The organism is Photorhabdus laumondii subsp. laumondii (assembly GCF_003343245.1).
Classification (GTDB): domain Bacteria; phylum Pseudomonadota; class Gammaproteobacteria; order Enterobacterales; family Enterobacteriaceae; genus Photorhabdus; species Photorhabdus laumondii.
In genome coordinates, this window is the sequence record NZ_CP024901.1 from 4,440,012 (window position 1) to 4,497,682 (window position 57,671).

Consider the following 57,671-nt stretch of genomic DNA (forward strand, 5'->3'; position numbering starts at 1 on the left):
TATTAAGTGATTTATATTACACGTAGCTATTTGGATTTCACTTTGCGCTGACTTCTACACCTGTTAATTCGTTAATATTACTCTAGCTATCATTCATTACAATTACTAACGTATTATGAATCAATAATAGATTGCCTGAATAAAAGGAGATAACTATCAATATCAGTCAAGACAAAAGACTCGGTTTATATACCCGTTATCTTTCAAGTTGCCTCTTTGTTGGCTGCACTCACTCACCCCGGTCACATCGTTCTCTATGCTCCCGGGGATTCGCTCCCTTGCCGCCGCGATACATCTTGAAATCCATAGGGTATAACTAAGGGTGAAAAATTTACAGGCAATCGTTATCGTGCAAAAAACTGATCGCTTTTCACTCTTCGTTTATAAAGCGTTTATAAAACGTGAGAATAATACAGTATTCGGCCCAAAGAACATTATAGGCCCACTAGCAAAAATCATTTTAATTAAAAGATGCTATAGTTAATCATCAGGTTAAATACGTAAAATTATTCTTCACTGTCTATTCCAGGCAGCGAAACCAAAAAAATATCTATTAATAATAATCTGATTTGTATTTTTAAGACATAACACCAACAGATCCAGGACAATAGAATGAACGGCATCACAACATCAGGGAAGGGAATGGATATCTCACGACTCCAACGTAGCATGCCTGCCTTTAACGTTATAGAGCACCCCCAAGAAGGGATATATATCCTGCTCGAAGGTGAAATGACATGGCAGGACAGTACCAATACCTACGATATCTCCCACAACGAGCTGCTTTTTGTTCGTCGTGGCAGTTATGCAGCAAAAACGCGTAGCGATACTTGCAAACTACTCTGGTTGCCTCTGAGTACGACTTTCCTCCACGGGTTTCTGCAACGCTTTGGTACTCTGCTCAGTGAAGTCGAGCGACACAACATGTCAACACCCGAATTAATTGCATTTACCTCATCCCCTCTGTTATCTCAAAGTATAAATGGGCTGGTCGATCTATTGGCTCATGATTACCCCACAGCGTTGGGTCAACTCAGAACAGAAGAGTTGTTATTGTTATTAGCATTTGGAGAACAAGGTACTTTGCTCATGTCAGTATTACGACAATTGAGCAATCGCCAAGTGGAACGTTTACAGAGTTTTATGGAGAATCACTACCTTAAGGAGTGGAAACTCAGTGAATTCGCTAAAGAATTTGGTATGGGATTAACCACCTTCAAGGAGCTGTTCCGTTCGGTATACGGAATATCCCCACGCGCTTGGATCAGTGAACGCCGCATTCTTTATGCACATCAGCTACTACTCAATAGCGAGATGAGTATTGTTGATATCTCGATGGAAGCAGGATTTTCCAGCCAATCCTACTTTACTCAAAGCTATCGGAGACGCTTTAATTGCACGCCCAGTCGAGCCAGATATGGCAAAGAGTAACGATTGGCTAAAATAATCTGACGTTTTTTACAAGTTAACCGTTGGCCTGACAGATAAAATAAGGCCATCCCCAATTTAATCGACAAGAGTGACTAGCAGCAAGATGAGCATAGCATGAGCCAGCAAGACCATAATCAGACTCGAACCAGCATGTTTCTTGGCCGCAAGATCTCTGTCACGCAGTCGGGAATTCCACGCCGGGATCAATTACTCGGAAAATCATCGGCTATTCAGTATCAGAATAGAGACATTATTAATAGCCAACAGTTTATTTTATTACAGCGTTTGCTACCCAGACATCTGCTGGAAAGCTTGATGAAGTCCGTCTGGTTTCGTAGACGGTTAAATTGCGGGCAAGCTTTGCGGCGTGATGACTTACAACAACTCATCAGAGCGGCGGCAGAACTGGAATGTGACTGGAATAAGGTACTGGGTGACCGCATAAACCTAGCTGACAGACATCTTTTACAGCACTGGGTATTACAGCCGCTATTTGACTGGTGGCTCCGTTTGTTGGAGCCAGAGATAGACTTCTGGTTCACTGAATTTGATCAGCTACAAATCCAAGAACGGCAACTGCATGCTAAAGCGCATTTTTGGCAGCAAGCCGAAAGCGTCTCGTCTCAATGCCGGGAACAACAACATAAAGAGGTTACATCTTTGCAAACAGCGCTTAATCAACGCAAGCAACTATTAGAAAAACGGCTGTTGACAACGGAAACTCAGGCGCGCGAAGCATGGCCCAACTGGTTTACTGGGCTAGATGCCCTCCAAACTGGCGGCGACCTAACCGCTTTTATGCCGGTTCCCGAAGCACTGTCATCCTGTTGGGCGTGGTTGACTACTTTAGAGCATGACACCGAGGCGGCTACTCACTTGCAAAAATGGCTCTGTGCCCGTTTCCTGTGCCTGCCACAGGACAATTTTCACTGGCAATCGACGACCTAATTATTAGAGGAAACATGCAAACTCTACTCAATCATTTGGCCAGTCGTTTAGGCCAGAAGCCTTTTGTTTCCGATAGACAAGGGCATTACCATTTGCACATTGATAACTACAACCTGTTTTTTCGCCAACAGGGAACTGAACTTGTGTTATCCAGCCCGCTAAGCTGGCGCCATAACCCAAAAGATCCGTCAGGCGCTGAATTATTGAAAACACTATTGCAACAAGTTACGCGCTGGGGACGCCATGCTCCCCATGCATTGACCTTAGATGAATCAGAGAATCTTATTTTGGAAGCACGCCTTAACCTTGATAGTTTGGATGTTCAAATACTGGAACAGATGCTAACTCTGCACGTCGATCTACTGGAACAAGTCATGGCTTTATTGTCGGAAACCCAATCTGCCCCTCAATGGAAACAGGCAATATGGCAACCATGAAACCATTTCAAAAGCTATGCCGTTCGCTACTGTTGTCGTTGAGTATCAGCGGTGTGATGCTCCCCTCTGCTTATAGCCAAGATCTGGATTGGTTTCCTGCGCCTTATAGCTATCTGGCAAAAGGAGAAAGCTTGCGGGATGTACTGGTTAATTTCGGTGCCAACTATGAAGCATCAGTGGTTGTCAGCGACAAGGTGACCGATCAAGTTAACGGCCATTTTGAGCAGGACACTCCTCAGGAATTCCTGCAACATTTATCCTCTCTCTATAATCTGGTCTGGTACTACGACGGGAGCGTGCTTTATGTATTCAAAAACAGTGAAATACAATCGCGCCTGCTTAAACTTGAACGAACCAACGCAACGGAGTTACAGCAAGCCCTAAAACGTTCCGGTATTTGGGAGCCACGCTTTGGTTGGCGTCCTGATCCAAGCAACCAACTGGTTTACGTATCAGGCCCTCCTCGTTATCTTGAACTGGTTGATCAGACTACATCCGCACTGGAACAGCAGTCATTGCTGCGTAGCGAAAAAACGGGTGCCTTGACAGTGGAAATTTTCCCGCTCAAATACGCCTCAGTGGTCGATCGCAAGATCCAGTATCGTGATACCAGTATTGAGGCACCGGGCATAGCCACCATTCTCTCCCGCCTGCTCAGTGATACCAATGTAACTGCTGTTACTGGTGAAGCATCATCTCCTTCTATGGGAGAAAGCTACTCAAGCCGTGCAGTCGTACAAGCAGAACCCTCCCTAAATGCCATCATTGTACGGGATAACCCGGAAAGGATGTCCATGTACGCCCATTTAATCAACGCACTGGATAAACCCTCCGCCCGGATTGAAGTTGCCCTTTCCATCGTCGACATCGACGCAAACAACCTTTCAGAACTGGGAGTTGACTGGCAAGTCGGCATCAACACCGGGCCTCGCCATATCATTGATATCACAACGTCTGCCAGGGAAAAAACAGAGATCAAAGAAAAAGGTGAAAGCATCGGTTCAGCCGCATTAGGTAGCCTGGTTGATCGCCGTGGTCTGGATTACCTGCTCGCCAAAATCACCTTACTAGAGAGTAAAGGAAGCGCTCAGGTGATTTCCCGCCCAACGCTTTTAACGCAGGAGAATACGCAAGCCGTCATTGACAACAATGAAACCTACTACGTGAAAGTTAATGGCGAACGGGTTGCCGAGCTTAAAAGCCTTACCTATGGCACTATGCTACGCATGATCCCCAGAGTCATCCAAGTAGGCGATTCTTCTGAAATCAGTTTAGACCTGCATATTGAGGATGGTAACCAGAAACCTAATAGCTCAGGACAGGATGGCATCCCGACCATCAGCCGAACCGTCGTCGATACCGTTGCCAGAGTTGGACATGGGCAAAGTCTGCTGATTGGTGGCATCTACCGCGACGAAATGAGTCAAATAACACGCAAGGTGCCATTTTTAGGCGATATCCCCTATCTGGGTGTCTTGTTTCGCAATACCAGTGAGCAAGTTCGGCGATCAGTACGGTTATTCATTATTGAGCCACGTCTGATTGATAGTGGGATAGCCCATTATCTGGCTCTTGGTAACGGACAAGATCTACGCCCTGGATTACTGGCAACACAGGATATCTCTAATCAGAGCTTATCGTTGGGCAAAGTTCTAGGGAGTGCACAATGCCAACCATTATCCTCAGCTCGTCAAATACAAGAAACACTACGACAAGCAGGTAAAAGCTCATTTTTAGACTCATGCCGAATGGGTAACACTTACGGATGGCGAGTCATTGAACAGCAATGTTCACTGAAAGAAACCTGGTGTGTTCGTGTACAAAATAAGGCGAATAGATGAGTTGGAAAATTCGCTTTTACCGCGGACTGAATAAAAGTATTGAGGTCAATTTAGCTGAGGGGCGTTTAGCCATCGGCTCAGACCCCCTACAGGCAGATATCGTTCTGGTGGATGAAGATGTTGCTCCTGTGCACCTGATCTTAGAAGTCGAACCAGACTCAATTCGCCTGTTGGAATGGGCCGGGGAAGCTGCACCAAGCCAGAATGGCGAACCGCTGTCACCGGGTGCGACATTGCAAGCGCTGGCCCGTCAGGAAGTTGGCCCGTTATTGTGGGCTTTTTGTGACCAGCAACATACATTCCCAAGCCAACTAGCTGAACCCGTGGTCACACCACAGCGCCCTGCCCGGCAAAATCGCAGCCGGGTAGCAGGCGGAATGTTAATACTTTGTCTGGTACTGGCACTCGGTCTTCTGGCGCTACTTGGACATGAAGGGTGGCAAAGAAACCACATGTCCAATGGCATAGCCGAGCAAGAACTACGCCGTTTTCTCAGTAGTGATTCAGCCTATCGCCAAGTGAGCGTACAAATGATGCCCAATCACGGGCCGCCGTTGCTCAAAGGTTATGTGGCTCTCAACCACCAACGGCTGGCCCTGCAACAGTATCTCGATACCCACTCTCTCAGTTATCGGCTGGAGCTACGTACTATGGAAGAGTTACGTCAGGGGGTAGATTTCATTTTACAAAAATTAGGCTATGCCCAGATCCAAAGTAGCGATGGTAAACAACCCGGTTGGATCCGCCTTATAGGCGAAGTCACTGATACCAGCCAGCAATGGAACAATATCGAGTCACTACTCAAACGTGATGTTCCTGGTTTGCTTGGCATAGAAAACCAGACGCGGTTCACCGGTAACCACCTCAAGCGACTGGATATGTTATTGGCTAAACATGATTTACCTGACACGCTGACCTACAAGGATAAAAATGATCGTATCGAGTTCATAGGTCAACTGGATGAACACCAAACGCATAACTTCTACCGCTTACAGCAGGTATTTAAGCAAGAATTCGGCAACCAGCCGGCACTGGTATTACTGAATAATAAGCAGCTCACCCGCAATGATGAGCTCAATTTCGACGTCCGGGCCGTTTCTCTCGGGCGTGTGCCCTATGTGGTACTCAAAAACAACTTGCGTTACCCGGTTGGAGCAACCACAGAAAACGGTTTAATAATCGAGGCCATCCGTCAAGATGCGATTGTTATTACCAAGGGTAAGCAACAATTTATCGTCAAACTTAACAGGAGCCCAGCTTCATGATGACATCCCTGGAAGCACGACTGTTTGGTGCTGATCCCTCTTATGTCAACGAAATACAACATCGCCTTTCTCAGGCGCTGAACGATATCAAACAACGCCTGAGATGTGGCGGTTCGGTACAAGAATACCAACAATGGCAACTGGAGGCTGATGCTATCCAAGCTGCAATCACAATACTTAACACAACAGAAGGAGACCATCATGGCCCAAATTTTTAGTTCCGCAACAACAGTGAATACATTCGATAAGGTTGCTGACCAGTTGAAAGAGCCAGCTAACGCAGCCAACAAAGATGTTGATGAGGCAATCACGGCCCTCAAAGGCGGGCCTGATAACCCAGCTTTGCTAGCTGATTTACAACACAAGATTAACAAATGGTCGGTCATCTACAACATCAACTCTACCATCATCCGGGCCATGAAAGACCTGATGCAGGGTATATTACAGAAGATCTAATCATGACACGTTCACTTAAAGGGCTACTGGCAGATATTGCTCTGGTTGGAAGCGGCCATCACTGCCATGACGAAGCCAATATTATTGCCGACTGGCTGATGTCAGGCGAAGAAGAGCAAGAAGCTGCAAACCTGATTCGGCTCTCTTCTCTAACGAACCAAGGCAAATATCAACAGGCTCTGGATTTTGGGCGGGACCTTCCCTGGCCAAGTTTGGAACCTTGGTTAGCATTGTGCGAGTGGCGTTTGGGTCTGGCATCAGCCTTGGAGCAGAGACTGACGCGAATGGCTGGCAGTGACGATCCACAATTGCTCTCCTTCGTCGACGGCATGCGGGAACAACTGGCTCATGAATAGGATTGAAGGGCTATCCTATAACACCGTGTCGCAACCAACGGTACAGCCTTCGGTCAGTTCCAAGCACCAGCACAGCTTTGAGCAAGCACTGGAAACCACGCCCGATCAGCAAATGTTGAAAGAGCGCCAGCAACGCTGGCTTCAGGGAGAACCGCTGGAAAACGTTTTAGGCGACTTAGATCCAGCGACACAACGCAAAGTGATATGGCAGTGGTATCAGGCTTTATCGTCTGATAAACAGCCCTCCCAACGTGCTCAGTTACAGGCCAAGCTGATTGCCCCGGTACAAGAGCGCTTATGGTCGCAGTTTGGTGGCTTGGCAGGCAACATCAAACCACCACTGGATATGCCAGAACTTAGAAAGATTGTTCGTGAATTCGCCCCCACAGGTCGACAACAGGAGACGGTTCTTCTTGAGGTACTCGGCGAAATTAAGCCTATTCCTGGCAATGAGTACCTGAGTGACCTTATCCGACAAGAGTTAAAAACGCTGATCCCCCGTAACGGTATGGTGGATAACCTGATACGAAACTCACACAAACCCGATTTGGAAGAATAATGGAGCAGCCACAACACCATGAAACAAGGACAGACAACCTAAATAAACTGCACACACCTCAAATTTGGAGGAACTATGGATCTACCACAGATAAGCGAGACACTGATCACCAGCCTGGATGAACTTAATACACATCAGGCCAGTGCCGAAAATATTGCGAGTTTTGAACACGCTATGTCCAATCAAGATCAGGGGATTGAAAACAATCTGATCAATGAATTGGGTCAGCTTAGACAGCAACTTACTCAGGCGAAACAAGATTTGGAAACACAGTTAGCGGTCTCTGGTAGTGATCCTAACAGCCTGATGCAAATGCAGTGGTCTCTGATGCGAATCACCCTGCAAGAAGAGCTGATTGCCAAAACGGTAGGACGACTCAATCAAAACATTGAAACCCTAATGAAAGCCCAGTGAGGAGCTGTGAAGAAACACTATATAATCTGCGTTATGCTCGCTGTCCTGATGCTAACTGGCTGTAAAATCGAACTCTATACCGATGTGAGCCAAAAAGAAGGCAACGAAATGTTAGCCTTGCTCAGGGAAGCGGGCATTTCCTCTGATAAGCAGCCAGACAAAGATGGCAATATCAAGCTGTTAGTCGAAGAGTCTGATGTGGCACAAGCTGTTGAAGTGCTCAAACGTAAAGGATATCCACGGGAGAACTTCTCTTCGTTACAAGATGTCTTCCCCAAGGACGGCCTTATCTCCTCACCAATAGAGGAGCGGGCACGGCTCAACTTTGCCAAAGCACAGGAGATTGCCCGAACACTTTCCGAGATCGATGGCGTGCTCGTCGCCCGGGTACACGTTGTTTTACCCGAGGAGCAAGACCGACTGGGCAAAAAGCTATCGCCAGCCTCTTCCTCGGTGTTTATTAAACACGCAGCGGACGTGCAACTCGACACTTACATCCCTCAAATCAAGCAACTGGTTAATAACAGCATTGAAGGGTTGAGTTATGATCGGATCAGTGTCGTATTAGTGCCCGCCGCGGGCGTGCGTCAGGTACCGTTGGCACCACGCTACTCCACTCTGTTCTCTATCCAAGTGACGGAAGAGTCACAGGGACGGTTGATTGGGCTGTTGGTGCTATTATTAGCCCTGCTATTTATCAGCAATCTGGCACAATTCCTGTGGCACCGCAGCAGGATACAATAATGGTAACAGCATTAACGCCCTATCAGTTTCGGTTTTGCCCTGCCAGCTATATTCATTCTGATCATCTATCCCCAGAATGGCTTACCGTCTTATCTTCTCTACCTGAGTGGCGACACTCTCCCAGGCTTAATGGACTACTGCTAACCCAATTTGATCTAAATGTGGATTATGAATTACCAACTGGATTGGGAAACATCGCCCTGTTAGAGCAATCGTGCTTAGAACAACTTCTTACCTGGCTAGGTGCTTTACTTCATGGGCAAGCTATCCGCCATTGTCTGATGGCGACAGAACTTCGCCACTTGCATGACTCACTAGGAAAAGAGGGACATCGCTTCTGCTTAAAGTATCTCGACATCATTATCGGCAACTGGCCGACTGGCTGGCAGCGCTCGTTACCACCAGAAATCAATGCAAACTATTTTCGTACCAGTGCCTTACAGTTCTGGCTAACGGCGATGGAGTCTCCTCCTATTGATTTCGCTAAGCGCCTGAGCCTGCGGCTTCCCTCTTATGAAAACCTCGCAGCCTGGCCTGTCAGCCAGGCAGAACGACCGTTGGCACAAGCATTGTGTCTCAAATTGGCTAAGCAAGTGAACACAGAATGTTACCATTTATTAAAATAACGACAGGGCATCTTCAACTGTCTCCTGAACTCCAGATACTGCGTAAAGCGGACTATCAGACCTGCCTCAGTGCCAAATCTCTGCTTGAGGCTGCCCGGCTCCAGGCACAAGAAATTGAACGTGACGCGCAGGCAGTGTATGAGCAACAAAAAGAGTTAGGTTGGCAAGCAGGCATTGATGCTGCCCGCGCAGAACAAGCTAACCTGATTCATCAAACCCAGTTGCAATGCCAACAATATTACCGGCAGGTCGAGCAACAGATGAGCAATGTAGTCTTGCAGGCTGTACGTAAAATCCTCAAGAATTATGACCAAGTTTCCCTCACCTTACAGGTAGTGCGTGAGGCCCTGTCATTAGTCAGTAACCAAAAACAGGTTATCCTGCGCGTTAATCCTGAACAGGCCGCAACAGTTCGCGAACAAATATCACGGGTACACAAAGATTTCCCTGAAATCGGCTATTTAGAGATCACTGCTGATGAGCGTCTTGATCAAGGGGGCTGTATTTTAGAAACAGAAGTCGGGATCATTGATGCCAGTCTGGATAGCCAATTAGAAGCACTGATGTCAGCCATCAATAACCAATGGCAAAGTTGACGATGCCATCACGCCTCAAAGAGATAACCAGTTTTCGACGGAAAGTGAAAATTTCTTCTGCCGTTATTAATATTCTCTATTTCGACAAAACATTATGATTCACTCTACTTAATATCCAAACATCTATCTCAAAAAACCACTTAAGGAGTGACCATTGTCTCCCATCTCAAGTATTAATCACCAAAGAATATTTCCTACCCAGCAGCTCGATACCACAGCCGTTAATCAACCACAGGGTGAACTGTCGGGTAAATCCCTGAAAGTCTCTTCCCCCAGACCGGGGTTGTTAGAGCGCCTCTCAGCGGCGATTCAACGCAATCTACCGGGCCACTCCATGCTCGATCGCCAACTCACTACTGATGGCAAGAAGAACCAAGAGAGCCGCTTCTCGTTCAGCATGATAAAAGACAGAATCGTTCACTTTGCGGTGAGCACCACGTTAGGGAGTGTTCGAAATTCTGCGAGTAAGCACGGCGGCGAAATCACCTTCAAGTTCGCCCAGACCAAGGGGACCTTTCTGGATCAAATCATGAAACATAGTGACACCGCCGGCGGGGTTTGTGAATCCATATCAGCTCATTGGATAAGCGCTCATGCCAAAGGGGAAAGTGTCTTCGATCAACTCTATGTGGGCGGCCAAAAAGGACAGTTTCATATCGACTCTCTGGTTTCCATTAAGCAGTTACAGATGGATGGTATAGCCCAAGATGTCGATCAAGACACTATGACCGAATCTTGGCTTAGCGAAAATGGCATCCAACCACGCATGAAAACGATAACCTATCAAAGCGCCAACGGGCCCATTAATTACAAACGTCCAATCGAAGTCAACGGTCAGACCGGCAGTAATGGCACATCAGATCTACTAAACGCTATTCTAGACACAGGCGATAAAGGTTCTAGCTATAAAAAGATTAGTTTTTCAGGACAGATGGCCGGGCATGCCGTAGCCGCTTATGTAGATGACCAGAAGGGTGTTACTTTCTTTGACCCTAACTTTGGCGAGTTCCACTTTCCAAACAAAGAATCATTCTCTAATTGGTTCTCTCAAGATTTCTGGTCCAAATCCATGTACAACAAGGAAATCGGTCTTGGGCAACATTTCCAAGTCCTCAACTACGAGCCTAAAACACAATGACACACGACTATCACCAACTTATAGAAGCCCTGTTCTCTAAACTCGGGGTACCTGCATCGCCTACTGAGGATGGTATCTACACTCTCGAAGTTGACGGGCGTTTTCAAGTATTGATTGGCTGTTATCACGACAACTGGCTACAGTTGTTCTGCGAATTAGGGTCCGAAATCAGTCATGCCAACAATCTTTTTGGGCAACATTGGCCGGCTCATGTTCAAGGTGATTTGGATGGACAAGCAATTTTGTGGTCGCAACGCCCTTTGGGCGAGGTAGACGTAGCCGAGCTACAAGCTTGGTTAGAACGCTTTATTGATGATATTGAGCAGCGCCTGACACCTAACACAACCCAACAGCCTAAAAATCCGCCGCCTTCCTTGGTGCGGGTTTGATCGCTAAATACAAACCACTACCAGAATATAAGTTCAATGGGAGCTTCAATATTTAGTTCCCTTTAAACTGCCAAGGCAAAATAATCAAGCAAAGAGCCAAGCAAAATGCTACTGCCTCCATGCAAAAAACCCGCAACTAAGCGGGTTTTTACTTATTAACAACTTTAACTACTCAGGATATTACCTTCATCGCTATCGTAAAGTTGCTAATAGACTTAATCAGTTAAATTAAGATAATACGATAACATTTACCGCAGATGGGCCTTTAGCGCCATTCTCAATAGAGAATGAGACTTCCTGACCTTCTTCCAATGTTTTGAAATTATTACTCTGAATTGCAGAATAATGAACGAAAACATCTTTGCTACCATCTTTTGGGGAAATAAAGCCAAAACCTTTATCGTTGTTAAACCATTTTACTGAACCAGTCATTGAACTAGACATAGAATTTTCCTTTAAATTTATTAAGTTGCCATAAGGCGTTATGAGGTCTGTTTTTCAGTTTTACTTATGGGTACTAATTAGAAGGAATTCGCAATGAAGTGGTATCAGGGATAACGCTAAATGGTGAACTGCTTTAATTTTAATACTTTTCATTAATACTTTTCATAAATAGGTCTGTACTTCCAAACCAGTGACGCTATTAAATCACATTGATTGGTCATTAGCAAATTTTAATTTCATTTATTTTTTTCTATTAGTGTTCTCATTTATCCTAAATTTCGGCTTTATCCATATTGCATGGCTTTACCATAGCCATAACTAGCTAATTATGAAAGGTTTTTATCCACAAGCCCTATTTGCCGAGATTACGGCACTGAGTTTGAATTTACCATTCCTCCCTAGCACCCTAATCAGACTACAACCCGTAACCTAAAATTAATGAAAATAAAGCTAACATCTAGTCTGTAAATAACCATCGCAGTTCACGAGCTGTGATACCTTAGGATACGGGAAAAACCGAGTACCGTTATCGACAGCCGGTCCATGAGCAATACGACATTGTGCTGTAATAGCGCAAGTAGTATCTCCGATTTTCCAAATTAATACATCACAAGACTGGGAAGCACTAGACATATACCACTTCGCAATACACTCTTAATCAGTGAGTTCAATAGACTTATCGGCCCCACTGCCTGCGTTTGTGGCAGACGCAATCCCGAGAAGCAATGCAACTAATATAAATTTCTTCATATTTATACCCGTCATCTTTCAAGTTGCCTCTTTGTTGGCTGCACTCGCTCACCCTGGTCACATCGTTATCTATGCTCCCGGGGATTCACTCCCTTGCCATCGCGATCCCTCTTGAAATCCATTGGGTATATAATATGAGAAAAACCGCATATTGATTTCAAATGGTTATCATTAGAATGATATTATTTACCCTATAAGATTCCAATGAATTAAATATGAATTTTCATTCATCAAGCATTAATTAGACAGAGCAATATAGATAAACCCCGGATAAACAGCGCTTAAATCAAACCTGAACCAAATCAATTCACTATAATATTTATATACTTTAAATAATGCAAATCGTGATGGAATAATACTGACAAAATAAATATTATGACAGTACATTGGAAGTTACATCTATGATATTGCTTTAAAACTGGATAAATATTTCAATATCTCCACAAGCGTTAGTAATTTCAGGCTATTCATCTGTAATGTAATCATGCTAATAACAAAGTCATAATTAAAGAGACGCTATAAGAAAAAGATGGAATAATGTTAATAATTAATTCCAGCGTTAAACAGTAACCGAATTACAATAAAATATATTTTCAGATAAACTTATTTATGTAAAGGGAATTGTTCTACGAACTGTAACTGAATTTATTTCTAGCAAGAAAATTTGGAAAAATACACAATGATCTCATTCAACACCTTGAAACCCTCTCATTTTGAACTATATTTATTTTAACCATGTTTGATTATGAAAAAACTATTCATCCTTATGAGGGGTTAAAAATGAGCGCAGTCTTTGAATGGGACCCAAATAATTCTCAGGTATATACCAAAGATTATGGAACTGGATCTATTACTCTTTCATCTACTCAGTCAGATTCATTCGATAAATTAGGTGGCGCTAATTTCACAATGAACGCTGAAAGTGAAACATTAACACTACAAAATGATTCCGATAATATACCTATTTATTGGCCAGAATTTAATCGCCACAATGACGGAACAATGACTGATAGCGGCAAAGGATTAGGCATAAATGTATCCGCTGGAACATTATTAGTAGACTATCGGCTAAATGATCAAAACCATCCAGTTGATAGAAGCCATACAGTTGCTTATTTAGGGTGCTCTGAAAGCACTAATTTTATTCTTAAAAATTCAGGCTCCTTAAGCATCAAAAATCCAGGAACTGTATTTATGTTTATAGATTATGTCGTTTCCAATAAACCGCCAAAACTCATCATGTCAGGAAACAGCAGATTCGAAATAAAACAAACAACAAAAATAGAAGATGATGTTCCCGCTTTTATATTTCTAGCCAGTGAAATTTCTCTAAGTGAATCATCTAAGCTCACTTTTGAAAGTAGTAATCTCTACCTTGGAGATGGAAACTTTAATTACTGTAATATAAGCATACAAGATAAATCGACAGTGACCTTGATTAACAATGGTATAATGCAAAAAAATGACATAGAAAAAAACAAGACATGGTTCAAGCTTAAAGCAGGTTCTCCTTCACTAAACTTGAAATCTTTTGACGGTATCCACTTCCCTCTCTATCTTGCAACGTAAAATATCCAGAAGGTCTATTTAATTTCATTACTACAGAAGGTAATAATGGAGGAAAAGTTACAATTCATTTCGCAAAACCGGGTCTAAAGGAAGACTTTAATACTTTCACAAACAAGATATTTAATAAAAAACTCATATACCTCAATGGTCAAATAGCAGATCAAAAATACTTTAACGTCAGTTATGGAAATGAATTTATCAATGCTCATGAAATTGCCACTGTAACAATATCACTTAAAAATTAATTTTACTCTTTGTGGTACGATATCGAATAAGGTAACGCACCATCAAGTCGTTATTTCATCATGATAGACTATAGAACCGACATTCCGCACTGAATTCGTAATTTGTTGTTTTAATTAAGAATTAACAAGCATATGAATTTTATACAAACAATTTGAAATCAGTATATTACAGATATAGCTGCGGAATGACAGTTTTATACTTATATAGCATATTTAGACATGAATTAATAAAACTGAAAAAGATCGAGCTATTGCTTCACAAAACAGTCATCAGAAATACTCTGCTTTGTTATATTCAATCACTGCTTAAAATGGTCAAAATGTTTATAAAAAACAATTATATGCTCATAAAAACACATTAATATTATAAATATTTAGCGAGTTACACATCATTTCTTTAATATCAAACAAAACAAACAACACCTTAATATTAAAATAAAAAATGAAGGCCACATAAAAATGTAGCCTTAAACCTAAAATTAAAAACCGGCAAACTAGCCAAAAAATCCTATATCTTTTCATTTATAACATTGCAAAAGATTATTCTAATTTACAACCAGTTTATAATACATCAAGAATAAAATTAATCTGTGGAAATTCCAACTTTAAAACAAGTCTATTTTTCTTTTTCGCTAGAACAATCTTATTCTAACGGAATTCAGATCTCCTGGCGTTGTACATATAACCTTCAAACGTTTATATCCTCCACCACTATTATTACCTTCCGCCGCTCTTGAAGCTTTATAATTAGGATTATCACCTGGATAATATTTAATTATGCCGTCAGAAGTCCTTGCATCTTGGAACACCCAAATAACTCCAACATAATCCCAAAATTGTGTCATAACATGGAGCCTTAGTGGCTTAATAACGCTATGCGGGCCTATCACTGGAACGTGTACAAGTACATCAGTCAAATCACCATCTGCCTTGATCATATAATCAGTCTGCAAATTTCCTCCAGATAAGTTTATATCACACATGTCACCTATGTAATTACTGAGTACATAAACATATGTAGAAACTTGTGAATCAATGAGTTTTTCTAATTCTACTATTTTTTCTTGCATTTCATTCACCTATGTTATTAGTAAATTAAACAAAAACCATAAAAAGATTTTGAATAAATTTAATCTTTGCATTCAAAAACACAATACAAATCCAAAATTAATTAATTTGATAAACTAATCCTCTAAGTACCTCCTCAAGATTGAAATAGATTGCTGGTAGTAAACTTTATCTTCTATTCGACGAAAGCATGACTATTTTTATTCATCATATTACGTTGTTAATTAAATATAGCCAAAGTTCTATTCCTTGCCACTAAATTTTAAAATTATTTTATGACATCTTATCCATCTTCATATTGAAATACTAAAAACCCATAAAATCATTTATTAAAAAAATTAAATTCAGTGAATCATTCTTCTTTTAACACCAATAAACAACATAAAACAGAATAATAAATAAGATTCCAAAATAGTGCTACATCTGATACCACCAATAATTCTATGTATAACAATGAGTTGAAGAAGGCTATGTGTAGCAGAATTATGAAACGTTATTTATAATGCATTATAGTATTCAATATAAAATCCCTATCAAAGAGACCCGTCATTTGGCAATCAATAATAAAACACATGGAAATCAGAAATTTTCTTTTTTGAAATTTAAATCACATATCAGGGCAAGGGCGCGAACGTTTTTTGAACTTAAATTGCACGTAACACTACCCAATAATGGATAAAAAACACCCAATCCAACGCTATTCAAGTATTGGTCAGTGCTTTATTTAAGCAATTTATTCAAAATATACCCGTCATCTTTCAAGTTGCTTCTTTGTTGGCTGCACTCACTCACCCCAGTCACATAGTTATCTATGCTCCTGGGGATTCGCTCCCTTACCGTCGCGATGCATCTTGAAATCTATTGGGTATATCCTTTAAGAATCATTCAATTATCGTATAATGGTATTAGCTAATTGAAATTAATTCTCATGGCTATTTTAGGTACGTAAATATCTTTCTTAAATAATATTTAATTTCTGAATAAAATAATATAATCAATATTCTTTAGTGAATCTAGTAATTTCAAATAGTTATCATTAGAATGATATTATTTACCCTGCAAGATGCCAATGATTTAAATATGAATTTAATTAAATGTTAATTATATGGTGAATATGGATAATTACAGAAAAAACAATAGATAAATTTAATTTCAATCAAATCAACACATTATAAAATTTAAATAATTCAATATATAAAACTAAACCATTCGAAGAATAAAATATTAAAGTTAATTGTGCTTAACATTTAGGTTCAAAGATAAAATGTCATTCTTATTAATTATTACTGAAAGCAACCATTAATTCGATTTAATCTTTAGAATAAATTTAAAAGTCATAATAATTCATTCCAGTATTAAACAATAACCTAATTACAAAAATATTATTCTTTAAACAAACTCATTAACAGTAAAAGTAACTAAACCATTCACTAAAATTTAACTTTTTTAATGAGAAATAAATCAATAAAATATGAATATGAGTTATTCATTACCTTGAAATTCATCCGTTTTGAACTACACTTATTTCAACCACTCCTTAATTATGAAAAAATTTAATTTTATGAGGAATTAAAAATGAGCGCAGCTTTTAAATGGGACCCTAAAAATTCTCAGGAATTCACTAAAGATTATGGAACTCAAGTCATTACTTTCACACCGACTGATCAACAAGCACAACCCTATCCGTTCGATAAATTAGGTGGTGCTAATTTTATAATGAATGCTGAAGGTGAAACATTAACGTTACAAAATGACTCTAATAAAATACCTATATATTGGCCAGAGTTTAAACGTAACAATGATGGAACAATGACTGACAGCGGAAAAGGAATGCAGTTCATTATATCCTCAGGGACATTAGAAGTAAGTTATCAATCGGAAGATAGAAATAATACAGTTATTTACTTAGGTTGTGCTGAAAGTACTAGTTTTGACTTTAAAGATTCAGGAATATTAAACATAATAAATCCAGGAACTGTATTTTTTTTCATAGATTATGTTATTTCAAACGAACTTAAGCCACCAAAACTGACTATGTCAGGAAACAGTAAATTTAAAATAATACAAAAAACAAAAATACAGCCTAAAGCTCCTGCCTTTATTTTTTTAGCTAGTGATATTTCTCTGCATGGATCATCTGAGCTTACTTTTGAAAGCAATAAAATCTTCTTAGGAGATGGAAATATTAATTACTGTAATATAAATATACAAGATAATTCAAAAGTAACACTAATTAATGATGGTATAGTACCAAAAAATAACATAGACAAAACCAAAACAAAGTTCAATCTCAGATCTGGAACTCCTATATTAAACTTATCATCTCTTACAGGAATCAATTATCCTATTAATCTTGACAATATAGAATATCCAAAAGGTTTATTTAATTTCATTACTACAGAAGGAAAAAATAAAGGGAAAATTATAATTGACATTTCAAATCCAGATTCTAAGGAGACCAATCTAAGTGATAAAATATTCAGCAAAGAGCTCATCGCTATCAATGGCAAAATAGCAGATAAAAACTCTTTTAATATAAGTTATAAAATTGCAATACGTCAGGGTAAGCAAGTTATCACTACAACAATATCACTCAGAGCATAACACCAATCAGGAGGAGCTGTATTTTCTACATTACGCTATCCAAGAACTAGAGCATTTTTAGCATAAAGGCTTACCAGCTGTCAGAGTGGAATTTACCTTGCATGTCATAACATATAACTTATCAATGGCAACTGCCCTGATATTAGAGACTAATAGTACAAATAAAAGATAATAAATCGCTGTGGATTTATTTTCACTCTTAGCAAGAAATGGTGGCCTTTTACGACAACCTCCTCATAGAGAGGTTTTAAGCTAATTCGATAAAATCACACGTCATTACTTCCAACATCAGAAAAAACACAATTACATTAAAATAAGAAAGGCTACACCAAAGTGTAGCCTTAAATTAAAAACGGTCCTTCCAAATTATATCTCGTTTAATTTATAATTTTTCAAAAAATAATTTGAGTTTACAACCAGCTTTCAATTAGCTAAAACATAGTCAATCTATAAAATGCAAAATCATAAACTAGTACATTGTAACAGCAATTCCTGCTATCCCATCACTGTCTTCATTAATTATCATAAACTTATTTCCACCACCCTCAGCAGAAACCCTAACCGGATTTGCATCATCGTAGTTAAATTGTTCACCAACCCAATACTTAATTGTAAGTAGCGGATCTCTTGAATCTTGGAACACCCAAATCTTCTTAAGCAGAGCTTGACTTTGTACCACAGTAGTGAATTTAAGTACCTTATCCTGATATGTAGTAGGACCTACCGGAGGAATTATTGTATATCTGGATTGCTCAGACGCTGAGGGAATTAACTCTGGTGTTTGAGGTAAAGGTCCAACAGTTACTTTTAAACTACTACTTAGATCATTCTTGACCGCAGTAATAACTGTTCGCACTGATGCATCAAGCATGCTTTCTAATTTCTCTATTTTTACTTTCATTTCATTCATTTCACTCATTTCATTCACCTATATTATTAATAAATTAAAAGGTATAATAAGATTTTGAATAACACCAATCTTTGCATTCAAAAACACAATATAAATTCAAAATTAATTAAATCGATGAACTAATCTCTGAGCACCTCCTTGAATTTTAATTTTATTTCTAGTAATAAACTTTCTCTTCTATCCCACTAAAGCATTACCATTTTTATTCATCATGTTACGTTGTTAATTAAATATAGCCAAAGTTCTACGCCTTTCCACTAAATTTTAAAATTATTTCATGACCTCTTACCCATTTTCACACCAAAATATCAAAAACCACAAAATAATTTACATCAAAAAACAAAATCAGTTAATTATTCCTCTCTGAGGACCAATAAACAATATAAGACAGAATAATATCATGCTCATGCTTATTATTATTTCATAAGAGAATTAACCATCCTAAAATCATCACACTCAGGTGTATTCACAATTAATTTTACGATTATTGCAGTATTTACAATGCATTATAATATTCAGCATATATTTCCCTAATAAAATCCCCTTCGGAGAATCACTTCATTTGACAATCGATAATGAAGCACACGGGAATTAGAAATTTTCTTTTTTGAGATTTAAATCACATATCAGGGCGGGATTCCACTTTGTATTTAATTTAATCAAAGATAAGTTGACTACGGAATTCCCCTGACCAAATGGCTCTTCGACGTTTAGCTGCCTGACTGTCTTTTATGCTGGTATTCTGTTTAATCACACTTAATGCAATTCGGTTAAAAAGCGCCATTTGTGCAGCCCCATCAGGATCTTTGAGTGAGATAGCATCTTCTCGAAAAGTGACATCTAATACCCAATGCAGCTCGTTTTCCACCGACCCGTGCTTTCTTATTGCCTTAGCCACGATTTCCGCCTCCAACGGTAGCGAGCTGACATACCAGCGTGAATTACGATGGGGAGGCTGACCTTTTACGCTTCGTTCACTGACGACTTCAATAACACTTTGTATTGAAGGCCATTGCCGCCGAAGGACCTCCGGTAATACGGCACGAATTTGCATGACATGCCGAAATTCTGTCCGTCCATGACCGCTATTTTTCTGCGTAAATTCAACAAGCTCATCACTCTCATAATGCGAAGCAAAATACGATTTGACCCATTCATGGAGGGTCTTTTGATTGCCTTTGAGACCCACAATAAAATCACCACCGCGCTGAGTAATTAACGCAAGGGTTTCTTTCTGGCAATGCAGGGCATCCATAGTGACAATCGCGCCATCAAGCGCCAGTAATTCAATCAATTGTCTGGCAACCGGGCCTTCCTGACCTTTGCTTTCGGCTGCCTGATGGTATAGGGCTACACCGGATTCAACATCATAAGCACTGACCACATGCAGGGCTTCAAATAATGTCCCCTTACAGGTTCCTCTCAGGGTTTTTCCATCAATGGCGATAAGACTTTTTCCTGCCCTGACCCGACGCTGGTTGATCCAGGCATAAAAGGCTTCAACCAGTGCATCTTGCTCTATCATTTTGATAATATTAGCAATACAGTGACGACGAGGAATACCGTGAGTAAAATGCGTGTATTGTTTAAGCCACTCGCTCTGTAACTCACCAAATTCCTGAATCGATTTCCAGCCAGAAGCGCCGCATAATACAGCGGAGAAGGCTAAAAAAATCACATCCATTAACTCATGTTTTTTATTGATGTCAGAACGGGGGTCTTCTATCTTGCTGATAAAATTAAAAATACTCATTATTAGGATCGCTTTTTATGGAAGAGGGAGATCTTAACGTTTTAATGAGAGAAATGCCTATAAAAAATCATATTCTGATTTTTATTTAACCAAAATGACCTTATTAAAAATGTGAGATCTCACCCTGAATCACATATAGGCAAACCGATTAGTTCAATCAGCTATCTTAATTGTCCATACCCAATAGAAAGCACACCTTTGTTCTGCAATTAAGAAATTATAAGATTGCTAATTTTAATTTTTATAAAAAATCATACAACTTCATGACAATTAAAATATAGCGAAAAAACGCCATTCACAGAGAGTAAAATTCTCATATTGAAATTAATATCGTCTTCATATTGTAACCAGTTACATTAATAACCCGCCAAACACATCCATCCCGACACAGGATTTTCACCTATCATTATTTTCTCAACCACAAAGAATTGTTTATCAACTTAAGTAATTTTCTTCACCAATTATGTCCGAGTAAATCTGCATTTACACAGCATTATTCGGTTAGCAAATAGTAATAAACTATTCCCTTACAGGGTTATGATTTATACCCTTCATCTTTCAAATTGCTGCTTTGTTGGCTGCACTCTCTCACCCCGGTCACATCGTTATCTATACTCCCAGGGATTCGTTCCCTTGCCGTCGCAAAGCATCTTGAAATCCATAGGGTATAAACCATTGAAAGTTTTTTACCAAAAACAACGAAAAATACTGATATCAGGCTCCATTCACCAGTAACAAAACCACAATAAAATAGATTGAAAGTATCTTGAAATCCACTTATTTTGAACTATATTTATGTTAAACAAATTTTAATTATGAAAAATCAATACTAAGGGCTAAAAATGAACGAAAAATCTGAAAACTCTTTTATTTGGTATCCGGATCGAGATCAAACATACACTGAAGAGTATGATAACAAAACTATTCCTCCAATATACTCATTTAATAAAGAAATTGGCACCACCTTCACAATGGATGCTGGAGAAAATACATTAACACTGTCTTTTGATAAAAATGATCGCCCTAGCGACTATGATATTAAGTGGCCTATTCTTAGTCCACTACAGACTGCCAAAGATAATCCGGGCAATAAAACTTTATCAAAAACAATAAAAATATCATCAGGAAATCTCATAATATCTGGAAAAAAAGAAAAACCTGTTAACTTTTATCTTAATCGTGAAATTTCAGGCAAACATGGACATAGAATTGAACTACAAAACTCAAGTACCTTCAAAATAGAAAATGCTGGTATTGTAAGAATTAGCAACCACATAAATACAAAATTAAAAGAATCAACAGTGGCTATGTCAGGAAAAAGCCAGCTTACTGTAGAGGTTGTGGGGACTGTAGAAAAAACACAAGAAAATAATGAAGTGCTAAAAACTAATATTTCACTAAATTGTGATTTCTTTATCACAGAATACTCTAACGCTATGCTTAAAAGTCATTTTATCGATATATATAATAGCAATATTATCTTACAAGATAATGCACAGATGTCCATAACTTCTCAAAAATTAAGAATAAAAACTGATTTAGATGAAAAAGGTCAACCTTTATTCGACACAAATTTCACTCTAAAAGCCGGAGCAACTTCATTAAATCTCAACTCTATAGATGGCATCCACTTTCCATTAAATATTCACAGAGAAAACTACCCTAAAGGTGTATTCAATTTCATGGCTGAAGGAAAAGAGAATACAGGAAAAGTTGTCATTGATGTTGCACCAAAAGATGCTAATGCTTATGGCCTCAATACATTGCTACGTAAAAATTTCACAGCGATTAACGGAAAGGTAGTAGAAACCGGAGATCAGATGAAATATTTTGATTTTAATTATGGAAAAGATATCCGCAACGGTAATCAGGTCGGAACGATAACTATTTCTCTTAGAAACCCTCATCTAAAATTATCTTAGTGAATGTATTCAAAGCACGGCATTGAATACAATGCTGTGCCTCCCGGTATTAACAGATCATCCCTACGCCATACACCTATAAGGCTAAAGTGAACCAAACCCATTAGAAGCCCCTCACACTTACCCATTTTCCCCCTTGCTCCCATTCGGTAACGCTTTCTATACTCCCAATCAGCGCCTTTCCCTCTATATCCTGAACAGCGAGATTTCTCGGAGGCTAATTGATGAAGCAGGAAGTCAATCAACGACGCCGTGCCTCATCCGACAACTACGGTTGGGATCGGATCTTAACTAACAGCCTCAAAATGATGGCGTTGTGCTGTGACAGCGCGAAAATTGCCCGTAGCCACGCCAGAGTATTAATTACTGGTGAAAGTGGTACCGGTAAAGGGCTAATCGCTAAAGCCATTCATTATAATAGTCCGCGGGCTAAAGGACCGTTCATCAAAATTAACTGTGGGGCTTTACCGGAGTCCTTACCCGAAAACGAGTTGTTCAGCCATGAAAAAGAGTTCGAATGTCCTGGTGGCAGCCACACCATTAAAACCGACATTCGTTTGATCACAGCAACCAACCGCTTTACTGATATGCGCCTATATCCATATATCCTATATAAGGAATCGATATGAAAAATAAACTCATTAGCACACAGCAAGCTATGGAGCATTTTTATGACGGCATGACCATTATGGCTGGCGGTTTTATAGGCGTAGGTACACCTCCTCACTTGGTTACCGCATTGCTGAACTCCGGTGTAAAAAATCTGACCTTGATTGTTAATGATACTGGCCGTATCGACACCGGCATTGGCCCCCTTGTGGTTAATAACAGGGTGAAAAAAGTTATCACCTCACATATTGGCACTAACCCGGAAACCGGACGCAAAATGCTTGCTGGAGAAATAGAAGTAGAACTGGTTCCTTTGGGTACGTTGATCGAACGTATTCGCTGCGGAGGAGCCGGTCTGGGCGGATTTCTAACCCCAACCGGAGTGGGTACTATTGTCGAAAATGGGAAACAAAAAATCACCCTCAATGGAACAGACTATTTGTTGGAACTCCCGCTACGCGCCGATCTCGCGTTGATTCAGGCTCATCTTGCCGATTACCACGGTAATCTGACCTATCAGTTAAGCGCCCGAAATTTTAACCCAGTGATCGCCTTGGCAGCGGACATCACACTTGCCGAACCGGACAGGTTGGTTGAAGTCGGTGAGATTACACCGGACTGCGTTATAACACCCGGCGCATTGATCGACTACATCGTTTATCCAGGAGAAAACTAATAATGAATACTCAACAAGTCATTGCCCACCGTGTTGCTCTCGAACTACAAGATGGCGACGTGATCAATCTTGGCATCGGCATTCCCACGCAAGTCCCGAACTATCTGCCTGATAATATTCATATTACTCTCCAGTCAGAAAACGGCATACTGGGCCTTGGACCGATTACAGAAGTACATCCCAATCTGGTCAACGCTGGCGGAAAACCTTGCGGTATCCTGCCCGGCGCTGCCATATTTGACAGTGCCCTCTCTTTTGCTTTGATCCGAGGTGGTCACGTAAATACCTGTGTTCTGGGCGGTCTGCAAGTTGATCAACACGCCAATCTAGCCAGTTGGATGGTACCGGGGAAAATGGTCCTTGGTATGGGAGGAGCAATGGATCTTGTCACTGGCGCGCGCAAGGTCATCATTGCAATGGAACATTGCACCAAAGACGGTTCAGCAAAAATCCTCAAGCAGTGTACTCTGCCACTTACCGCCATCAACAAAGTCAACATGATTGTCACTGAATTAGGCGTCTTCTGCTTTGAACAAGGCCAGTTAATTCTGAAAGAACATGCGCCAAATGTCACATTAGAGACTCTGCGGGAAAAAACCGAAGCAGAATTTAGTATCGCGCATGATCTCAAAATCATGCCTATTCCGATACAGAAGAAATAAGCCTAATTAGCAGTATCATTAGCTGATTTTATCAGTACTATCCTACCGTTCCACTAATCTAGACAGCTCAGATGTGAGGCAATGGCTGCTGGAATCTGCTCATTATTATCACTGCTCATAAACCAGATAACTCATCATCATTATCATTATCATTATCAATAATCACATCAAGAAATTTGAAGATATTGGAATGACTGTAATTAAAACAAATAACCACTAAAATATTAATAAAATGAAGTAATAATCCTTCAAGAGCGGTCTCTTTATTCCAGATGAAGCATAGAATAATTATAATATATCCGTCATCTTTCAAGTTGCCTCTTTGTTGGCTGCACTCTCTCACCCCGGTCACATCGTTATCTATGCTCCCGGGGATTCGCTCCCTTGCCGTTGCGATGCATCTTGAAATCTATTGGGTATAAATACTTATTGAATTCTCATAAAATTGTATAGGTGTTTTTATAAGAAGAGTCTTAGCATTCTTATTTAATGAAACAATTAACATATAATTGTAGTCATGTCAGCCCATTTAATATAGAGGCATTAATTCAAGCACATGATTTTTATAGTTTTTGTCAATTATAGTTATAGAGATAAATTAATTTATTTTTCCATTAATACATTGCACTTAATCTTTAGACTATCTAGCTACAGTGATCATCACCTATTAAAAAGGTGATTTTTATCACATCTTAAGATTTAAAAAAATCAGATATAATCATTTTATTTTGGGTGATTAAAATCACACTATCCGTTAATTTTGGTTTTAAAGAAGAATAATATATGTAATATACTCCTACTTTTAGGGTTAACTAACATTATTATTTTTCAAAGAGAATATAAATGGATTACCAAAATATATTTAAATTAACCATGCAAGAAAAACAGGATCTCTTTTTAGCATTAAATAAAATTGATTACGATCCTACCGGTAGTGATTTATATATTCATTTAGTTAAATCCGCCATGATGTCTTTTTTACCTACAAGAGTAATATCAGCCCTAAATAAACAACGAACATCTATAAACCCTAGACCATATATTATATTAAAGAATGTTCCAACCGATTGTGAAATCTTTTTCTCTCCATCGCCAAACCAATACACCCCCTCAGCAAAATCAGGGAATATTAGTGAAAATCTTTTAACGGGCATAGCCTCACTCATTGGTGAACCCTATTCAATGCTTTTTGAAGGTAAGGAACTCATCAACAATCTCATTCCAACTCATGAGTCGAAAAATGAATATACCGGTCTAGGATTTGATGTCGAACTTGACTTTCATATTGAAAACGCAGCCCTAAAACATTTAGAACAATATAATATTTCACCATTGGGTTTATTACTTACAGGTGTCAGGCATGATCCTGGCGGCCCTTTAACACGCATCTCTGATTCACGCTTATCTATTGCTCAATTAAAGAAAGATGATATAGAAACATTATCTTCACCATTATACAGCATAAAATTACCTTATCGCTGGCGACAATCCACATTAGTTGGAAAAGAAGAAACGCATCCTGTCCCTCTCATAGCAGAAAACCACATATTACCCAACATCAGTGCTGTATTTTATCCCGGTATGATAACAGCAAGTACAGCTAAAGCTGAAATTGCTCTAGAAAAATTCTACGCTTCAGTTAAAAGAAATGCAGTAGGAATATGTATTATCCCAGGGGATTTAGTCTATATAGACAACCGGCTAACTTTGCATTCAAGAGATAAATTTACCCCAACATTTGATAATATAGGAACACCATTACGGTGGTTACAACGCGTATTTATCTCACCTAACCTTTGGAATCATCGATATTTAAATCAAATAGAGCATAGAGTTTTTTCTATCTAAAAGGACCACCAGATGTTAAATGTTTTCTTTTCAATTCTACCTATATTCTTGCTAATTACTCTTGGCTTCCTATCTAAAATATATATAAAGGACGTTTCTAGTTTCTGGAATTTTTCAGATAAGTTTGTTTACTATCTTTTTTTTCCTTGCTTATTAATATTAGATATTAGTGAGGCTAATTTCTCTGGTTCTGACAACTTCTATCCAATCGTATCAACCATAAGTTCAACAATAATAATCGCTATTATTATTTTCATCGGTAGATTTTTATTTAACACTACACCAGATCTATTTACATCCATTTTCCAAGGAGGAGTTAGATATAATTCATATGTTTTTATAGCACTTTCACAATCACTATTCGGCAGTGAGGGAGTTGCATTATCCGGATTTTTTGTGGCCTATATGATAATTATTACCAATATTATGAGCGTACTCGTAATGAATCATTATGGTCACGGAAGTAAGAAAAATCTGGGTGGTGCTATCCTTGCTTTAGCTAAAAACCCGCTAATTATTGGTGCAATTATTGGAGTATTGCTAAACTACTTTAACATTCATATTACCGGCCCAATCAGACAACTTTTTATTTACTTATCGAACGCAGCTACACCATTAAGCTTAATGTCCGTAGGAGCTGGATTGATCATCAGCATGCATATAAAAAAGATACTTTCGATTTCTTATGCGACTATACTTAAGTTGGTTTTAATGCCACTCATCACCATATTGATAATAAAATATTTAGGTGTATCAGGCGCTTCCGCAAACATCGCTATTCTATATTCCGCAGTGCCTTGTGCCGGCAATGCTTATATATTAGCTAAACAAATGGGTGGTGATCATGAGGCAATGGCATCTATTATTACATGGACAACGTTATTATCCATTATTACTGTAACTTTAATTCTTGGCAATATGAAGTTATAGAAATAGGCATAAAACAGAGCGTCATGATATAGAAAACATATTACTCAGAACAAATGTAATATGTTTTCTATTACTAAATAACCACGTCACATAGTAGGCCGCTTAATATAAGTCAATCCGTTTTGAATAATCTGATCAATCGCTAAAAACAAAAAAATATACCGTACGTCTGACAAACACCGCAGGAAGAAATATAAGTATAAATTTCATATATTAAATACAAATAGCTTTAATATGTTTTTGGTTAAAAAATTTCTAGTTATTTACTGCCATCAACCATACAAAAATAATTAATCTTATAAGATATAAGAATATTCCATTATTCTCATTCCTAACTAGACTATGATCGGCATGAGTTGGCGGGAGTTATTTTTACAATAATTCAATATGTTAATTATAAAATAGTATTATTTAATTTGAGGAAAGTATATGAGTCCCAAGAATGATTTTAAAGCTTTTTCTATTAGTAATAATGCTAACGTAGTCAGCCAAGAAGGGTATGAAACAAGCTCGGCTTTAAAGACTGGATTTCCACCAGAGAATATTACCACTCATTTACTCAATAAGGTATTACGTCAATCTTCAGCAATATCGTCTACAATAGCTAATTTTATCGCGACACAATATGGCGATGATGTTCTGGATGATGGGGATATAGTCAAACTCACTACTCAGTTAAATAAAGCCTTAGAAAAAAAGATCGCGACAGAAATTCCAAGTGCTTCACTAACTCAGAAAGGAATTGTTCAACTCACAGATAAAACAGGCAACAGTAATTCACTTGCGGTCACTCAAAAACTTGTTTCTGATGTAAATGATAATGCTAACAACAGATTAGCAAAAAACCAAAATGGCGCAGACATTCCTGATAAAAATGCGTTTGTGAAAAATCTCGGCTTAGCAGAAACCGCCAATTTAGCTAAAAATGCGGTACCGAATAGTAGAAAAATTAATGGGAAAGCGTTAACCGGGGATATCAGCCTGAACGCTGGAGATGTGGGGGCATTTAGGCTTGGATTAACAGGAAACAACACTGTTAGTAATCAAGTCCCCTGGAATGCAAATACCGGGTTATATGATTTGCTGAGACCTGGAATAGATTCTCAGCATATCGCTCATTTCAATAATGGCGTTGGAAGCTGCCCAGCTTTTCAATTGAAAGTGCAGTACAAAAACAGCGGGATTGCTTATCGCTCCGCCCGTGATAATTATGGTTTTGAGGAAGATTGGACTGATATTTATACAACAAAAAATAAACCAACGGCAGCGGATGTTGGGGCATTTAGACTCGGATTAGCAGGCGGATACTCTGTTAATAATCCAGTCCCTTGGAATGCAGACACCGGGTTATATGACTTGCTGAGACCTGGAATAGATTCTCAGCATATCGCTCATTTCAATAATGGCGCAGGAAGCTGCCCAGCTTTTCAGTTGAAAGTACAGTACAGAAACGGCGGGATTGCTTATCGCTCTGCTCGTGATAATTATGGCTTTGAAGAAGATTGGACTGATATTTATACAACGAAAAACAAACCAACGCCGGCGGATATCGGGGCATATGCAAAATCCGAAGGATCTGAATTTATCCAGCCAAAGTATATTAATCAAGCGAATATAAGTGATCTTACCGCATGGATAAAATCATTGCCGCAGGGTGGTCATGCATTCAGATTTTCAGGGAATGATAGTGGTATTGGATATGCGTGGTCGGGCGGCTATATAACAAGAATGCATGACATATGGGCAGGATTTGTCGCGCATTATGACTATGCCGGTATTAGCTTTATCCACGGAAATGATGGAGGTGGAAACACAAAAGTTAGCCGACTTTGGACAGATAAAAACGCCCGCTCCGACGCTAACGGCATTCTCAGAGTATCCAGCCCAGTTGTAGATATTCATCCAGACGGAACTTACGAGTTAACCAGCGAAGCTGAAGGAGTGACGGTTAAGCGTATAGATACAGGGAAATATCGTATCAGAGGCTGCAATGGTTTTGCCAAAGATGGTGCGTGGGGAATTCACGGTGGAACTATCATCCCGGCAGACAGCAACGGGTTAAATCTCATTTGGGTGCGTGAATCGGTAGACACAACCAGCGGCGATATAACCATCGAATGTTACCATCGTCAAAATAAAGACGCTCCAGAATTTGCTCAAAATAAGCGTGTCAAAAGCGTGACTGCAACAGGAGAAGTCGTTTATTACCATGATGCTGAACCATGCGATATTCCAGACGGAAGAGTAATTAATATTCGTGTGCAACTACCTGAGAAGTCATAATAATGTAATCAGGATCAGGCTCCCTAAAAGGGAGCCTTAATTATCAAAGCAATTGTACTCTATCAGGCTTACTTACGACGCCAGCTTGTCCCTTGCGGCCCATCTTCCAGTTCAATGCCCATCTCATTTAACTGATTACGAGCAGAATCTGCCAGCGGCCAATCTTTATTTTTACGGGCATCATTACGCTGCTTAATCAGCGCTTCAATTTTCGCAATCTCTTCATCATCAGCCTGAATACCACGGTGCAGGAATTGTTCCGGCTGTTGTTGCAACAAACCTAAAATACCCGCCAGCTTGCGTAATTCAGCCGCTAAGCCATTCGCGGCATCCATATCTTCTGATTTTAAACGATTGATTTCACGTACCATATCAAACAGTACCGAATAAGCCTCTGGCGTATTGAAATCATCATTCATTGCGTCAATGAAACGCGCCTCAAATATTTCACCACCGGCCGGCGGTACAGAAGCATCTGTACCTCGCAGCGCAGTATAAAATCGTTCAAGTGCGGTACGAGCCTGCTTTAGGTTATCTTCTGTATAGTTAAGTTGACTGCGGTAATGGCCTGACAACAAGAAATAACGTACCGTCTCTGCATCGTAATATGCCAATACATCACGGATAGTAAAGAAGTTGTTCAGCGATTTGGACATCTTCTCTTTATCCACCATCACCATCCCTGAATGCATCCAGTAATTCACATACGGGCCATCATGGGCACAAGTAGATTGTGCAATTTCATTTTCATGATGCGGAAACATCAGATCAGCACCACCACCATGAATATCAAAATGATTACCTAGCTGTTTACTGTTCATGGCAGAACATTCAATATGCCAGCCAGGACGGCCCGCCCCCCACGGCGATTCCCAACTTGGTTCCCCAGGCTTGGACATTTTCCACAACACGAAATCCATCGGGTTGCGCTTAACATCAGCCACTTCCACTCGCGCTCCTGCTTGTAGTTGGCTGAGATCTTGACGGGAAAGCAATCCGTAATCCTGATCACTCTCGACGGAAAACATGACGTCGCCATTATCTGCAACATAGGCGTGACCACGTTTTATCAACGATTCGGTCAGCGCAATAATCTCCTGGATATGCCGGGTCGCACGTGGTTCCAGATCAGGGCGTAAGATATTCAGCGCATCAAAATCTTTGTACATTTCCGCCAACATACGGCCAGTCAGATCATCACAACTTTCACTGTTTTCTGCCGCCCGCTTGATGATTTTGTCATCAACATCGGTCACATTACGTACATAAGTTAAATCATATCCCAGATAGCGCAGATAACGAGCAACCACATCAAAAGAAACAAAGGTTCTGCCGTGACCAATATGACACAGGTCATAAATCGTGATACCACACACGTACATCCCTACTTTCCCTGGATGGATTGGCTTAAATTCTTCTTTCTGACGGCTGAGGGTATTGAAAATTTTTAGCATCGAGATTTTCCGTAAATTCACTGTACGTGTGTTAAAAATAACGAATTGATAATTCTGGATTTATGTCCTTATCTCATCAATAAGTGCTCGATATGGCATAGTCCAATAGGATATTGAAACCTGATATTAAGCGCTTTGCAAGGTTGGTGATCAAGATAGCTCACTGAAATTAATATGTACTGACTCATTATGGTAGATGTGATATAAAAGCCGCCTGGTCCAAATGCCCTAACCGGGTTAATCAAAACTATTATTAGGATTTCAATTATGGTGACTTTCCATACCAATTTTGGCGATATTGTAATTAATACTTTCGCTGATAAAGCTCCTGTAACTGTTGAGAATTTCTTGAACTACTGCCGCAATAGTTTCTACGATAATACTATTTTCCACCGTGTTATTAACGGTTTCATGATTCAGGGTGGTGGATTCGAACCTGGTATGAAACAAAAGCCGACTGATGCAGCTATCAAAAACGAAGCCAATAACGGTCTGAAAAACAACCGTGGTACTTTGGCAATGGCCCGTACTAACGATCCACACTCAGCAACTGCGCAGTTCTTCATTAATGTTGTTGATAATGATTTCCTGAACTTCCGCTCTGAGCGCCCTGATGGTTGGGGTTACTGCGTCTTTGCCGAAGTGATCGAAGGTATGGATGTTGTTGATAAAATCAAAGGCGTTTCTACCGGTCGCAGCGGTATGCACCAAGATGTACCACTCGAAGATGTTATCATCGAAAAAGTCACTGTCAGCGAATAATTCACTGCATATGTGTACACTTTTTATCGCAGATTTACATCTCAGCGAACATGAACCGGCAATCACTGCCGGTTTTCTGCGTTTCTTGCGTGAGGATGCCATTCAGGCAGATAGCCTCTATATTCTCGGCGATCTGTTCGATTACTGGATTGGCGATGATGATAACAACCCTCTCCACCGTGAAATCGCTAGCGCATTAAAAACTGTACAACAACAAGGTGTTAGCTGTTACTTTATTCATGGCAACCGTGATTTTCTGCTCGGTTCACGCTTTGCTAAAGAGAGTGGCATCATATTGCTCCCACAGGAAAAAGTACTGGAACTGTACGGTAAGCGAGTGCTTATTCTACATGGCGACACCTTGTGTACTGATGACGAAGGTTATCAACGATATCGTAAGCGGGTTCATACCCCGTGGATCCAACGTCTGTTTCTACTATTACCTCTGTCTATCCGTCAAAAAATTGCCGTAAAAATGCGAGCAAACAGCCAATCGGTCAACCGCAGAAAATCCGAAGCCATTATGGATGTAAACCAGCAAGCTGTTATTGACACTTTTGAGCGGTATCAAGCTGACTGGATGATTCATGGGCACACTCACCGCCCTTTTGTACATGAAGTTCCTCTGCATGATAAAACCGTCTACCGCGGTGTACTTGGCGCATGGCATCATCAGGGATCGATGTTCAAAATAACGGATAAATCAATTGATCTTATCTCTTTCCCATTCTGATTAATCAAAAACACCCACATCCAGGTATGGCAACGAAAGTATAAAGTAACGCAATCGTTTTCCTTAGCTTGTGAGCATGATATGATCCGCGGCCTTAAAGCGTTATTTTCATTCTGGTGGACGTTAAAACACAGGAGCATTTGATTTATGACTGCCCAACCTGATTTAGCAGGAACAGCTCAACACAATGCCAAAATCGCCATTGTCATGGGTTCTAAAAGCGATTGGACGACTATGCAGCACGCGGCTGATATCCTCACTTCTCTTAATGTACCTTTTCATGTTGAAATTGTTTCTGCTCACCGTACACCCGATAAACTATTCAGTTTTGCCGAGCAAGCTGAGCAAAATGGTTTTGATGTCATTATCGCCGGTGCCGGTGGTGCCGCTCATTTACCCGGCATGCTGGCTGCTAAAACGCTGGTACCGGTTCTCGGCGTACCCGTACAAAGTGCTGCACTAAATGGGATAGACAGTCTTTACTCTATTGTACAGATGCCAAAAGGGATTCCTGTCGGCACACTTGCCATTGGGAAAGCTGGCGCGGCAAACGCAGCTCTACTGGCTGCACAGATTTTGGCTCGTCATAATAAAGATTTACTGAAACGCCTCAGCCATTGGCGTGAAACACAAACTCAGGATGTACTCGATAATCCCGATCCGCGGGAGGAAGCATGAAGCCAGTTTGTGTATTAGGCAATGGTCAGCTCGGCCGCATGTTACGTCAAGCTGGTGAGCCTTTAGGTATCACGGTTTATCCTGTTGGCCTCGATGCAGAACCCGAAGCGGTTCCTTATCAGAATAGCGTGATTACCGCTGAAATTGAGCGCTGGCCGGAAACGGCTCTTACTCAGGAACTTGCCCGCCATAAGGCTTTCGCTAATCGAGATATCTTTCCCCGTCTGGCCGACCGTTTACCGCAAAAACAGTTAATGGATAGCCTTGGACTGGCAACGGCTCCGTGGCAATTACTCTCTGATACCAACCAATGGCCGCAATTATTCTCTGAGCTCGGTAATTTCGTTATCGTTAAGCGCCGCATGGGTGGTTATGATGGCCGAGGGCAATGGCGTATTCATCCCGGAGATGAAACAGAATTACCCGCCGATATTTATGGTGAATGTATTGCTGAACAAGCCATTCCTTTTTCTGGCGAAGTTTCACTGGTAGGTGCCCGCAATAAAAATGGCGATTGTGTGTTCTACCCCTTAGCACACAATTTGCATCAAGATGGCATTCTCCGTGCCAGTATTGTCTCTCCTCAAGAAAATTACCATTTACAGCATCACCATTTACAGCATCACCATTTACAACAACAGGCCGAGAGTATGTTGTCAGCGATTATGCACGAGTTGAAATATATCGGCGTGATGGCAATGGAATGTTTTATTGTCGGTGATAATTTATTGATTAATGAACTCGCACCACGCGTTCACAACAGCGGTCATTGGACTCAGAACGGCGCATCTATCAGCCAGTTTGAATTACATCTGCGTGCTATTCTGGATTTGCCCATGCCTCGACCAGTAGTCACCGCGCCGTCAGTTATGATCAATTTGATTGGCACAGATATTAATGCCCAATGGCTCAGTTTGCCCTTGGTACATTTACATTGGTATGAGAAAGAAGTTCGCCCCGCACGTAAAGTGGGTCACCTTAATCTTTCTCACTTTGATAAAAATGAATTAAAAAATACATTGCAGAAACTTATCCCCATGTTGCCACCCGAATATCAAAGTGGCCTTGAATGGGCGCAGGAAAAATTAATTTAACTAATTATCTAACACTAACATTGGTTATTTATCGATCTTGTTCTCTTGATTTGTGTCCGCAATAGTCTCACTGTTAAGGATACAAATTAAGAGACAGCGAGGCACATATGAATACAGCCATGTTAAAAGTTCGTATTTCTGAAGATATGGACACCGACTCTTTTTATTCTCTGCTATTCCTGTAGGGATATGAGTTTAAAAACGTTTTCACTTTCTCAAACAACTGCCACATATACTGACAGCCATGATTTCGTGTCACCGTTTCATGCAAGGATTACCACAGACGCCCAATTTTATTCAGCCAGGGAGAATAAGCGTGTAAAAACAATAGGTTAAATTTAGGATGGCGGGCCAGTCAATCACTGACCAATCGGCTTTTATGGACATAAAAAACGGGATGTTTTTCTGAACACATTGACAACGTCTCAATTATTTTCGCCATTTTTTTCATGGTACTCGGGATCGGGTAATTTAAGCGTCGGAGCTGCCCTTCGCCACACGATCCCCATTTATGTCAGTAACGATAGAAAGTACTGATGGATAATTTTTTTCATCTGGCGTCGTTCATTGCGGGATATAGGCGCTATGATAGGCATAATTCAGTCCGTTTAGTGGTTTGAGATTATTGACAATTGATCAGATTGCAAAAATTGGACTGAGTTCCCTCCGAGTGATCTACTATTTTAAAAGTTATAATGAACTCTGTTCGGATGCCAAAATCAATAATAAATGGTCACATCAGGCGTATGAACATTGAGGTTTTGACGAAACAGAACAAGTCATTTTGTTTCCGCAAACAACTCACCTAATCACGTTCCCCATGCTCTTAAGGTGTCATTTCGCTCCCTTATAAATAAGAACAAAAATGCCGATTTTGAATATCGGCATTTTGCTGTAAAAGAGAAGATGAATTTAATGCTTTAACATTTCAATTTTATCCCGGCTCAATCCGGTACTGGTGACAATAATGTCCAAACTCACGCCATGCCGTAATAAGGCACGAGCCGTTTCCACTTTACCTTCCTCTCGGCCTAGTTCAATGCCTTCTTCTCGACCTTGCTTGATACCTCGCTCAAGCCCTTTTTGTTCAAGCTGTTCTGCAATAGTCATCAACATCGTTTCATGCTCCGGAGATTGCTGTTTCAGTCTGACCGGTTTCAGCTTCGCCGGGCAAACGTAAAAGTCCCTTGTATAGCCATCATCCTGAATAAGAACAAAAATGCCGATTTTGAATATCGGCATTTTGCTGTAAAAGAGAAGATTAATTTAATGCTTTAACGTTTCAATTTTATCCCGGCTCAGTCCGGTACTGGTAACAATAATGTCCAAACTCACGCCATGCTGTAATAAGGCGCGAGCCGTTTCCACTTTACCTTCTTCTCGGCCTTCTTCTCGGCCTTCTTCTCGGCCTTCTTCTCGGCCTTCTTCTCGACCTAGCTCAATACCTTGCTTGATACCTCGCTCAAGCCCTTTTTGTTCAAGCTGTTCTGCAATAGTCATCAGCATCGTTTCATGCTCCGGAGATTGTTCAATCAGTTGATGGACAAAGTGTGAGAGATCCAGCGTATGTCCATTCAGTAAAATATAGAGTAACACCACATTGAGCTGCTCGGTTGTATTATACCCTGCATTCAAGAGTTCCACCAATTGGAGGAGCCATTCCTGCATATCCCGGCAGCGAATATGTTTTTGCACCAGCTCCATCAGGGCTACCCCTTTATGCGTCAGGATCTCTTCATCGCTGAGCACACTGACGTCCACCAACGGAAACGCCTGACGGTATAAGCGAGCCGCCTGTTCGGGGAGCGTGAAACAATCCAGCCACCGGTTTGAGTAAGGATACGGCCGAATCTCACCATGATAAAACAGCAGAGGTGCCACCAACGGGAGTTCAGTATGGCCTTTTTTCAGGTGAGCCGCCATGGCTAACATGGCATAATACATCAGCCGCCAGGCCATTAACGGGTCAGGGGTGGACTGATGTTCAATCAGGCAATAGATATAGCCCTGTCCCCGGGCCGTTTCGACCGAGTACAACACATCACTGTGCAGTTGACGTAAATGCTCATCCACAAAACTGCCGGGCTCCAGTTTCAATGTGGCTAAGTCACACAACGACTGGATTTCTTCGGGCAAATAAAGGGATAGAAACTCTCTGGCCGTTTCAGGCTGCGTTAAAAAATATTTAAATAATCCGTCATGGTGAGGCCGTTTTTCTTTCTTTGCCACAATCTGTTTCTCTGTCTTATTAGTTAGTCATTACCATTTATAGTATTTCTACCAAGCTACAAAAAACATCTTCCCATATTTTCTCAGGCAAATCTTTACCGAATGCATTAATAGAAGAGCCTAAAGAATCAAATATCAGAAAAGAAAAAAAGAGAAAACATTATATTTACAACAATTACTTTATGAAAACCATTCATTTAAATCAGTTTTTAACTTGCATTCGCATAATGATAATCCCTTTATCAAAATATTGATTATTTATATTTCCGTTAATCTTGGATGTTCAGATCGCAAAAATTTAACTGAGTTACCTTCAGATAATCTATTATTTTTAAATGCTATTGAGATGGTACGAGACTTCTTACAATCAATCTGAAGATTTCTACGACTTTGGTTATCATCAAAAACTCAGATAGTATCTAAGGTACTTTAATTCACTATTTCAAACAAAACTCAAGTTAACTATTTATTATGGAATATATGACAAACGGACATTAAAATAATCAAATGTTTGTTATTTAATTGCCTGGAATTAATTGTAGAAGCGGAAGTAAAGTGACTTACCGCTTCACATTTCAACTCATCCTAACTTATCCTAACTTATCTATATTACTTCAATTATCATATTGATCTATTATACCCGTTATCTTTCAAATTGCCTCTTTGTTGGCTGCGCTCACTCACCCCGGTCACATAGTTACCTATGCTCCCGGGGATTCACTCCCTTGCCGTCGCGATGCATCTTGAAATCCATAGGGTATAGCATTCATCGATCTGGATATCGTATCTACAATCGTTCTGGTTGTTTGATCTATTTCATAATTAAGTAAATCATTAACTTTAATATTACCAAGATTAGTCGCCCTTAAAGTTTCTGGAATTAAATTCAACTCTATGGTTTTCTCTTCTTCATTTATACCATTTATTGTTAAACTACAGCCATGCAGCCCAATAAATCCTTTATGGAAAAAGTATTTTATATTATCGCCAGGGATATTAATCACTAATCGATAAGTTTCACCTGTTTTAATAAAATCAACAACTTCTGCTGCGCCTTCAATATGTCCATATAAACTATGACCACCATTCTCTTTATTCATTTGATGTGATCTTTCAATATTAACTTCATCCCCCACATTTAAAAACTTTAACGTGGTCACATCAGCCGTAAAATCTGATATATCAAACCAGACGATATCGTTTTTAAATTGGGTGACAGTCAAGCACGTACCATTAATCGCAACACTAGCCCCCACAGAAACATCATCAAAAAAATGGTTATTATTACTGACGGTCAATGTACTAAATCCCTCTTTTTTCTCAAGAGATAATACCTTTTCTTTTCCTTGCACAATTCCAGTATACATAATCACCCTCTTTTATTTATATTAAGTAGAAATGCCCTTGTTACATTAATAAAGTTTTATTAGCTCTATTAACCACATTTTCCTACCCCATATTTACAAAATATCTTTTATACCCGTTATCTTTCAAGTTGCCTCTTTGTTGGCTGCACTCTCTCACCCCGGTCACATCGTTATCTATGCTCCCGAGGATTCGCTCCCTTGCCGTCGCAATCCATCTTGAAATCCATTGGGTATATATACTTAATTTAAATCAAAATTTTAATAACACATTTATAAAGCTAAAAAACCACTTTACCCTATAATTTTTAATTATATCAAGCTTTTTGTGAAATGGATGATTTTTTACTATTAAATTGACAATTATCAAACATGAACAAAAATAGAGTCAAAGATTATTTTTCTAACTTATGGAAACACTTTACTTTGAATATTTATTATTTAATTAAAAACATATAACAATAAAATTGTCAGACAAAAAATTATAATTTACAACATTTAACTCATAATCTCTTTTTTATTATAAATAAATCAAACGAATTATCATTTTAAACATTTATTATATTTTTATTCCATGAAAGATAATTACTCAAAATAAATATTAAAAAAGATATTTTATCTCTATATTTTAAAAACAAAGCAATAATTATTTAAAGTCGAAAATGGTTTTGATTATACCAAAACAGGCACCCATTTATTATTGTTATTTATCATGGTTATTCCTCATTAAAAATCAGAATTAATTAAGAAAAATAAATTATATATTTAAGTTAACTAAAATATAATTACACAAATATTTTCATAAAACCATTAATTAACAATGTTTTCCCAATAACCAAAACAAAGTTGAATAAACAACCTATCGTTAATTAAATAATCAACATATTACTAACACCGAAAAATCACCAAGGTTAAAATAATTTTATCTTTCTACTCCCTCCACCTTTCATCAATAAAATCAAATATCCCTTTGACAAAACCGTCTTATTAGATCAATGTTAGCAACCACCAGCCCGATACCGTATGAGAAAGGGAACCTTCGTGTTACTTGCCACAAAAATCCATAATACGAAAAACTACCCCCGGCTTTTTTTCACCTTAAAGCCCTCTTTCCCATTTTCCTGTACCGCTTATCTGGCAATGACTTGGCGTTGGATCGGCACCCGATTAAAGAAAAGCGGATTACCTGCAATGCTATTAATGCTATTATTGCTGTCGGCAATCAATCAAGCTCAAGCCGGTCATTTTGTTAATTTTCAATCGATTGATACCAGCCTTTATATGCAATTTGAAAATCGGGTCGATCCCAGAAAAACCATTTCACCGATTTTAGAGGCTTTCGGCGACTACAGTATCGGCGATATGTACGTCTATAGTATTTGGCAAAATTCGCTGCAAAGTGATTACCAAGGTGACAAAAGCACCTACTATTATAAATTTGTCCCTAGAGTGAGCTTGAGTAAAGTCACTGGTAATGACATCTCTTTTGGGCCGGTAAAAGATATTCTGTTCGCTCAATGGGTTGCCAAAACTAAAGGTATAGATTACGACTATTTCCCCGGTATCAGTATCGACTGGCAAGCTAGTTGGATTAGCTGGTTACGTACAATTTTTTATTTTGAGAATAATGCCAAAGGAAGCTGGAATGATCAGCGAATCCATATCGACTACGGAATTCCCTTCAATAACCGTTTAGGTGATTTCCGTGTTGTCGGTACTTTTGATTATACCTTAGGTTTGCATGGGCAACCTGAAACTATCGATTTCAAACCAGAATTGCACTATGATTTAGGAAAACGCCTTGGCAATCAACCCGGTCATTTATGGACTGGCATTGTCCTGAACCCAATAAAAAATAAATACAAAATAAGAGATACCCCTTATTATCGAACGGATCAATTTAGTTATGGGGTCTTTATTCGATATAGTTTTTTCTGATATCGGAATAAAATATCAGAAATTTTCTGATGGCCTTTATCCTGATGGAGTCAAAATGCCCACTCAACATGACCAGTTCGGACGTACTTATCAGTGGCTCCTACTGATACTTTTGGGTTTAGTTTATTTTCTGGTCACCGCAACCACATTTACTTCGCTAGGTGTTGTATTACCTAGCATGATCAAGGAATTACACTGGAGTTGGACGGATGCCGGTTTGGGGTTCACTTTACTGGGCTTGTCATGTGGGCTGTCCAGTTACCTTCCAGCGATGTTTATTCGTCGTACCGGCGTCCGCGCTACCTTAATTATCGGTACGCTTACCTTTATCACCAGTTTTTATATCCTCTATAACACCCACAGTATCGCGGCCTATTTTACCGGTACCACCCTACTAGGGATCGGCTTTAGTCTTATGGCAACGGTTCCCGGCACTTATGTCATTAGCCGACTTTTTAAAAAGCAGTCGTTGGCTTTTGGTATCTATTTCACTATCGGGGGATTAGGAGGCGTGGTCGGTCCGTGGATCTATTTCCTGGCAACCGTATTTTGGGAAAACTGGCGTATGCACTGGGCAATTTCCGGGATATCACTCACCCTGATTAGTCTATTAACCATTTTATTTATGCGCGAAGGTAAAAAGGAAAACGCCCACGCTGAAAGAATTAGCAAAAATCAACAAGACCAGCTCCCCACCAGTATCTATCGCACCAAGGAAATATGGAATGTCCGACAGGCACTGCACACTTGGCAATTTTATGCCATTGCCGCCGCTTATACCTCTTTTTTACTGTGTGGGATAACCGTTAATAGCTTCGCTGTCGCCCATATTACTGAAAACGGGTTCAGTGAGTCTGTTGCCGCCTCCTCGCTCAGTATCTTGGCTTTTATCAATGCATTCTCACGATTTGCAGGAGGCGCTGTTGGTGAATGGCTCGATCCCAAAAAATTGCTTATCGGTAGTCTGTCGATAATTATCTGCGGCCTTATCGCACTCAGTGCCACCACTTCATGGACATTTTTAATCCTGTTCACGTTGTGTATTGGCATCGGTTATGGCATGACTTTTCTGGCATCCAGTATTTTACTGTTCAATTATTTTGGGCGCACGCCTTATCTGGAACTGTTCTCAGTGATGAATCTGATCTCTACTACCGCCTGTATCGCCCCTTTTCTGGTGGGAGCAATTAAAGATTATTCAGGTAGTTTTACACCGGCATTTCTCATTATCGCCATACCGGTGCTAACTATTCTGATTATCACATTCATAATGCAACCACCGTTACAAATCGTGAAGAAATGTTCTGATAACAGCACATTACTTAACTGAATTTAGAAATAAAATGAACCTATAAGATATTCCTTACCACAGACAAACAAGGAATTCATCATGGCAAAAAAAGAATTCGGTGTATTTCTACCCATAGCTAAAGGTGGATGGATTATTTCCAAAAATACACCACCACTCGATGCTTCTTATCAGCAAAACCGTGAAGCAGCTATTCTGGCTGATCAAATTGGTTTGGATTTCATCATGTCAATGAGCAAATGGCGTGGCTTTGGTGGCGAAACGGAACATTGGGGCTGTTCGTTGGAATCCGTTACGATGATGGCAGGTATTGCCGAAGTGACTCATCATGCTCGGCTTATCGCAACCATGCACGCCGGGCTGCATAATCCTGCCGTGACAGCCAAAATGATTGCGACATTGGATCAAATTAGTCATGGGCGCGCCGGGCTGAATATTGTCTCTGGCTCATTCAAAGACGAATTTGAACAGATGGGGGAATGGGATAACAATTTAGATCACGATCAACGTTACGCAATGACCGAAGAGTGGACCCAATTGATCAAACGGCTTTGGAGTGAGAAGCAGGTTAATCATCAGGGAGATTACTTTAATTTCAAGAATTGTGTTTCTGAACCTAAACCTGTTTCCGTTCCGCGCCCTTATTTGGTCTGTGCCGGTCAATCAGAATGTGGACTACGTTTTAGTGTGCGTAACACCGATGTGTGTTTCATTGGTGGTAAAGATGAGGAAGAAACGCGACAAATCAGTCTGATGGCTAAACGTCTTGCAGCCGAATACGGCACAACCACCAAAACCTTTTGTATGTGTACGATTATTTGCGCTGAAACAGATGAAGAAGCTAAAACGCTGGCTGAGTTCTATCGTGATGGCTTGGATATAGACGCAGTTAAAAGCATGATGCACAGTTTTGGCGTCGATGTTGGCGAAAAAAGCAATGCGATGGTTGAAAGATCCCAAAACGCTTTTATGACCCACACCGCTATCGGCAACCCGGAAACGTGCCGCCAACAATTATCAGATTTGCTGCGTGAATGCGAACTGGACGGCGTTATGTTGATCTTCCCTGATTATGTTCAGGGGTTGACCACTTTCGGCGAGAAAATCTTGCCACAACTTAGAGCTGAATTTATCTATACCCAATAGATTTCAAGATGCATCGCGACGGCAAGGGAGTAAATCCCCGGGAGCATAGATAACGATGTGACCGGGGTGAGAGAGTGCAGCCAACATGCAGCCAACAAAGAGGCAACTTGAAAGATGACGGATATAAACAACGATAATAGGCCAATAAGCCAGGGAATGGATTCTCCACATCTCGACGAGCGATTACCCATTCCCTAAACGTCTGCAAATATCGCCCTTTTACCCCTGAACTCGCCGGTGTAATCCCGTACCCCGTAATAACCGAAGCCCCAACCCACTCCCACACAATGAAAGTAACAAGCTGCTGATTATTGGTAATAACAGCCACATCTGCCATTCTGGTTGCCACGGAAAATCAAATACCTTGGTCTGTAATAACCAGAGCGCAACCTCAGCCCCTAATGCCGCAGTAAAACCCGCCATTAATCCAAGCAAAGCAAATTCATACCAAAGCGTACGACGCAGTAGCTGTTTACTGGCTCCCAAGGTGCGATAAACCACTAATTCAAGTTGCCGTTGATGCATCCCTACCTGAACCTGAGCCAATAGCAGTAATGCGCCACAAACCATGACCAATCCAACCATGACTTCCAATGCCTTACTTACCTGCTGCAAAATACCCTGAATTTGCTTAATCATCACGCCGGTATCAAGTAGGCTCAACGTCGGAAACTGACGATTAAGATCCGTCAGAAGGCGACCCTCTCCCTCATAATGGAAACTGGTCAACCAAGTTTGCTGCTGATTTTCTAATGCTTGTTTCGGGAAAATAAACAAGAAATTTGGCCGCAAACTTTCCCAATCCACCAGTCGAATACTGCTAACGATGGCACTGAATTGCTGCGTATCACCACTGAATGTCAGCTTATCGCCGATTTTGATTGCCAAACGCTCAGCAAGCCCTTGCTCGATAGAAACCTCATCCTTCTTTAGCGGCCAGTGACCTTCCACCAAGGTATTAAACGGGGGTAACTCCTCTTTCCATGTCAGGTTCAATTCCCGCTGTACCGTGTTGCTATCCGATCCTCTGGCCTCTGCCCACGCGATAGCTGACTGACCATTAATTTCCGTCAAGCGAGCCAATACCACCGGATAGAATGCCGTAGGTTTAACCTGATACTGAGCCAGCAAATGTTCTACTTGTGGAATTTGCTGTCCAGTCATATTAATCAGAAAATAGTTTGGACTATCTGGTGGCAATTGGTGCTGCCAACGGTCAAGCAAGTCTCCCCGGACCACCAGCAACAAAGCAAATAACATAAATGATAAAGAAAAAGCCGCCAATTGAGCTACTGTTTGAAACGGCTGCCGCAGTAGTCGATTAACCGCCAGACGAAAACTGAGTTGGCGAAGTTTCAAATGACGTAATAACCACAATCCTCCCCAACCAAACACCGCCAGTAATAGCGCAACCATCATCATGCCTGCAAGTAACGCCCATAACATGGGCTTGGTGCCAACTAACAGACTCAGCCCACTAATGACCACCAATACCGCCAACGGCAAGTAATAACGTAACGGCCAGATAGGCGCGATAATATCATTACGCAGCACTCGTGATGGTTGGGTTGCCATTAACTGCTTATACGGACGTATTCCCACCAGTAAGGCGATAACAGATAACGCACCTAACGCCCATATCCACGGCCAGAATCCTGCTACTGGTAAGGTCTTCGGCAACATAGGGGCCAAAATCTGCACGAGCAGATATTCAAACATCAATCCCAGAAGCGTTCCCACCAGCGCCGCCGCAATTAATATCACCAGCCATTGACCAATCACCCATTTACGCAACGCCCAACGCCCCGCACCCAGTGTTTTAAGCACAGCAATCAAATCATGGCGGCTACGGCAATAGTGAGTCATTGATACTGCTACCGCGGCGACAGCGAGTAATAATGTCAGTAAAGCCGATAACAACAAGAATTGCTGTGCCCTTTCAATCGTTTTTTCCAGCGCCCCGCTGTCCTGTTTCAAGGTATACCAGCGCTGATCAGCTTTAAGTTGGGGATCAATGAGCTGCTGATACTGATAAACTGCTTCTTTATCACCCGAAAACATATAACGATAAGTCAGGCGGCTACCCGGCTGAATCGCACCGGTAGATGGCGCATCATCAAGATTGATTAAAATCCGTGGCGCAATCTGAAAGGGATTGAAACCACTGTCCGGTTCCTGAATTAATTCTCCACTCACCTTAAGCGTGGTATCACCCACATCGAGATTATCGCCAACTTTGATTTTCAACAATTCAAGCAAGCGAGGTGCAACCAGCACTGTGCCTTTTTCCGCTTTCAAACCCGGTGGATGGGTTTCCAGTTCACCATATAACGGGTAATGACTGTCTGCGGCTTTTACATTCGCAAGTTGAGGAATGTCCCCAGCATAAGTCATTGTGGTGAAAGAGAGTTGGCGACTTAATTTTAATCCCCGTTTTTTCGCCTGCTGTAGCCATTCTTCATCTACCGGATAAGCAGCACGCAGGACTAAATCACCCGCCAGAAAATCCCGACTCTGGTAATGAACACTTTGATCAATGCGATCACTAATCCTTCCTAAGGCCAGCACACAAGCTACCGCCAAGGTAAGAGATAACCAGACAATCAATAAAGAAGGTGTGCGCCACTCGCGCCAAAACCAACGCCAAATCATCTTTCTTCCCTCAATTTTCCATCAACCAACCGCAAGCAACGTTGACAACGGGCCGCAAGCTGGCTGTCATGAGTGACCAAAATTAATGTTGTGGCATAATCACGATTCAGAGAAAACAGTAAATCAGCAATACGATCACCGGTTTGCCGATCCAGATTACCTGTTGGCTCATCAGCAAACAGAATTTTGGGTTGACTGCTGAATGCCCGTGCCAATGCCACTCTCTGTTGTTCACCGCCAGAAAGTTGTGCTGGCATATGTTTCAAACGCTTCCCCAATCCCAGTTGTTCAAGCAATTCAACCGCCTGTTTCCTACTACTATTTTCAGACTCACCACGTAATAAGGCAGGAAGCTGGACATTCTCTAATGCGTTTAATGTCGGAATTAACATAAAGGACTGAAAGACAAAACCAACACTTTCAGCCCGGAGTTGCGCCCGCTGCTCTTCATTCATCTGGCTTAAATTATGCCCTAGCAGCCGAACCTCACCGTCACTGCCATCATCTAACCCGGCAATAATGCCAAGCAATGTGGATTTACCCGAACCCGACTCTCCCACCAAAGCGATAGTCTGTGCCGACTCGACAACCAACTCAACTCCCTGCAATATAGTGATCTTATGTCCTCCCTGACCAACGTGCTTACTGAGATGCTGAACTTCAAGAATATTCCCCGTTACCATTTACTTTTCCTTTTACTGATGGTGCTATTTAGCGCCAGAGCGACTGCGGCTGATACCCTTCTGATTCTCGGTGATAGCCTTAGTGCCGGTTACCATCTGCCTATTGAGCAGTCATGGCCTGCTTTGATGGAAAAAAAGTGGCAAAAATCCGGCAATAAAATCACGGTCATCAACGGCAGCATCAGCGGCAACACCGCCGCTCAGGGCCTTGAGCGGCTACCTGAATTACTTAAACAACATAAACCCCGTTGGGTACTGATAGAGCTGGGTGCCAACGATGGATTACGCGGTTTTCCTCCACAACACACCGAACAAGATCTACAACAGATCATTACTTTAGTGAAACAAGCTAATATTCAGCCTTTATTGATGCAGATCCGTCTACCACCAAACTATGGGCGCCGTTATACCGAGTCTTTTGCCAAGATTTACCCCAAACTGGCAGAATATAATCAAATTCCCCTGCTCCCGTTTTATATGGAGCAAGTCGCCATTAAACCGGAGTGGGTGCAACAAGATGGGTTACATCCTAATCTGGCAGCCCAACCATTTATCGCCGATTGGATGTCTGACACACTATCAGCACATCTTAATTATTCTTAAGTAGTAAACTATTAGTTTCAACAAATTGATGTCTATAAGCAGGTAAAGTTATGCAAAAGTCAGTTCTTATCACAGGCTGTTCCAGTGGAATTGGTCTGGTGGCGGCCAAAACACTACATCAGCGGGGCTACAGAGTATTAGCAGCCTGCCGGAAACCCGCAGATTTACAGCATATGCGCGAATTAGGACTGGAACCTATCGAATTGGATCTTGATGACAAAATGAGTGTTGAACGTGCCGCCGCCGAGGTCATCAAGCTAACCAATGGCCGTCTTTACGGGCTGTTTAATAATGGCGGCTTTGGTATTTATGGCCCACTCAATACTATCAGTCGTGAACAACTGGAACGGCAATTCTCTACTAATCTATTTGGTACACATCAACTTACCTGCTTATTACTTCCCGCAATGCAACTTCATGGTGAAGGCCGTATTATTCAAACCAGTTCAGTTATGGGACTGATTTCAACCCCAGGCCGTGGTGCTTACTCTGCCAGTAAATATGCCTTGGAAGCATGGTCAGATGCGCTAAGAATGGAATTAGCCGGCACAGGAATTAAAGCCTGTTTGATTGTTCCTGGCCCGATAAAAACACGTTTTTCAGAAAACGTGAATCAAACGCAAAGCGATAAACCTGTCAAAAACCCCAGGATCGCCCGTCACTTTACCCTGACTCCCGAAGCCGTTGTGAATAAACTAATTCATGCTCTGGAAAGTCCGAATCCTAAATTACGTTACCCAGTGACTTGGGTAACCCATGCAGTCGCTATTATGCGCCGGATTTTACCAGGAAGAGTAATGGATAAAATACTGAGCAAACAAAGTGGTACAACTTGAAAGTTAAGAAAATAACCTCAATCTATTTAATCGTACCCTGCGATAACCAAATTTAAGAGACTAATTATATGTTACCGACCTCTATTGGAATTAATGTTAACGAAAGCAACCTCCATCAAATCGTTGAACAGTCTATGACTGTACCTGTTTTATTTTATTTCTGGTCCGAACGTAGCCCCCATTGCCAAGAATTAAGCGTAACACTGGATAAACTGGCCGCAGAATATGCGGATCAATTCATATTGGCAAAAGTGGATTGCGATAAAGAGCAAATGGTCGCCGCACAATTTGGTTTACGCGCCATTCCTACGGTTTATATTATGCAACAAGGTCAACCCGTAGATGGTTTTCAGGGGCCACAACCTGAAAACGTTATCAGAGAGATGCTGACTCGCGTATTACCGAAGCCGGAAGAGTTGAAAGCCGCTCAGGCGGAAGAACTTATCGCCGAAGGAAAACATCAGGAAGCACTACCGTTATTGAAAGAAGCCTGGCAATTAGCGCCCAAAAACAGTGCAATTGCACTTATGTTGACCAAAGTGCAAATTATGCTCAATAATATAGAGGAAGCCCAGGAAATTCTGAATCTTATTCCATTACAGGATCAAGATACTAATTATCACAGTTTACTGGCTCAAATTGAGTTACAAAAGCAAGCGGCGGATACACCAGAGATCCAACAATTGCAGCAAGAATTCGCCATTCAACCGGAGAATGCCGAGCTAGCTGTTAAGCTCGCGCTGAAACTGCACGAAGTCAGCCGTAATGAAGAAGCTCTGGAATTATTACTCAGCTTCCTAAAAAAGGACCTTTCTGCTGCCAACGGGGCGGTACGGAAAACAATGATGGATATTATGTCTGCAATGGGGACCGGTAATACCTTGGCTTCGAAATACCGTCGCCAAGTTTACTCACTGCTTTACTGATTTATTTAATTGTAAGGAATTGCTATGGATTTATTCGCTTTTGGTGCCGTACCCATTCTGATATTTATTGCGGTGGTTATTGTCTTTACTTGCGTAAAAACCGTGCCACAAGGCTATCAATGGACGGTAGAACGTTTCGGCCGTTATACCCGAACTTTATTACCGGGTTTGCATATTATCGTCCCTTTTATCGATCGCATTGGCCGTAAAATTAACATGATGGAACAAGTGTTGGATATTCCTTCACAAGAAGTGATTTCCCGCGATAACGCCAATGTTACTATTGATGCGGTCTGCTTTATTCAGGTTGTCGATCCTGTTCGAGCTGCTTATGAAGTCAGCAACCTTGAACTATCCATTATCAATCTGACGATGACCAACTTCCGTACCGTTTTGGGTTCAATGGAACTGGATGAAATGCTGTCACAGCGTGATTCCATCAACAGCCGCCTATTACATATTGTTGATGAAGCCACTAACCCATGGGGGGTGAAAATTACCCGTATTGAAATCCGTGATGTGCGTCCACCAAAAGAGTTGATCTCTGCCATGAACGCCCAGATGAAAGCAGAACGTACAAAACGTGCTGATATTCTGGAAGCAGAAGGTATCCGTCAGGCGGCTATTCTGAAAGCAGAAGGAGAAAAACAGTCTCAAATTCTGAAAGCAGAAGGGGAACGTCAATCGGCATTTCTCCAGGCAGAAGCACGTGAACGTGCCGCCGAAGCGGAAGCTCGCGCAACTAAAATGGTATCCGATGCGATCGCTGACGGTAACATGCAGGCAATTAACTACTTTGTTGCCCAGAAATATACGGATGCCCTGACCAGTATTGGCGCTTCCGGTAACAGCAAAGTCATTATGATGCCTCTGGAAGCGAGCAACCTAATGGGTGCGATTGGCGGTATTACTGAATTGATTGGCGAAAGCAAAAAAGGTAAATAACCATGATTGCACAGATTGCGGCGCAAACTCCTTGGCTCTGGTTCTCTTTCGGCGGCTTACTGTTAATTGCAGAGCTTCTGGGAACTGGCGGCTATCTGTTATGGACGGGCATAGCCGCTATCGTTGTTGCGTTTGTCACCTGGCTGCTACCAGGAATAGATTGGGAATGGCAAGGCATTTTGTTTGCCACTCTGACGCTGCTTTCTGCAATGCTATGGCGCTACTGGTTACGTCGCCGCCCATCAAAAGGCGGCGATACCCTGAACCAGAAAGAGCACCAGCTCATCGGTATCCGAGCCAAACTGACTACCGATACTGAAAATGGTTACAGCCGGGTCAAGCTAGCTGATGGAAGCTGGCGAGTTCACTGTAATAGTGAACTACCAGCCCACACCGAAGTAGAAGTGATCGCTGTTGATGGCATTACCCTGAAAGTAAAACCGGTCAGTTCTCAGTGATGAGAGCAACAACCCGATAAATGATCTATGATGGGGCATGCAGCCCCGTCATCTCCAGGGCACTCTTCCGCTAAGGATAACAATTTACTTCTTATTTTCTGCAACTCTTCAATCGCCTTTTCTATTTCAGCCACTTTATGCAATGTTGCCACTTTTACATCAGCACTATGACGATTGGGGTTGCGAAATAACACTAAAAACTCACGGCATTCATCAAGCGTAAAACCGACCTGTTTTGCCTGACGTAACAGCGTTAGTTCATCAATATGTTTCTGCTGATAATAACGGTAGCCGTTATCCCCCCTTTCCGGCGGTGTAATCAGATCCTTTTCTTCATAAAACCGGATAGCTTTGCTGGTAAGACCGGTTTTTTGGGCAATCTCACTAATGTTCATTTTTTCCCCTTGACCTTACCCTTGAGGGAAGGTTTAACCTCCCCAACAAGTCAGAAACTCACTTGAACTGTGTAGATATTCATCACCAATTATCACACAGGTATGAAGAATAATTACATCACTATGTGTTAGGAGTTTTTTATGTCATACACAACTATTTTAACCTTGCAGGGACTCTCCTGTATGCACTGTGTTAACAGTGTGAAAAAGGCACTAGCAAATCGTACAGATGTGGAACAGGCGGATATTACAATTGATTATGCCAAAATCATCGGTAAAGCCTCTACTGAATCATTAATCGAAACCATTCAAGCAGCCGGTTACGATGCGATGATTGCCAGCCAACCCGATGTTGAACTGACACTCTCTGGACTGAGTTGCATGCATTGTGCAGGTACGACACGTAAAGCGCTGGAGGCCGTAGATGGTGTTATCGCCGCAGAGGTGAATACCGAAAAAGCTAAAGTTTACGGTAAAGCCGATGCGGATACCTTGATTGCCGCTGTTGAGCGGGCGGGTTACCATGCAAAACTCGCTTCTGGTCAAAACTCCCCAAAATCTGAGCCGCTGACATTACCTGCTTCAAACAGACCGGAACCTTTGGCAGCGGCAACCTCCTCTGTTCCGGTCGAAAAAGCTGACGTATCCGTTGTGAGTGACAGCAATGAGAGCATCCAGTTGCTGTTGGATGGCATGACTTGCGCCAGTTGCGTGAATAAAGTTCAGAAAGCATTACAAGGTGTTGACGGCGTGGAAAATGCCAGAGTGAATCTTGCTGAACGCAGCGCTTTAATTACCGGCAGTGCCTCACCAGAGGCACTGATTAAAGCAGTAGAAAAAGCCGGGTATGGCGCAGAACTGATTCAGGACGAAACTAAGCGGCGTGAACGCCAGCAACAAGTTTCTGACGCTAATATGCGCCGTTTTCGTTGGCAGTCAGCATTAGCCTTAGTCGTCGGTATTCCCGTAATGGTGTGGGGCATGATGGGCGATAATATGATGCTCACACCTGAAAACCATCATATCTGGCTGACTATTGGCGTTATCACGCTTGCCGTGATGATTTTTGCCGGTGGTCACTTCTATCGTAATGCGTGGCAAAGCCTGAAAAACGGCAGTGCGACAATGGACACATTAGTGGCATTGGGAACGGGTGCAGCCTGGCTTTACTCCATCAGTGTCAACCTATGGCCAGATATTTTTCCACCACAAGCCCGTCATCTCTATTATGAAGCCAGCGCGATGATTATTGGTCTGATAAACCTGGGGCATGCTCTGGAACAACGTGCCCGTCAGCGTTCTTCAAAAGCACTGGAGCGTCTGCTGGATCTGACACCACCGACTGCCCGTGTGGTGACAGAAGATGGCGAAAAAGAGATACCGCTGGCTGATGTCAAACCCGGCATGACGTTACGTCTGACAACCGGTGATCGTGTTCCCGTTGATGGTGAAATCATTCAAGGTGAGGTTTGGATAGATGAGGCAATGCTCACCGGTGAGCCGATTCCACAGCAAAAAACCAAAGGCGATAACATTCATGCCGGTACGACGGTGCAAGACGGTACAGTGCTGTTTACTGCCGCCGCGGTTGGCAGCCAGACAACATTAGCTCGAATTATTAAACTGGTCCGTCAGGCACAAAGTAGTAAGCCCGAAATCGGTCAGTTAGCAGATAAAATTTCCGCCGTATTTGTTCCTGTTGTTGTCGCCATTGCCCTGATTGCCGGCGCTATTTGGTATTTCGTTGGGCCAGCACCACAGATTATGTATTCATTGGTCATTATTACCACTGTGTTGATTATTGCCTGTCCCTGTGCCCTTGGGTTGGCAACCCCTATGTCAATTATCTCTGGTGTCGGCCGGGCAGCAGAATTCGGGGTACTGGTGCGAGACGCGGATGCGCTGCAACAAGCCAGCACCTTGGATACCCTTGTTTTCGATAAAACTGGTACGCTGACAGAGGGTATGCCTCAAGTGACTGATATCCATACTTTTAATGGGTACAGTGAACAAGAAGTATTGCGGTGGGCTGGCGCACTGGAACAAGGTTCTAACCATCCATTAGCCAAAGCCATTCTTGCCAAAGCCAAAGGGCTGACGTTGCCGCAAGTTGAACAATTCCGTACTCTGGCTGGACTCGGTATCAGCGGTGAAGTGAATGGCACAACCTTGTTGCTAGGTAATCAAGCTTGGCTAGAACAAAATCAAATTGATACGCAAGAATTAAAATCGTTGATCGCTCAACAGGCAGAACAAGGCATCACACCGGTTCTTCTGGCAGCAGGAGGTCAAGCGGCGGCAGTGCTATCTATTCGCGATCCACTGCGTGAAGATACTATGACTGCATTGCAGCGATTACATCACCAAGGCTACCGTTTAGTGATGTTAACCGGTGATAACCCAGTGACTGCCAATGCGATTGCCAAAGAAGCGGGTATTGATCAAGTGATTGCAGGTGTATTGCCTGATGGCAAAGCTGAGGTAATTCAGAAACTGCAAGCAGCAGGTCGCAAGGTTGCTATGGTGGGGGATGGTATTAACGATGCTCCAGCCCTAGCGCAAGCTGATGTAGGCATTGCAATGGGTGGTGGTAGTGATATCGCCATTGAAACCGCCGCAATAACGCTGATGCGCCATAGTTTACATGGCGTGGCTGATGCGGTTGAGCTATCCAAAGGCACTCTGCGCAATATGAAACAGAACCTATTAGGCGCATTTATCTACAACACATTGGGGATTCCGATCGCCGCTGGTGTGCTCTATCCCTTTACTGGAACCCTGTTAGATCCGGTAGTCGCAGGTGCGGCAATGGCGCTCTCTTCAATTACGGTAGTGAGTAATGCTAATCGATTACTGAGGTTTAAGCCTAAGTTCTGAATCACTAAAGAAATAAGTCTGCTTTAATGATGTTGGGGTGAATCGTAAAAATGCATATCCATGATCGCATTTTACACTTCTACCCCAGCACTTTTTCATATAGCAATGTCCATCCACGTTACTGCATCAAATCATCACATCTCCGACAATGTTTTCATTCAGATCGATAACGTGCCCCGTATTGTGCTGCATAGCCTCGTCCAATTCCTTAGGTAAATCACTCACATGGTACCCGACCTGAATGTCGGCAGACAGCAAGTCAAGGAATGCCCCAATTAACTGGTCTTCGTATTCAACGCTTACATTAGTCACAACAACCTCACCATTACGCAACTCAAATACCAATGTGCTACCGGTATCAACACTCAATACCTGACGGATGAACCAAGGTAACGTGATCTGACCTTTAGGAATCAATGTTACCAGCTCATAAATATCTGACATAACAAACCCCTAGTTTATACCCTATGGATTTCAAGGTGCATCGCGACGGCAAGGGAGCGAATCCCCGGGAGCATAGAGAACTATGTGACCGGGGTGAGTGAGTGCAGCCAGGGTATATCATTTTCAAAGAACTAGAAAAGTAAATACAGCGGCCAAATAAAATCTCCTTGTATACTGAATAGTAGTAAAAGAACATTCAATAGAAATGGATAGAGATACAGTTGTAATATTAACCTGAAAAAATAGTTAGCCTAAAGAATAAATGCTAAACCGGAGCTCAAATGGGACGACTGATTAAACACCTTACCAATATATTAGGAATCAATGCCCTCCACCGTTATCCCTATCCTGCTCACGATATTACACTGGCAGGTGATAGACATTTGCATCTGGTAGGCAGTATTCATATGGGTACGAAAAATATGTTCCCACTTTCAGAAATATTGATAGAACAGCTTAATCAATCCGATACATTAATCGTGGAAGCAGATATTACTCAGGCAGACTCCCCATTTCATGATGAGTTTCAATCATATCACCGTATCGAACAACGTTTATCTTCTGAGATGTATCAGAACTTTCAGGACTGTTGCAATGAAATCCAACAGCAAGAAGAATTCCTCAATCTATTGCCCTCATGGCAAATCGCTTTAATTTTACAAGCTGGACAAGCACAAAACCTTGGATTACATCCCCAATACGGTATCGATTATCAGCTACTAAATGCAGCCAAAGCTCTAGGAAAAACGATTATTGAACTAGAAGGTACTGAATCACAAATTAATTTACTTAATCAAATTCCCAATAACGGCCTGCCACTATTAGAAGATACATTAACCCATTGGCACGCAAATGCCCGTGCTTTACAAACCATGATCAGTTGGTGGATGGACTATCAACCTAAACAGCAAGAACATGCTCTACCAACAACTTTCAGTAAAGAGATATACCAACTATTGATGACTGAACGTAATAAACAATGGAATAAACATTTACGGGGATTACCTGCCGGTCGATACCTCGTTGCTGTTGGCGTTTTGCATCTGTATGGTGAAGGGAATTTGCCCAAGATGCTGGCAGAAAAACAGCATTAAAAAAAGGCCAATATTACCTATATTGCTATAATAATATTGGCCAATCATATGAGGAATAATCTGTCATTTTCGTTGTTCTTATTAAGTACGGGATATTACCTGTTTGTATACAAGCAACAGAGCCATAGTCAGATTATCAATTCCATCGTTCCATTTCATCCGTTATCCTTAATTATAAAATTACCCTATGTAATGAAATTATGACACCTGCGATCATTTTGTTAGAAAAACAGAAAGTTAGCTTCGCTCTTCATGCCTATGAGCACGACACAAATGAACATAATTTTGGTGATGAAGCAGTGAGGAAATTAAGACTCCATGCCAGGCAAGTATTCAAGACCTTACTGGTTGCACTTAATGGTGAGGCTAAAAATTTGGTGGTAGCCGTCACCCCCGTTTCAAGTGAGCTGGACTTAAAAAAGGTCGCCAAAGTTTTTAAAGTCAAAAAAGCAGAAATGGCTGATCCCCAAATCGCCCAGAAAGTAACAGGGTATCTCGTCGGCGGGATCAGTCCGCTAGGACAGAAAAAACACTTGCCAACGGTTATTGATAACCAAGCGCAACAGTTCTCAACTATATTTGTCTCTGGTGGTAAACGAGGGTTAGATATTGAATTGGCGTCGGCTGATCTCTGTAGGTTGGTGAAAGGCAACTTTGCTGATATTGCAAAAACTTAAATTATTACCCAAAAAGGGCTGCTAAAATTGCAGCCCTTTCGATTTATCATTCTGTCAGGGATTATTGATAAATAATTTCACTCTTTGGCTCATAATCAGCCGCTTTCAGTGGTGAATGCTTCTCGATATAGTCTTTCAAAACTTCTGCATCAACAAAACCGGTGTTGACATAGGTTGGATAATTATCAACACGTGGATAGCCATCACCACCAATAGCATTAAAGTCAAGCATTGCCATGCGGTAAGTTTTATGCGGATCTAATGGATTCCCACCGATTTTTACCTCTTTAACACTTTTACCATCAGCAATCAGGCTAACATTCACAAACTGTGCATAAGCACCAGAGTCAACTTTCATATTAGCAATCGCCGCCAGATATTGTTTGACTTCATTGCCTTTCATATCAACGTAAACCAATGTGTTGGCAAATGGATGCACTTTCAACACATCTTTATAAGTGATATCACCTGATTCAATCGAATCGCGAATACCACCACCACTCATAATCGCAAAATCAGCGTCCGCGCGTTCCATCATGGCAGAAAGAACAACATGAGCCATATTAGTCTGAACAAAACGAACTTTGCTGCGATCCCCTTCCAATTTACCCTCAACAGACCCCACTTTTACACCAAGCTGTTTATCACCTTTATCTTGATAAGGCATCAGCAACTTTAACATATCCGGGTTTTGTGCAATTTCATGAGTGTAGTAAGTACGTTCAGTAGAACCATCTTCCTTCTGCACTTTCTTTTTGAGGTTAATAGGGATCAACTGATAGTGAGTCAACTTCAATTCACCATTACGGAACTGGAAGTCAGCACGACCAACATATTTACCCCACTCATGAGCCTGAACAATCCAGGTACCGTTCTGACGATCTGGCGAACATGGGGTTCCTGGCACATAATCAATCTGCTTATAATTTTTATTTTCCGCGGACATACAGACCGGATCTTGTGAATGACCACCGACAATCATATCCAGATAGCCCGCAGGCAAACTGCGAGCCATTTCAACATCACCCGGCGCATTAGAACCATGATTACCGTTGTCATAGTGCCCCATATGGGTTGCGGCAATAATCACATCTGGCTTTTCATCTCTCTTTAATTCTTCAACAACCATTTTGGCTTCTGTCGCAGGAAGACGAAATTCAACATCAGGAAAATTAGCCGGGTTACCGATTTTCGCCGTATCATCAGTCGTCAGGCCAATAACTGCAATTTTCACACCTTGCTTATCGAAAATGGTATAAGGCTTGAACAAACGTTTGCCGGTGCTTGTCTGGTAAATATTGGCAGCCAGAAATGGAAAAGTTGCCCATTTTTCCTGTTGACGCAGTATTGACAGAGGATTATCAAACTCATGGTTACCCAACGCCATTGCATCATAGCCCACCAAATTCATACCTTTAAAATCAGGCTCGGCATTTTGCAAATCAGATTCTGGTACACCGGTATTTATATCTCCGCCGGAAAGCAGTAACACACTCCCCCCTTTTTTCACGACCTCTTGACGGATTTCATCAACTACCGTTTTTTGCGCGGCTAAGCCATACTCACCATAATCGTTATGCCAAAAATGACCATGATGGTCATTGGTGTGCAAAATGGTAATGTCATAGGTTTTGTCTTTCTCCCATGCATTTGCGATTGCTGGAAGTAGTGCTATAGATACAACCAAAGCACAAGCTGAGGTCTTGAACGAGAGTTTCATGGTATATCTCCATGTTTTTTTAGTGAATTGCCATGCAAAAACAGCTTTTAAAGCTAACAAGGCGGGATAAATTGATCATTTCTTGAGACAGGTTATGTATGTTATGCAGTTATTAGATATTTATACCCGTCATCTTTCAAGTTGCCTCTTTGTTGGCTGCACTCGCTCACCCCGGTCACATAGTTTGCTATGCTCCCGGGGATTCACTCCCTTGCCGCCGCGATGCATCTTGAAATCCATAGGGTATAGAACATGTTTTATTTCGTCTTCGCGAGTGTACTATAAAACTATATCCAAGATAGTAAAAAATCAACTCTCTGCCTAATATGTATTAAAATTCAACGAATAACCAATATACTGACTATTGATTAAGACAGGTTGGCAGCAAATATGAGCGAACAAAGTAATACCACCATAGTTCCATCTCACCCCAAAAAAACCAGGAATACCGTTTTTACTATTCTTGGGGCAATCAGTGTTTCACACTTATTGAACGATATGATCCAATCGCTGATTCTGGCGATTTATCCTTTACTACAATTAGAATTTAACCTAAGTTTTGTGCAAATCGGTATGATTACCCTGACCTATCAGATTACCGCCTCTTTATTACAACCACTGGTAGGTCTCTATACTGATAAACATCCACAGCCTTATTCATTACCTGTTGGAATGAGTTTCACCTTATCCGGTCTATTACTGCTGGCCTACGCCAACAATTTCCCGTTAATTCTATTAGCATCGGCATTAATCGGAACAGGTTCTTCAGTATTCCACCCGGAATCGTCGCGCGTAGCGCGTATGGCATCCGGTGGTCGCCACGGATTAGCTCAATCTCTTTTTCAAGTCGGCGGTAATTTTGGCAGCTCCCTTGGGCCTTTGCTAGCCGCTCTGTTTATTGCTCCCTATGGCAGAGGCAACGTTGGCTGGTTCTCTCTAGCCGCATTACTGGGTATCATTGTGCTGTTACAGATCAGTAAATGGTATAACGTTCAGAATTATATCAAGAAAAATCAAGCCAAAACTGGCCCAGCCATTAAAGTTTTATCAAGAAAAACCGTGATAGGTTCCTTGGTTATTTTGCTCATCTTAATATTTTCCAAATATTTTTATCTCACCAGTATCAGTAGCTATTATACTTTTTACTTAATACACAAATTTGGCATTTCCGTACAAAGCGC

The 57,671-nt window shown here is 41.3% G+C and carries 52 protein-coding genes and 2 pseudogenes (1 of these 54 only partly in view); 40 read left to right on the forward strand and 14 right to left on the reverse strand.

The genetic code is table 11. The annotated features are described in order from the left end of the window. The first annotated feature begins 612 nt into the window (after positions 1 to 612). The 15 genes from PluTT01m_RS19430 (at position 613) to PluTT01m_RS19500 (ending at position 11,200) form a co-directional block, all read left to right on the forward strand. Positions 613 to 1,431 (forward strand): helix-turn-helix transcriptional regulator, encoded by an 819-nt coding sequence (locus tag PluTT01m_RS19430; RefSeq protein ID WP_011147916.1) that lies wholly within the window; start codon positions 613 to 615, stop codon positions 1,429 to 1,431. Between the two features lie 114 nt (positions 1,432 to 1,545). Further along, positions 1,546 to 2,379, forward strand: coding sequence for a T3SS regulon anti-activator ExsD domain-containing protein (locus PluTT01m_RS19435; protein ID WP_011147917.1), 834 nt, complete (start codon positions 1,546 to 1,548; stop codon positions 2,377 to 2,379). Between the two features lie 14 nt (positions 2,380 to 2,393). Beyond that, positions 2,394 to 2,816 carry a YscB family type III secretion system chaperone gene (locus PluTT01m_RS19440; protein ID WP_011147918.1) on the forward strand — a complete coding sequence of 141 codons (423 nt, stop codon included), beginning with the start codon at positions 2,394 to 2,396 and terminating at the stop codon, positions 2,814 to 2,816. After that, positions 2,804 to 4,657: a type III secretion system outer membrane ring subunit SctC gene (gene sctC / locus PluTT01m_RS19445; RefSeq protein ID WP_269764134.1), complete on the forward strand. Its 1,854-nt coding sequence runs from the start codon at positions 2,804 to 2,806 to the stop codon at positions 4,655 to 4,657. The genes PluTT01m_RS19440 and sctC overlap by 13 nt, the downstream gene beginning before the upstream one ends. Further along, entirely contained in the window at positions 4,654 to 5,922 is a 1,269-nt protein-coding gene (sctD, locus tag PluTT01m_RS19450; protein ID WP_011147920.1) for a type III secretion system inner membrane ring subunit SctD, read from the forward strand. The genes sctC and sctD overlap by 4 nt, the downstream gene beginning before the upstream one ends. After that, complete coding sequence (locus PluTT01m_RS19455) at positions 5,919 to 6,140, forward strand: EscE/YscE/SsaE family type III secretion system needle protein co-chaperone (protein WP_041380317.1); 222 nt, start codon at positions 5,919 to 5,921, stop codon at positions 6,138 to 6,140. Before sctD ends, PluTT01m_RS19455 begins: the two co-directional genes overlap by 4 nt. Further along, positions 6,124 to 6,378 (forward strand): type III secretion system needle filament subunit SctF, encoded by a 255-nt coding sequence (gene sctF / locus PluTT01m_RS19460; protein ID WP_011147922.1) that lies wholly within the window; start codon positions 6,124 to 6,126, stop codon positions 6,376 to 6,378. The genes PluTT01m_RS19455 and sctF overlap by 17 nt, the downstream gene beginning before the upstream one ends. Positions 6,379 to 6,380: 2 nt before the next feature. Then, positions 6,381 to 6,734, forward strand: a complete 354-nt coding sequence (locus PluTT01m_RS19465) for a YscG family type III secretion system chaperone (RefSeq protein ID WP_011147923.1) — start codon at positions 6,381 to 6,383, stop codon at positions 6,732 to 6,734. After that, the gene (locus PluTT01m_RS19470) at positions 6,727 to 7,293 is read left to right on the forward strand and encodes a YopR family T3SS polymerization control protein (protein ID WP_011147924.1); all 567 of its coding nucleotides are present in this window, start codon (positions 6,727 to 6,729) and stop codon (positions 7,291 to 7,293) included. The genes PluTT01m_RS19465 and PluTT01m_RS19470 overlap by 8 nt, the downstream gene beginning before the upstream one ends. A 75-nt stretch (positions 7,294 to 7,368) precedes the next feature. Further along, positions 7,369 to 7,707: a type III secretion system inner rod subunit SctI gene (gene sctI, locus PluTT01m_RS19475; RefSeq protein WP_011147925.1), complete on the forward strand. Its 339-nt coding sequence runs from the start codon at positions 7,369 to 7,371 to the stop codon at positions 7,705 to 7,707. Positions 7,708 to 7,740: 33 nt separating this feature from the next. After that, on the forward strand, positions 7,741 to 8,451 hold the full coding sequence (gene sctJ / locus PluTT01m_RS19480) for a type III secretion system inner membrane ring lipoprotein SctJ (protein ID WP_041380318.1): 711 nt from the start codon (positions 7,741 to 7,743) through the stop codon (positions 8,449 to 8,451). Then, entirely contained in the window at positions 8,451 to 9,077 is a 627-nt protein-coding gene (locus PluTT01m_RS19485; protein WP_011147927.1) for a Yop proteins translocation protein K, read from the forward strand. The genes sctJ and PluTT01m_RS19485 overlap by 1 nt, the downstream gene beginning before the upstream one ends. After that, the gene (locus tag PluTT01m_RS19490; RefSeq protein ID WP_011147928.1) at positions 9,056 to 9,673 is read left to right on the forward strand and encodes an HrpE/YscL family type III secretion apparatus protein; all 618 of its coding nucleotides are present in this window, start codon (positions 9,056 to 9,058) and stop codon (positions 9,671 to 9,673) included. Before PluTT01m_RS19485 ends, PluTT01m_RS19490 begins: the two co-directional genes overlap by 22 nt. A 154-nt stretch (positions 9,674 to 9,827) precedes the next feature. After that, complete coding sequence (locus PluTT01m_RS19495; protein ID WP_011147929.1) at positions 9,828 to 10,811, forward strand: YopT-type cysteine protease domain-containing protein; 984 nt, start codon at positions 9,828 to 9,830, stop codon at positions 10,809 to 10,811. Then, complete coding sequence (locus PluTT01m_RS19500) at positions 10,808 to 11,200, forward strand: CesT family type III secretion system chaperone (protein ID WP_011147930.1); 393 nt, start codon at positions 10,808 to 10,810, stop codon at positions 11,198 to 11,200. The genes PluTT01m_RS19495 and PluTT01m_RS19500 overlap by 4 nt, the downstream gene beginning before the upstream one ends. Before the next feature lie 228 nt (positions 11,201 to 11,428). Here the strand turns inward: PluTT01m_RS19500 and cspE are convergent, their stop codons facing one another. Next, positions 11,429 to 11,644: a transcription antiterminator/RNA stability regulator CspE gene (gene cspE, locus PluTT01m_RS19505; protein ID WP_011147931.1), complete on the reverse strand. Its 216-nt coding sequence runs from the start codon at positions 11,642 to 11,644 to the stop codon at positions 11,429 to 11,431. A gap of 1,530 nt (positions 11,645 to 13,174) precedes the next feature. On the opposite strand from cspE, the gene PluTT01m_RS19515 reads away from it, so the two are divergent. After that, complete coding sequence (locus PluTT01m_RS19515; RefSeq protein ID WP_228956847.1) at positions 13,175 to 13,963, forward strand: hypothetical protein; 789 nt, start codon at positions 13,175 to 13,177, stop codon at positions 13,961 to 13,963. A gap of 877 nt (positions 13,964 to 14,840) precedes the next feature. Here PluTT01m_RS19515 and PluTT01m_RS19520 read toward each other — a convergent pair. Continuing rightward, positions 14,841 to 15,278: a hypothetical protein gene (locus PluTT01m_RS19520; RefSeq protein WP_011147934.1), complete on the reverse strand. Its 438-nt coding sequence runs from the start codon at positions 15,276 to 15,278 to the stop codon at positions 14,841 to 14,843. Positions 15,279 to 16,851: 1,573 nt separating this feature from the next. Here PluTT01m_RS19520 and PluTT01m_RS19525 point away from each other — a divergent pair. Next, positions 16,852 to 17,880, forward strand: coding sequence for a hypothetical protein (locus PluTT01m_RS19525; RefSeq protein WP_011147935.1), 1,029 nt, complete (start codon positions 16,852 to 16,854; stop codon positions 17,878 to 17,880). A gap of 469 nt (positions 17,881 to 18,349) precedes the next feature. Here the strand turns inward: PluTT01m_RS19525 and PluTT01m_RS19530 are convergent, their stop codons facing one another. Beyond that, complete coding sequence (locus PluTT01m_RS19530; RefSeq protein WP_011147936.1) at positions 18,350 to 18,799, reverse strand: hypothetical protein; 450 nt, start codon at positions 18,797 to 18,799, stop codon at positions 18,350 to 18,352. 646 nt (positions 18,800 to 19,445) lie between these two features. Further along, positions 19,446 to 20,543 (reverse strand): ISAs1-like element ISPlu18 family transposase, encoded by a 1,098-nt coding sequence (locus tag PluTT01m_RS19535; RefSeq protein ID WP_011147937.1) that lies wholly within the window; start codon positions 20,541 to 20,543, stop codon positions 19,446 to 19,448. Positions 20,544 to 21,385: 842 nt separating this feature from the next. On the opposite strand from PluTT01m_RS19535, the gene PluTT01m_RS19540 reads away from it, so the two are divergent. From PluTT01m_RS19540 to PluTT01m_RS27725, 7 genes and pseudogenes are all read left to right on the forward strand, one after another. Then, on the forward strand, positions 21,386 to 22,465 hold the full coding sequence (locus PluTT01m_RS19540) for a hypothetical protein (protein ID WP_011147938.1): 1,080 nt from the start codon (positions 21,386 to 21,388) through the stop codon (positions 22,463 to 22,465). 224 nt (positions 22,466 to 22,689) lie between these two features. Beyond that, positions 22,690 to 23,043 (forward strand): annotated as a pseudogene (locus PluTT01m_RS27960) (sigma 54-interacting transcriptional regulator); the annotation flags it as partial. Positions 23,044 to 23,090: 47 nt separating this feature from the next. After that, a complete protein-coding gene (gene atoD, locus PluTT01m_RS19550) occupies positions 23,091 to 23,750 on the forward strand; it encodes an acetate CoA-transferase subunit alpha (protein WP_011147940.1) in 660 nt (219 codons plus the stop codon). A gap of 2 nt (positions 23,751 to 23,752) precedes the next feature. Continuing rightward, entirely contained in the window at positions 23,753 to 24,412 is a 660-nt protein-coding gene (locus tag PluTT01m_RS19555; RefSeq protein ID WP_011147941.1) for a CoA transferase subunit B, read from the forward strand. Positions 24,413 to 25,255: 843 nt separating this feature from the next. Beyond that, positions 25,256 to 26,260, forward strand: a complete 1,005-nt coding sequence (locus PluTT01m_RS19565) for a TauD/TfdA family dioxygenase (RefSeq protein WP_011147942.1) — start codon at positions 25,256 to 25,258, stop codon at positions 26,258 to 26,260. 12 nt (positions 26,261 to 26,272) lie between these two features. After that, entirely contained in the window at positions 26,273 to 27,190 is a 918-nt protein-coding gene (locus PluTT01m_RS19570; protein WP_011147943.1) for an AEC family transporter, read from the forward strand. 429 nt (positions 27,191 to 27,619) lie between these two features. Next, entirely contained in the window at positions 27,620 to 29,473 is a 1,854-nt protein-coding gene (locus PluTT01m_RS27725) for a phage tail protein (protein WP_011147944.1), read from the forward strand. Positions 29,474 to 29,541: 68 nt separating this feature from the next. Here the strand turns inward: PluTT01m_RS27725 and cysS are convergent, their stop codons facing one another. Further along, a complete protein-coding gene (gene cysS, locus PluTT01m_RS19580; RefSeq protein WP_011147945.1) occupies positions 29,542 to 30,927 on the reverse strand; it encodes a cysteine--tRNA ligase in 1,386 nt (461 codons plus the stop codon). 267 nt (positions 30,928 to 31,194) lie between these two features. Here cysS and ppiB point away from each other — a divergent pair, with 267 nt between their 5' ends. The 4 genes from ppiB to purK all read left to right on the forward strand — a co-directional run bounded on the left by ppiB (position 31,195) and on the right by purK (position 34,194). Next, entirely contained in the window at positions 31,195 to 31,689 is a 495-nt protein-coding gene (ppiB, locus tag PluTT01m_RS19585; RefSeq protein ID WP_011147946.1) for a peptidylprolyl isomerase B, read from the forward strand. Positions 31,690 to 31,699: 10 nt separating this feature from the next. After that, positions 31,700 to 32,422, forward strand: a complete 723-nt coding sequence (gene lpxH / locus PluTT01m_RS19590; RefSeq protein WP_011147947.1) for a UDP-2,3-diacylglucosamine diphosphatase — start codon at positions 31,700 to 31,702, stop codon at positions 32,420 to 32,422. A 147-nt stretch (positions 32,423 to 32,569) separates the two neighbouring features. Then, positions 32,570 to 33,100, forward strand: a complete 531-nt coding sequence (gene purE, locus PluTT01m_RS19595) for a 5-(carboxyamino)imidazole ribonucleotide mutase (RefSeq protein ID WP_011147948.1) — start codon at positions 32,570 to 32,572, stop codon at positions 33,098 to 33,100. Continuing rightward, entirely contained in the window at positions 33,097 to 34,194 is a 1,098-nt protein-coding gene (purK, locus tag PluTT01m_RS19600; RefSeq protein ID WP_011147949.1) for a 5-(carboxyamino)imidazole ribonucleotide synthase, read from the forward strand. Before purE ends, purK begins: the two co-directional genes overlap by 4 nt. Positions 34,195 to 34,357: 163 nt before the next feature. On the opposite strand, the pseudogene PluTT01m_RS19605 reads toward purK, so the two are convergent. The 4 genes and pseudogenes from PluTT01m_RS19605 to PluTT01m_RS19620 all read right to left on the reverse strand — a co-directional run. Next, positions 34,358 to 34,741, reverse strand: a pseudogene (locus tag PluTT01m_RS19605) (transposase); the annotation flags it as partial. Between the two features lie 365 nt (positions 34,742 to 35,106). Next, positions 35,107 to 35,436 (reverse strand): Rpn/YhgA-type helix-turn-helix domain-containing protein, encoded by a 330-nt coding sequence (locus tag PluTT01m_RS19610; RefSeq protein ID WP_041380323.1) that lies wholly within the window; start codon positions 35,434 to 35,436, stop codon positions 35,107 to 35,109. 24 nt (positions 35,437 to 35,460) lie between these two features. After that, a complete protein-coding gene (locus PluTT01m_RS19615; RefSeq protein ID WP_011147950.1) occupies positions 35,461 to 36,423 on the reverse strand; it encodes an Rpn family recombination-promoting nuclease/putative transposase in 963 nt (320 codons plus the stop codon). A 701-nt stretch (positions 36,424 to 37,124) separates the two neighbouring features. Continuing rightward, complete coding sequence (locus tag PluTT01m_RS19620) at positions 37,125 to 37,790, reverse strand: riboflavin synthase (RefSeq protein ID WP_011147951.1); 666 nt, start codon at positions 37,788 to 37,790, stop codon at positions 37,125 to 37,127. 1,038 nt (positions 37,791 to 38,828) lie between these two features. On the opposite strand from PluTT01m_RS19620, the gene PluTT01m_RS19625 reads away from it, so the two are divergent. From PluTT01m_RS19625 to PluTT01m_RS19635, 3 genes are read left to right on the forward strand one after another with little or no spacing between them, the layout of a single operon-like run. Further along, on the forward strand, positions 38,829 to 39,725 hold the full coding sequence (locus tag PluTT01m_RS19625) for an outer membrane protein OmpK (RefSeq protein ID WP_228956955.1): 897 nt from the start codon (positions 38,829 to 38,831) through the stop codon (positions 39,723 to 39,725). A 55-nt stretch (positions 39,726 to 39,780) separates the two neighbouring features. Then, on the forward strand, positions 39,781 to 41,055 hold the full coding sequence (locus PluTT01m_RS19630) for an MFS transporter (RefSeq protein WP_011147953.1): 1,275 nt from the start codon (positions 39,781 to 39,783) through the stop codon (positions 41,053 to 41,055). 60 nt (positions 41,056 to 41,115) lie between these two features. After that, positions 41,116 to 42,180, forward strand: coding sequence for an LLM class flavin-dependent oxidoreductase (locus PluTT01m_RS19635; RefSeq protein ID WP_011147954.1), 1,065 nt, complete (start codon positions 41,116 to 41,118; stop codon positions 42,178 to 42,180). Between the two features lie 219 nt (positions 42,181 to 42,399). On the opposite strand, the gene ybbP is transcribed toward PluTT01m_RS19635, so the two are convergent. Continuing rightward, positions 42,400 to 44,832: a putative ABC transporter permease subunit YbbP gene (gene ybbP, locus PluTT01m_RS19640; RefSeq protein ID WP_011147955.1), complete on the reverse strand. Its 2,433-nt coding sequence runs from the start codon at positions 44,830 to 44,832 to the stop codon at positions 42,400 to 42,402. Then, complete coding sequence (ybbA, locus tag PluTT01m_RS19645; protein WP_011147956.1) at positions 44,829 to 45,515, reverse strand: putative ABC transporter ATP-binding protein YbbA; 687 nt, start codon at positions 45,513 to 45,515, stop codon at positions 44,829 to 44,831. Before ybbA ends, ybbP begins: the two co-directional genes overlap by 4 nt. Between ybbA and tesA the strand changes: the two genes are divergently transcribed. The 5 genes from tesA to PluTT01m_RS19670 all read left to right on the forward strand — a co-directional run bounded on the left by tesA (position 45,486) and on the right by PluTT01m_RS19670 (position 49,283). Then, positions 45,486 to 46,118 (forward strand): multifunctional acyl-CoA thioesterase I/protease I/lysophospholipase L1, encoded by a 633-nt coding sequence (tesA, locus tag PluTT01m_RS19650; protein ID WP_173362532.1) that lies wholly within the window; start codon positions 45,486 to 45,488, stop codon positions 46,116 to 46,118. The genes ybbA and tesA overlap by 30 nt on opposite strands. 50 nt (positions 46,119 to 46,168) lie before the next feature. Continuing rightward, positions 46,169 to 46,954 carry an SDR family oxidoreductase gene (locus tag PluTT01m_RS19655; protein WP_011147958.1) on the forward strand — a complete coding sequence of 262 codons (786 nt, stop codon included), beginning with the start codon at positions 46,169 to 46,171 and terminating at the stop codon, positions 46,952 to 46,954. 68 nt (positions 46,955 to 47,022) lie between these two features. After that, the gene (locus tag PluTT01m_RS19660; protein ID WP_011147959.1) at positions 47,023 to 47,880 is read left to right on the forward strand and encodes a co-chaperone YbbN; all 858 of its coding nucleotides are present in this window, start codon (positions 47,023 to 47,025) and stop codon (positions 47,878 to 47,880) included. 24 nt (positions 47,881 to 47,904) lie between these two features. Continuing rightward, a complete protein-coding gene (locus PluTT01m_RS19665; RefSeq protein ID WP_011147960.1) occupies positions 47,905 to 48,825 on the forward strand; it encodes an SPFH domain-containing protein in 921 nt (306 codons plus the stop codon). Between the two features lie 2 nt (positions 48,826 to 48,827). Beyond that, the gene (locus PluTT01m_RS19670; RefSeq protein WP_011147961.1) at positions 48,828 to 49,283 is read left to right on the forward strand and encodes an NfeD family protein; all 456 of its coding nucleotides are present in this window, start codon (positions 48,828 to 48,830) and stop codon (positions 49,281 to 49,283) included. On the opposite strand, the gene cueR is transcribed toward PluTT01m_RS19670, so the two are convergent. Continuing rightward, a complete protein-coding gene (cueR, locus tag PluTT01m_RS19675; protein ID WP_011147962.1) occupies positions 49,277 to 49,678 on the reverse strand; it encodes a Cu(I)-responsive transcriptional regulator in 402 nt (133 codons plus the stop codon). The genes PluTT01m_RS19670 and cueR overlap by 7 nt on opposite strands. Positions 49,679 to 49,819: 141 nt before the next feature. On the opposite strand from cueR, the gene copA reads away from it, so the two are divergent. Next, complete coding sequence (copA, locus tag PluTT01m_RS19680; protein ID WP_011147963.1) at positions 49,820 to 52,555, forward strand: copper-exporting P-type ATPase CopA; 2,736 nt, start codon at positions 49,820 to 49,822, stop codon at positions 52,553 to 52,555. Positions 52,556 to 52,681: 126 nt separating this feature from the next. Here the strand turns inward: copA and PluTT01m_RS19685 are convergent, their stop codons facing one another. Further along, positions 52,682 to 52,999: a type II toxin-antitoxin system PrlF family antitoxin gene (locus PluTT01m_RS19685; RefSeq protein WP_011147964.1), complete on the reverse strand. Its 318-nt coding sequence runs from the start codon at positions 52,997 to 52,999 to the stop codon at positions 52,682 to 52,684. Positions 53,000 to 53,280: 281 nt separating this feature from the next. Between PluTT01m_RS19685 and PluTT01m_RS19690 the strand changes: the two genes are divergently transcribed. Together PluTT01m_RS19690 and ybaK are read left to right on the forward strand one after the other, a co-directional pair. Then, the gene (locus PluTT01m_RS19690) at positions 53,281 to 54,093 is read left to right on the forward strand and encodes a TraB/GumN family protein (protein WP_011147965.1); all 813 of its coding nucleotides are present in this window, start codon (positions 53,281 to 53,283) and stop codon (positions 54,091 to 54,093) included. 200 nt (positions 54,094 to 54,293) lie between these two features. Continuing rightward, positions 54,294 to 54,770, forward strand: coding sequence for a Cys-tRNA(Pro)/Cys-tRNA(Cys) deacylase YbaK (gene ybaK / locus PluTT01m_RS19695; protein WP_011147966.1), 477 nt, complete (start codon positions 54,294 to 54,296; stop codon positions 54,768 to 54,770). Between the two features lie 61 nt (positions 54,771 to 54,831). On the opposite strand, the gene ushA is transcribed toward ybaK, so the two are convergent. Next, the gene (ushA, locus tag PluTT01m_RS19700) at positions 54,832 to 56,490 is read right to left on the reverse strand and encodes a bifunctional UDP-sugar hydrolase/5'-nucleotidase UshA (RefSeq protein WP_011147967.1); all 1,659 of its coding nucleotides are present in this window, start codon (positions 56,488 to 56,490) and stop codon (positions 54,832 to 54,834) included. A 390-nt stretch (positions 56,491 to 56,880) separates the two neighbouring features. Here ushA and PluTT01m_RS19705 point away from each other — a divergent pair, with 390 nt between their 5' ends. Beyond that, positions 56,881 to 57,671, forward strand: the 5' portion of a protein-coding gene (locus tag PluTT01m_RS19705) for an MFS transporter (protein WP_011147968.1). Its footprint extends 427 nt past the window's final position; 791 of the gene's 1,218 nt are visible here — the first part of the coding sequence; it begins with the start codon at positions 56,881 to 56,883; its stop codon lies beyond the right edge, outside the window.

Bases quoted from the DNA above. Each gene is read 5' to 3' on its own strand.
- PluTT01m_RS19430 (WP_011147916.1), top strand. From the start codon at position 613: ATGAACGGCATCACAACATCAGGGAAGGGAATGGATATCTCACGACTC.
- PluTT01m_RS19435 (WP_011147917.1), top strand. From the start codon at position 1,546: ATGAGCCAGCAAGACCATAATCAGACTCGAACCAGCATGTTTCTTGGC.
- PluTT01m_RS19440 (WP_011147918.1), top strand. From the start codon at position 2,394: ATGCAAACTCTACTCAATCATTTGGCCAGTCGTTTAGGCCAGAAGCCT.
- sctC (WP_269764134.1), top strand. From the start codon at position 2,804: ATGGCAACCATGAAACCATTTCAAAAGCTATGCCGTTCGCTACTGTTG.
- sctD (WP_011147920.1), top strand. From the start codon at position 4,654: ATGAGTTGGAAAATTCGCTTTTACCGCGGACTGAATAAAAGTATTGAG.
- PluTT01m_RS19455 (WP_041380317.1), top strand. From the start codon at position 5,919: ATGATGACATCCCTGGAAGCACGACTGTTTGGTGCTGATCCCTCTTAT.
- sctF (WP_011147922.1), top strand. From the start codon at position 6,124: ATGGCCCAAATTTTTAGTTCCGCAACAACAGTGAATACATTCGATAAG.
- PluTT01m_RS19465 (WP_011147923.1), top strand. From the start codon at position 6,381: ATGACACGTTCACTTAAAGGGCTACTGGCAGATATTGCTCTGGTTGGA.
- PluTT01m_RS19470 (WP_011147924.1), top strand. From the start codon at position 6,727: ATGAATAGGATTGAAGGGCTATCCTATAACACCGTGTCGCAACCAACG.
- sctI (WP_011147925.1), top strand. From the start codon at position 7,369: ATGGATCTACCACAGATAAGCGAGACACTGATCACCAGCCTGGATGAA.
- sctJ (WP_041380318.1), top strand. From the start codon at position 7,741: ATGCTCGCTGTCCTGATGCTAACTGGCTGTAAAATCGAACTCTATACC.
- PluTT01m_RS19485 (WP_011147927.1), top strand. From the start codon at position 8,451: ATGGTAACAGCATTAACGCCCTATCAGTTTCGGTTTTGCCCTGCCAGC.
- PluTT01m_RS19490 (WP_011147928.1), top strand. From the start codon at position 9,056: ATGTTACCATTTATTAAAATAACGACAGGGCATCTTCAACTGTCTCCT.
- PluTT01m_RS19500 (WP_011147930.1), top strand. From the start codon at position 10,808: ATGACACACGACTATCACCAACTTATAGAAGCCCTGTTCTCTAAACTC.
- cspE (WP_011147931.1), bottom strand. From the start codon at position 11,644: ATGTCTAGTTCAATGACTGGTTCAGTAAAATGGTTTAACAACGATAAA.
- PluTT01m_RS19515 (WP_228956847.1), top strand. From the start codon at position 13,175: ATGAGCGCAGTCTTTGAATGGGACCCAAATAATTCTCAGGTATATACC.
- PluTT01m_RS19520 (WP_011147934.1), bottom strand. From the start codon at position 15,278: ATGCAAGAAAAAATAGTAGAATTAGAAAAACTCATTGATTCACAAGTT.
- PluTT01m_RS19525 (WP_011147935.1), top strand. From the start codon at position 16,852: ATGAGCGCAGCTTTTAAATGGGACCCTAAAAATTCTCAGGAATTCACT.
- PluTT01m_RS19530 (WP_011147936.1), bottom strand. From the start codon at position 18,799: ATGAGTGAAATGAATGAAATGAAAGTAAAAATAGAGAAATTAGAAAGC.
- PluTT01m_RS19535 (WP_011147937.1), bottom strand. From the start codon at position 20,543: ATGAGTATTTTTAATTTTATCAGCAAGATAGAAGACCCCCGTTCTGAC.
- PluTT01m_RS19540 (WP_011147938.1), top strand. From the start codon at position 21,386: ATGAACGAAAAATCTGAAAACTCTTTTATTTGGTATCCGGATCGAGAT.
- atoD (WP_011147940.1), top strand. From the start codon at position 23,091: ATGAAAAATAAACTCATTAGCACACAGCAAGCTATGGAGCATTTTTAT.
- PluTT01m_RS19555 (WP_011147941.1), top strand. From the start codon at position 23,753: ATGAATACTCAACAAGTCATTGCCCACCGTGTTGCTCTCGAACTACAA.
- PluTT01m_RS19565 (WP_011147942.1), top strand. From the start codon at position 25,256: ATGGATTACCAAAATATATTTAAATTAACCATGCAAGAAAAACAGGAT.
- PluTT01m_RS19570 (WP_011147943.1), top strand. From the start codon at position 26,273: ATGTTAAATGTTTTCTTTTCAATTCTACCTATATTCTTGCTAATTACT.
- PluTT01m_RS27725 (WP_011147944.1), top strand. From the start codon at position 27,620: ATGAGTCCCAAGAATGATTTTAAAGCTTTTTCTATTAGTAATAATGCT.
- cysS (WP_011147945.1), bottom strand. From the start codon at position 30,927: ATGCTAAAAATTTTCAATACCCTCAGCCGTCAGAAAGAAGAATTTAAG.
- ppiB (WP_011147946.1), top strand. From the start codon at position 31,195: ATGGTGACTTTCCATACCAATTTTGGCGATATTGTAATTAATACTTTC.
- lpxH (WP_011147947.1), top strand. From the start codon at position 31,700: ATGTGTACACTTTTTATCGCAGATTTACATCTCAGCGAACATGAACCG.
- purE (WP_011147948.1), top strand. From the start codon at position 32,570: ATGACTGCCCAACCTGATTTAGCAGGAACAGCTCAACACAATGCCAAA.
- purK (WP_011147949.1), top strand. From the start codon at position 33,097: ATGAAGCCAGTTTGTGTATTAGGCAATGGTCAGCTCGGCCGCATGTTA.
- PluTT01m_RS19610 (WP_041380323.1), bottom strand. From the start codon at position 35,436: ATGCCGATATTCAAAATCGGCATTTTTGTTCTTATTCAGGATGATGGC.
- PluTT01m_RS19620 (WP_011147951.1), bottom strand. From the start codon at position 37,790: ATGTATACTGGAATTGTGCAAGGAAAAGAAAAGGTATTATCTCTTGAG.
- PluTT01m_RS19630 (WP_011147953.1), top strand. From the start codon at position 39,781: ATGCCCACTCAACATGACCAGTTCGGACGTACTTATCAGTGGCTCCTA.
- PluTT01m_RS19635 (WP_011147954.1), top strand. From the start codon at position 41,116: ATGGCAAAAAAAGAATTCGGTGTATTTCTACCCATAGCTAAAGGTGGA.
- ybbP (WP_011147955.1), bottom strand. From the start codon at position 44,832: ATGATTTGGCGTTGGTTTTGGCGCGAGTGGCGCACACCTTCTTTATTG.
- ybbA (WP_011147956.1), bottom strand. From the start codon at position 45,515: ATGGTAACGGGGAATATTCTTGAAGTTCAGCATCTCAGTAAGCACGTT.
- PluTT01m_RS19655 (WP_011147958.1), top strand. From the start codon at position 46,169: ATGCAAAAGTCAGTTCTTATCACAGGCTGTTCCAGTGGAATTGGTCTG.
- PluTT01m_RS19660 (WP_011147959.1), top strand. From the start codon at position 47,023: ATGTTACCGACCTCTATTGGAATTAATGTTAACGAAAGCAACCTCCAT.
- PluTT01m_RS19665 (WP_011147960.1), top strand. From the start codon at position 47,905: ATGGATTTATTCGCTTTTGGTGCCGTACCCATTCTGATATTTATTGCG.
- PluTT01m_RS19670 (WP_011147961.1), top strand. From the start codon at position 48,828: ATGATTGCACAGATTGCGGCGCAAACTCCTTGGCTCTGGTTCTCTTTC.
- cueR (WP_011147962.1), bottom strand. From the start codon at position 49,678: ATGAACATTAGTGAGATTGCCCAAAAAACCGGTCTTACCAGCAAAGCT.
- copA (WP_011147963.1), top strand. From the start codon at position 49,820: ATGTCATACACAACTATTTTAACCTTGCAGGGACTCTCCTGTATGCAC.
- PluTT01m_RS19685 (WP_011147964.1), bottom strand. From the start codon at position 52,999: ATGTCAGATATTTATGAGCTGGTAACATTGATTCCTAAAGGTCAGATC.
- PluTT01m_RS19690 (WP_011147965.1), top strand. From the start codon at position 53,281: ATGGGACGACTGATTAAACACCTTACCAATATATTAGGAATCAATGCC.
- ybaK (WP_011147966.1), top strand. From the start codon at position 54,294: ATGACACCTGCGATCATTTTGTTAGAAAAACAGAAAGTTAGCTTCGCT.
- ushA (WP_011147967.1), bottom strand. From the start codon at position 56,490: ATGAAACTCTCGTTCAAGACCTCAGCTTGTGCTTTGGTTGTATCTATA.